The organism is Providencia sp. PROV208 (assembly GCF_028479465.1).
GTDB lineage: Bacteria > Pseudomonadota > Gammaproteobacteria > Enterobacterales > Enterobacteriaceae > Providencia > Providencia alcalifaciens.
This window is the reverse complement of record NZ_JAMPNS010000020.1, coordinates 1-57,671: the sequence shown is the minus strand read 5'-3', so window position 1 is coordinate 57,671 and position 57,671 is coordinate 1. Positions and strand designations below refer to the sequence as shown.

Sequence of the window (57,671 nt, the reverse complement as noted above, 5' to 3'; positions counted from 1 at the left end):
TTGCCTGCGCTTTTCAACCAAATACCTGTACAGCCTAGCCACCACATAGAGAAGGTGTTTGGCTCTACAACGGTTTTTTCAATCTCTTCATTCAACCATGTTCCCCATTCAGGGAATGTGCTTAAAATCCAAGATTCACGGGTAATTTCATTTACTTTACTCATAGCAACACCTTTCCTATCCAGAATTTCAAATGTAGGGGATTAGCGCCTTATTAATGAAAATAAGGCGAAATACAGAATAAATTTGTTAATTCGTTGAATTAGATTGTTAGTCTAATTATACAAGGATGACTTGCGTGCCTTGGGCTTTGATGGCTTGGAGAATTTTCGGGTCGGCGCTTTTACCTGTGATCAGATAGTCAATTTTATTTGTGGGGCAAAAAAGCATGCCAGTTTGACTTCCCACTTTTGAACTATCCACAACGACAACCAGTTTATCTATGCGATCAAGCATCTGTTGCTCAGCAACGGCAGTCAGCATATCTGTTTTATACAGCCCTGCTTCCGTTAACCCTTTCCCTGAGGTAAACATCCAGTTTCCGGCATAGCCCATCAATGTGCTGAGGGCTGGGTTAAGAAAAATACCTTGTGTTCGGTTATATTGCCCGCCAATCAGAATCACGTCCTCGTGTTCTTCTTCAATCAAGTAGCTGGCTAGCGGGAAATAGTTGGTCACAATTTGCACGCCTTTTCCACAAAGCTGCTGTCCTAGCAAAAATGCGGTGGAACCACAGTTGATAACAACGCTATCTCCGGGTTGGCAAAGCTCCGCTGCTTTTACCGCAATCTGTGATTTCTCTTCGTAATGATCGGTACTGTTGATATTCAGTGGTGACCATTTGCGTTTTTTCTCTTCAATGCGCTCCGCACCATTACGTATTTTTTTGAGCTTACCTTGCTCATCCAGTTTGGCGATATCTCGACGGGCGGTTGCAGGCGAGATATTAAAATGCTCTGTAATGAAAGATACGTTAATGATTTGATTTTCTTTCAATAAAGACAAAATTTCATGATGTCTTTGTGTCTCATTCATGTGTCGCGCCTTATTTCTGTATAATCATTTTTCGTCGTGAGTGGTGATAGTCAGTATGACAACTTTTGATTCAAAATGATTAGATTTGATTCTATATGATCACAATGAAAATTGTCAACTTACTAATTTCAAAAATTACCCATGTTAAATAAAACATATAACTAACTGTAAAATATAATTTTTACTATATTTGTTGTGATCAACACAGCAAATGTAGGGTTTTTTGCTGGTCAAAAAGTATCACTTTAAACAATCATAAATGAGCACTTAATGATTACTTATGATTGCAAAATGTATTTGAGTGATTGAATTGATAAACTGTTTGATTATAGCGTGAGAATGCTTGTCTGTGATCAGGGTAATGTACTTTTAAATAAGATAATAATTCACACTAAATTTGATTTAGGGGTAAAAATATGGATTTTCTGTACGACTCATTCTATATTTTTTACAGCCAAGTGATGACAAAAGCCCCGTTATTACTGGGATTAGTCACGTTGATTGGCTACTGGCTTCTAAAGAGAGATGGTACGACCATCCTAAAAGGAACCATTAAAACCATCGTCGGCTTTATGTTAGTGCAAGTGGGTGCCGACACATTAGTCTCCAGTTTCAAACCTGTCATTGCCAAAATGTCAGAGTATCATCACCTTACCGGCTCAGTTATTGACCCTTATACCTCAATGATGGCGACCATGGAAACCATGGGAGATAACTATTCATGGGTGGGTTATACGGTGCTGATTGCATTGGGTATTAACATACTGTTGGTTCTGTTCCGTCGTATTACGGGAATACGCACCATTATGCTGACGGGGCATATCATGTTCCAGCAAGCAGGATTGATTGCAGTATTCTATTTTGTGCTGGGAACCAGTATGTGGGAAACCATTATCTATTCTGCAATTCTGATGGCGCTATATTGGGGCATTTCGTCCAATATTATGTTTAAGCCAACGGAATCTGTCACTGGTGGAGCTGGGTTTTCAATTGGTCACCAGCAACAAGTCGCATCATGGATTGCTACCAAAATAGCGCATAAGCTCGGTGATAAAAATGATAGCGTCGATAATCTTAAGTTGCCGAAATGGCTGCATATTTTCCATGATAGCATTGCTGCCACTGCCATTGTTATGACGGTTTTCTTCGGTATCATCCTCCTTTCCTTTGGATTAACTAACCTGCAAGAAATGGCAGGGAAAACCCATTGGAGTATCTATATTTTAGAAACCGGTTTGAAATTCGCAGTCGCCATTCAGATCATCGTGACTGGGGTGCGGATGTTTGTCGCCGAGCTGTCTGAAGCATTTAAAGGAATTTCTGAGCGTGTTATTCCTAATGCTGTCCTTGCCATTGACTGCGCCGCAATTTACGCATTCTCGCCAAATGCAATGGTGTTTGGTTTCATGTGGGGGGCATTAGGTCAGTTTACTGCGGTGTTAATCATGTTGGGATTAAGCTCTCCGATCATGATTATTCCAGGCTTTATTCCGATGTTCTTCTCTAATGCCACGATAGGGGTGTTTGCTAACCATTTTGGTGGCTGGAAAGCCGTTATGAAAATCTGTTTTGTGATGGGGATTATTGAGGTCTTTGGATCGGCATGGGCGATATCGTTATTTAGCCAACAAGGAACAGATTTTAGCGGCTGGATGGGAATGGCTGACTGGGCATTAGTTTTCCCTCCTGTGATGCAAGGTCTCTCTTTCTCAAAATATTTTTTCTTTGTGTTGATTGGACTGTCATTTGTTTATATGTACTTTGCATCGAAAAGATTGCGTGCAGAAGAAGATGCTCAAGCGGCTGCGGCGGTAGAGCCACAGGTAGCGCAGAATATTGAGAACGAGCAAACCCAGCAACCTATTTCAAGCAGTGCTAGACCTGTCAGTATCCTCGCCGTGTGTGGTAATGGGCAGGGTTCATCAATGATGATGAAAATGAAAATTGCCAAATATCTTGAAAGTAAGGGCATTCCTCATGTTATGGATTCCTGCGCGGTCTCGGATTACAAATCAAAATTGGCGAACACCGATATCATTGTTTCATCCAAGCATCTCTCATCCGAAATGGATGCAGGGGAAGGCAAATTCATTCTGGGCGTTCAGAACATGTTAAACCCGAACTCATTCGGCGATGAATTACTGTCAATTATTCATAATAACTTTAGTGAATCGAAATAAATCCAATAACTAAATTTGTCATGGGTATTCAGTGATGAGTGTCCATGACCATAGGAGAGCAATGCCATGGGTTTTAAACAATCTCTAATGGAGAACAATTCCATTCAGTTACACGCCTCGGCGGATAATTGGCAGGATGCGATTAAGATTGGCACCGATATGCTCATTGCATCAGGTGCGATTTTACCGGACTACCATGAAGCAATTATTAGCAGCGTCAAAGAGTTAGGTCCTTATATCTGTATTGCTCCTAATTTAGCCTTGCCTCATGCTCGCCCTGAAAATGGTGTCTTAAAAACAGCTTTTGCTTTAGTCACTCTTAAAGAACCCATTGTATTTGATGGGGAAAGTGAACCTGTAGATGTCTTGATCACTTTAGCGGGTAGCTCTTCTGATGAGCATATGGAAGGTTTAATGGAAGTGACTCAAGTGTTGGATGATGAGGAGAGCGAAACGGGGATTGACCTCGATAAAATTCGCCGCTGTACCAGCGCTGAAGATGTTTATCAGGTGATTGATGCTGCATTAGCTTAAGCCGCTATGTATGAAATCTCCGAATTAATCTAAACACTAGGATAATCAAATGACTAAACCTTTAATTCAAATTGCATTAGACCAAACGAATCTGAAAGATGCGCTGGTAGTCGCTAATAACGTTGAGTCTTTTGTTGATGTAATTGAAATTGGTACCATTTTAGCTTTTGCCGAAGGAATGAACGCGGTATCGACGCTGCGTCGTAATCATCCATCCCACATTATTGTGTGTGACATGAAAACGACAGATGGTGGCGCTATTTTATCCAAAATGGCATTCGAAGCCGGAGCCGATTGGATCACGGTTTCTGCGGCCGCGCATATTGCCACCATCACTGCGTGTAAAAAAGTGGCGGATGAATTTAAGCGTGAAATTCAAATTGAGCTGTATGGTAATTGGACATTAGACGATGCGCAGCGCTGGGTGGATTTAGGGATCAAACAGGCGATTTACCACCGTTCCCGTGATGCTGAATTAGCCGGAGTCGGTTGGGGGCCTGAAGATCTTACCAAAATGCGCCAACTTTCTGATTTAGGTCTCGAATTGTCGATAACAGGCGGTATTGTGCCAGAAGATATTCACCTTTTTGAAGGCATCAAAGCGAAAGCCTTTATTGCCGGTCGAGCGTTGGTCGGGGAAAAAGGAAAAGCGACGGCTGAAGCATTGCGTGAGCAAATTAACCGTTTTTGGTGATAATCCTGAATAGATAACACTGAAGAAAAAATCCCCTCTCAATGGTAGAGGGGATTTTTTATCTATTATCTATAGACGCTTACTAGGAAGTAGCATGACAGCAATACCGCCAATGACGGTTACGGCTGAGAATGCTGCAAAGTTCCAACTACTTGCGACACCCAAGCTGGCAATATACGCTCCAAACATCGGTCCAGACATGGCACCTACACGGGAAATACTCATTGTCCAACCGGTTGCAGAAGCCCGTACGCTTGATGGATAGAAATGCGCCACATAGCCCGTTAGGATGAGTGGCGCAGAAATGCAGCCAATCCCAGCAAGACCGACAAGTAAATAGTTCATATAGATATTTTGTTTAAATACCATCAAACCAATACCCATAGCGCCAAGCATAAAGAAGAACGCAACAGTTCCTCTAGCGCCGCATTTATCGGCGACTTTCCCGAGGAATAACCCACCTAGTGCTGAAGACAAACTGAACACCACTAAGAAGGTTAAGCTGGAGCCCAGATCGTAACCTTCTTTACGCATAATGGAGGGTAGCCAAGTATTGAGCCCGTAAACAATGAAACCACCACAAAACAGCGCAACCCAGAAACAGCAAGTTGCTCGTAGGTAGTCTTTGGAAAAGATAATCGCAACCACTTCTTTTAAACTGCGGGAAGCTTGTTTTTCGTGTTTCACGGGTTCGTGATAGGTAACTTCAAGCTTTTCAGCCAATTTTTTCGCTTTATCGTGTAACCCTCGATTGTTGAGGTATTCAATAGATTCAGGTAACAGGCGAGACATCGGCCAGATTAACAGCAAGGGTAAAGCACCGACTATCATCACGCCACGCCAACCAAATTGGCTAAGAATAGCGATAGCAACGAGTGCAGCACATAAAATACCGAGTGAATAGCCCGAGTACATGATGGCATAGTTGAACGATCTTTTTTCGGTTGGGGAATATTCTATTGTGAGGGCGGCAGCGACAGGAATAACCCCCCCAAGACCGATACCACCGATAAATCGCATTAATCCAAAAAACCAAGGTGTTGGCGCTAAAGCGGTGGCTAACATGGTGGACGAAAACAGCGTAACGCAAATTAATAGCATGCGTCGTCGACCATATAACTCGCTTAACGTTCCGATAATAAAAGCACCAAAGAACATTCCCACGAGGGTATAACTGCTCAAGGCGCCTAATTCAATTGGGGTTAAATTCCACTCTTTATATTCAGAGAGTGTGGGTAAAACCGCACCCATAACCCCGACGTCATAACCTTCAAATAAAATGCTTAGCCAGCAAACCAGCATGACTTTAAAGGTCGTGCGTTTTGAGGATACAGATGTAATTTCAGATGTTTGTATTGTCATAAATCACTCTCTAATCGTTATTCGATCGATATTTTTTAATGGCAAGTACGTATATTTTTTAAATCTGAAAAGCCGACAATACACTTTACTTTTTTAAGTTAAATCACAATAGAAATGTTAATGAAATGTACAATAAGTGCAGTAAGCGGATATTTCATGCATTTTTTGTTTTTGTATTAAATATTAATAAATCTTAAGATTTATATTTATTTCTCCTTTTATTTTATAAATGAAAATGTATTCCTATATTACTTTCATGCAGAAATTAAAAAGATTTAAAATTACGTAACAAATTGATTTGCAACTGTATAAAACAAAAGTAACGTTAGGTTATATTTGTAATAAATAGGGTTTATAGCAGGTTATTAATATGTTTATAGCTTAAATTTTCAATTGAAATATTAGTTATGAATAGTGATAAAACTAAGCGTAAATATCCATAAAATGAAAATTAATATATATTTGACATAAAATTAACATATGAATAATATTCGATGAGTTTGATTTTTGAACAATGCAAAATGCAGGTAACTCGAAAATAAAATCGGAGAATTATTATGATAAAGCCATATGGTGTAGTGGGTTTAGTGCCAACAACGTGGGGAATAAAAACCCGTAGCGATATTATGAAAAATATCGACCATCTTGAAGAGCTATCCCATGGTGCGCTGTGGCTATCTTCATTAGATCTTCCAGTGAGGTTACTCGTCCTTCCTGAGGGAGCTTTACAAGGCTTCAATGATGAAGCGCTGGATTTGCCTATTGCGGAATTCTTAAAAGATGGGGCTATTGATATCCCAGGCCCAGAAACCGATAGGTTAGGTGAGTTAGCGAAATCTCAAAATGTTTACATCATGGCGCAGGCGAAAACACGTGATCCTGATTGGCCGGGAATTATGTTTAACGTCGGGTTTATTATTGACCCGAAAGGTAACATTATTCTGAAACACCATAAAATGTCCTCTTTACTGCCCTGTGAGCGGTCGGCATCTCCTCATGATCTGTATGATGAGTGGATTAAAAAATATGGACGCTCATTACAGTCTTTTTGGCCTGTTGTTGATACCGAAATTGGTCGTTTAGGGATCATGATGGCGATGGAAGGAAATTTTCCTGAAAATGGTCGAGGTCTGGCATTAAATGGAGCTGAAGTGGTGTATCGAGCATCATTACCGACACCATTTACTGAAAATGATTTGTTTGAGATATCCAACCGTGCCCGAGCATTGGAAAATAACTTCTATGTTGTCGCGCCTAATATTGGCTCAATGTATATGTTTCCAACCACGCAAGCGCCTATTGACTGTGGTGGCGGTCGTTCACTGATAGTCGACTATAAAGGTAAAATTGTTGGTAAACAAGAAGATACTAACGGGTCAACCTATGTTTACGGGGTGATTGACATTGAAGCGATGCGCTATCATCGCGCGAATGCTTCGGTCAGTAACTGGCTGAAAGATATTCGAACTGAATGCGCCCAGCTCATTTATGAAAATCCAATCTACCCAAAAAATACGTATCTGAATGAGCCACAGGGTAATCATAAACACTATCGCGAAACCATTTTGAACAAGCAAATTGAAAAAATGATCGAACGAAATGTATTTGTACCGAGTGTTTACGATAAAAAATAAGAAATAACAAATAACAATCAAGTAGAGGCATATAGCAATATATGCCTTGCGATTAAGGCTTATTAAATTCGCTGATCATATCGGTAAAAATCCCCTGCCATTCTTCGTCATCGATATCCATTAAACCAAAATAGCGTAACGTGAAGGCACCTTCAGTGGCTAAAAATAACAGTCGGGCACGTTTACCCCTTTCAGTCGATAAATCTAAGTTTGCAATACGTTCTCGATACCACTTACGAGTGCTTTCTAAATATTCAGGCGTCTGAAGCAGTGATGCCATTAACGCAGCACCTTTGGCAATACTGGTTTTATCGTGATCGGCAGTGGCTTTCATGTGGGCAATTACGCGACCCTCAGGGGAATTATCCTCCGCGATTTTTTGGTTAAAAATTTCATCATAAGAGTGACCCCAACGTTCAAACATCGCATCAATTAACGCTTCTTTATTACCAAAGCAGTATTGGACTCCACCTTTGGAAATCCCCATTGATTTGGCGACTGCATCAATCGTGAGTGCAGTAGCACCTTGTTTGATAACAATCTCTTCTGCTGCTTCCAGCACTTTCTCACGATCAATCGTTCGTTGACGTCCCATTTAAAAAAAACCTCTTTTCAATACGTACGTATGGAATTATATTGTAACACGATCATCCATCAAGGTGATCAATTAAACAAGTTGAGAAGATTTTATGATAACAGATTATAAACGTTGGATTATCCTCCTATTAGTATCGAGTGTGTTATTTCTCATCGTCATTGATGTCACCGTACTATATACCGCGTTACCTAAGTTAACCCATGATTTAGGTGCAACAGCATCTGAAAAATTATGGATTATGAATGCTTATCCGTTAGTCGTGGCAGGTCTCTTACCTGCTGCGGGAATGTTAAGTGATAAAGTAGGGCATAAATTTATGTTTCTACTTGGATTGCCTCTATTTGCACTTGCCTCTTTGTGTGCAGCATTTTCACCAACAGCATTCAGCTTAATTTTATCTCGTGGTTTTTTAGCGGTCGGTGCTGCGATTAGTATGCCAGCGACGTTAGCAATTGTTCGCCAAGTATTTTTAGATCCTAAAGAGCGAGCGCTGGCGATTGGTATTTGGTCTGCTGTGGCATCCGGTGGTGCGGCTATAGGACCCCTAGTTGGTGGTATATTGCTTAATCATTTTTGGTGGGGCTCTGTATTTTTGATCAACGTACCGGTGGTTCTGTTGGTGATCCCTTTTGCACTCTATTTAATTCCGAAAAGTAGTAAGAGTTCTAATCAACCTATTGATTATTTAGGCTCTTTATTTATTTTGGTGGGCTTGATTGGCTCAATTTATGCCTTAAAAGAGCTGGGTAAACCGAATATTGATTGGTTTACGTTGCTGATAGCGGCTGTGGTAGGCATTGTATTTTTGGTCATTTTTAGCCGTCGACAGTTAACCGCCGAAAAACCCATGCTGGATTTCAAGTTGCTCAGTGACCCGCAATTTTTTGCAGGGATTATGATGGCAATTTTGTCTGTGGTTATTATTGTGGGGGTTGAATTGCTGTTGAGCCAGCGCTTGCAGTTGGTTCTTGGGTATACCCCATTTGAGGCTGCGTTGTACATTATTCCGATCCCTATCGCATCGGTACTCGCTGCGCCTTTAGCGGGTATGTATTTGCATAAAGTCGGTGCCAAATTGATGATGATTTTGGGATTCACTTGTACGCTAATTGGTGTTGCAGGGTTAACGTGGGTGTTCAAATCCTCTACAGGCATTGTGTTACTGTCATTTTTATTTTGCGTTGGCTTTGGGCTCGGTGCCATTTTTACCACGGCTTCCACCACTATTATGCTGAATGCGCCAGATGAAAAAGCAGGGATGGCCGCCTCCATTGAGGAAGTCGCTTATGAGTTAGGTAGTGTACTGGGCGTCACGTTTATGGGGGGGTTGATGACCGCAATTTATACGTCGAAGTTAACATTACCCGAAAGTCTATCTGTCGCGGATAAAGCTTACGATAGCCTCGATGAAGCGTTAATTGTGGCAGAAGGGTTACCGCAAGATAGTGCAAATCTCTTAGTAAATCAGGCGAGTATGGCATTTGATAGCGCATTTATGTCTGTCATGATTGCCACGATAATCGTGCTGGTGGTGAGTATTGTGGTGTTGCCGTTTTTCTTTCGCCAAAAGCGTACAGCCTAAGCAATGTTGTCTAAATTATATTGCCTAAATAATATGGTCTAAAAATTGAGAACAAAGTGCGCTAAATAAAAGCGCACTTTTCATTAATTTCAAAATTATCTAATAAGTATGTATATCTAACACCCTTTAAAATGGTCTATCTATCGCATTTTACTTACTCTGCATTTTCAATCTGGTAAGAATGAGAAATGAGGGTATTTATGCAATTAGAACAATGTGATAGTTTAATTTTCCGTGATAATTACTTGACTCAAAAAAGTTGGCTCGCGGCGAACAAAATGATGACAAAGAAGCTCCTAACGGAGCTTACCCATGAAAGAATTATCACACCGATATTAATCGATGAAGATAATTATGTTTTTAAGATTGATAGCCAACAGGTTCGCTATCATTTCAAAGCGAAGAAGTATCTCTTAGAGCATTTAGATATTTGTCTCGATTCCATTAAAAAATATAAACAAGAACAAGAAGTTCCTATTGATGCCTTAGAACTGTTCATTGAATTATTTGAGTTTTTAGAGGTAGATAAATCGCTACTACCCATACATGTTGATGAAATGATCTCGACATTAAACAGTTGGGCCTATAAGCGAACTGCGGATCGCCTTAACGCCGAAGCACTAATACATGCCGATTATCAATTAATAGAATCTACGATGGATGAAGGGCATCCCGTTTTAGTCGCCAATAAAGGGTGCAATGGGTTTGATTTCATTGATTCTCTTAAATATTCCCCAGAATGTGGCGCTCAACAACATGTTGTGTGGATTGCGGTTTATAAAGAGAAAGCTACGTTCAGTGCAATTTCCTCATTAAATTACCAAGATTTAATCCATTCAGAGCTCTCTAAAGAGGAAATTAGTCATTTCAATGAAGTACTTCAACAGAATGAGGTGTTGAACGAAGATTACTACTGGATGCCAGTGCATCAGTGGCAGTGGCGTGAAAAGGTCTTAATTCGATTTGCAGCTGATATTGCTCGTAAAAAAATTATTTACTTAGGAATAAGTTCTGATTCTTATAAGGCCCAGCAATCGATTCGAACACTGTTCAATGTCAGTCAGCCAAATAAGCGTTATATCAAGCTAGCCATCTCGATTTTTAATTCCGGATTTATGCGCGGGCTTTCCCCCTATGCAATGAAAACGGCACCGGCAGTTAATGAAAGTCTCGATAACATATTTTCACAAGATGCTTATTTGATTGATAAAAATTTCAAACTACTGAAAGAAGTTGCCGCAATAGGATACCGTGACACTTTGTTTGAAAGGGTCATCACTGAGGAATCACCTCAAAAACATATGTTGTCCGCACTGTGGCGAGAAAATCCATATGATAAAATCGATAAAAATCAGCGATTAATGACCATGGCGTCATTACTCCATATTGATAACCACGGTACATCTTTCCTTATTGAATTAATCAAAGCATCCGGTCTGTCTGGGCGAGAATGGATACGTGAGTATTTAAAACGCTATTTATCGCCGCTATTGCATCTCTTCTACGCTTACGATGTTGTATTTATGCCTCATGGTGAAAACGTTATTTTGATTATTGAAGAGGACAAACCTGCCGGCATTTTCATGAAGGACATTGCGGAAGAGGTCGGTATTTTAAACCATGAAGGTGAGTTACCTGAGGCACTAGTTGAACGCGCTTACACTATGTTAGACAGTGAGAAAATTGAACACTTTTGGACGGAATCATTCGACTATTTCTTCCGCTATATGGCTGTTATTTTAGATAAAAACCAATGCTTAGATGAGGATGATTTCTGGCGATTGGTTGCGGATAATATTCATGAATATCAGGAAGAGCACCCTGAATTACACGAGAAGTATGTGCGGTTAAATCTGTTTGAACCAGCATTTAAACAAACATGCTTGAATCAACAAAAAGTACTGCATGGTCCTGAATGTTTGTCGCTTATCGAAATCAAAACCAATAAGCATCTTAATAGAATGATATCTAATCCATTATTTTTATTTAAAAAATAGTTAATATAAGAAAAGGATACTCACGTTTGAGTATCCTTCAGCGACTTAATTATTTAACTTTGCGAATTAAAATTGCTGCCAAGAATGGGCTAATAGCAAACAGAGCAAATAGCCATACAGATGCTTGTTGAGCTCCGACTAACCCTCCAGGGCTAATCAACCCGCTATTGTTGACCACCACACCCACTAATGCTGCGGATAATGCGGTCGCATATAATTGAATAGTGATAACAGAGGAAGAGGCGAGGTTTTCTTCTCCTTTTGGCGCAGCCTTAAATACCCGCAGTACCAAATGTGGCCAACATACGCCAATGCCTAAACCAACCCCCATCATGGCGAGTAAATAGAGAGCAAACAGCAGCATAGAGTCCACTAATGCTAAATTGGGTGTCAGTATCGATAAAATAACCAATGATATAAATATGATGACCGGACCCATCTTGAGAATACGCGGGACAATAGCGCCCGTTTTATTGGCGCTCAGTAGTGCGCCCACCGTCCAACCCGCCGCCATGACTGCGGTTAAATACCCCGCCATCAAAGGCGAAAACTGGTGAATGGTTTGCAAGAAATAAGGCACATAAATTTCTGTGGTCATTCCTCCCACTAGCAGGCACATCGTCAGGAAGATCATCCCAAGTTGAGTTTTCAGGGAGTAAGCTCCTGTAGGGAGTAAACGCTTTCCATTTTTTCCATCAATGAACGCAATGGTGATAAGCAAGGCAATACCGATGAGTAAGCCAACAAGATTGCTGAGTAAGCTTTCTGATAAGCTACCGATTGAGATGGCAAGCACGGAAATAACCAAGAGTGAAATAGCTAAAACTGGAATTTTATTTGACTGTGGTTGTTGATTTTTTTTTCTAGGTAGTTGATTGATAACAATGATTGCCAGTAAAACAGCGACGGGCAGTAAAGCCCAAAAAGCCCAGCGCCAATGACCGCCCTGCGCGAAAATTCCGCCAATGGCGGGACCACAAAGTGTCGCGATCCCCCACATACCGGAAATGACCCCCATGGCACGAGACCACAAGTTTGGCGTAAAGACAATCCGGATCAGCGCATAGCTAAGTGCGAACAACATTCCACCGCCCAGTCCTTGCAAGGCGCGCCCCCCTAATAATGTCAGCATTGAAGGTGATAATGCACACCAAATAGAACCGAAGGAAAATAGCGCTAGGGCAAAGAGATAAGCCCATTTAGGTCCCAAACTGTCCAGAACTTTACTGGATAAGGCTGAGCCAATAATGGAAGTCGCCACAAATAACGTGGTGTTCCATGCATAGTATTCAAGACCACCAATATCGTTGACGACGCTTGGTAGGATAGTGGTGACGATATAAATATTAATGGCATGTAATGCAACGCCACCCGTGAGAGCAATGGTTAATAATGCATTGGTACCGCTGAGTAAATCGGCCCATTTTCCTTGTTGTTCGGTGCCTGTTTCATTGAGTTGAGTGACAGTTTTATTGCTCATACACAGACCTGCTGGACGAAAGAGTGAAGAAAGAGGTATTATCCAAGTATTGACTTGGATAATAAAATCACACCATGAATAAAGCAAGTAATTACTTTGATAATCTAAATCTGACTCAGGCGGTGGATAAGGTGCTGTTTTGCATTAAAACGAAAGGACCTATTTCCACCTCCGTCATTGCAGATGATCTGAATTTAACGGGGGAAGCGGCTCGCCAGCATGTCCAAAAGTTGACGTCATTAGGGCTAGTAGAGGGAGTTCAATGTATGGCTCAGTCAGGTGCGGGTCGTCCTCGACAAAATTGGGTATTAACAGAATTGGGGCATCAGCGTTTTCCTGATACTCATGCTCAGCTCGCCTTGCAGTTAATAGATTCAGTAAAAACTATTTTTGGTGAGTCAGGGCTAGAAAAACTGATTGAGCAGCGAGAAGCGGAGAGTCGCAGTAAATATTTAGCACGTTGCCAAGGGTTACCATTAGAGAAATGCTTAACGGCATTAGCTGAGGTGCGTAGCGAAGAAGGTTATATGGCAAAAGTTGAGCATGATGAGGATGGCTGGCTGTTTATTGAAAACCATTGCCCTATCTGCGCAGCGGCGACCGCGTGTCAAAATTTTTGCCGCTCCGAGCTTGCATTATTCCGTGAAGTATTAGGGGAAAGCGTCCATGTTGAGCGGGAACAATATCTACTAGATGGCGCGGGGCGTTGTGTATATCGAGTTACTTTGGCGCGCCCTTCGGAGAATTAGCAGATTGCGCTATTTTCGATTTTTTATTGGCTATCCACGCATAGGCAATCCCTGCAATCGCACCTGCAATATGGGATTCCGTGGAAATTTTTTGATGAGCGGGCAATAGTCCGCTTGCCATTGCACCGAAATAGAACAGCACCAACAGGGCGATGACGATGTCTAGCCATTTTCGGCGAAAAAAGCCTTGGGCAATTAACAAACCCCATAGCCCAAAAATCCAGCCACTAGCGCCAATGTGCAGTGCATTTCTGCCGATAAGCCAAACGATGGCACCGCCAATCACAATGATGAAGGCGCTGGCATAAGCGTATTTCCGGATGGAATCGTGTAGGAGTAAAGCACTTAAAATCAGTAATGGGGGCAAATTACTGAGAAGATGAGCCCAATCGCCATGGATCAGTGGGGCAAAAATAATCCCCACCAGCCCATGGGTTGTCCTCGGCTGGATGCCGAAACTGACAAGTGAATAGCCACTTAAGCTATTGACGATTTGAATCGCTATCAGTAAACCCGCAAGAGTAATAAGCAGTTTAATGCGCGGGCTTAACCAAGTTTTCATTATCGATGTCCAAGAGATTGTACACTTTCAACCAATTGAGCGAGTTGGGTTACTACGCGATCGCCCACATCGGCATTATCACCGCCTAATGCTTTGTTTCGCAAGAAATCTTTCTTGATTTTTTGCCAGCGAGCGGAGTTTTCTTTGCTGAGTCTACCGCGTAACTCTGCCAGTTTGAGTAAGTTTTCTTCCGCACCCGTCGTCAGTAACTGTGCTTCACCGAGATAATGGTCATCCAACAATCTTTCCAGTTCATCATCATTCATGACCGACGAAACTTTTTCACTGAGTTTATTCATATTCCGGTAACTACCTTGTAGGCGGAATGCGGGTTCAGTTCGATATTTATCAGACTGTGCAGCGCTAGCAATGTATTGTTGATTCACTTTCAGCACGACATCACGCAAGCTTAGCAAGCGGGAAATAACGGCGGTTATTTCATTAATTTCGGCATCGGAGTAGGGGTAGCTGAGCGCATTGGTAGAAACGGATTTACCCATGGCTTTATCCACCAATAAGTATAGGTCGTTTAAATCACGCAGCGCCAGTGGTGCTAATACAGGATTGGATGTCAGGCTGTTTTCAATATAGCTCAGTGCAAAAGCATCATCCATGCCGCCTAATACCTCGCCGAGGTTATAAATATCTGCACGGTTAGCCAGCATATCTGGGATTCTGAATACTTCGCCAGATTCGGTATATGGGTTACCAGCCATCACGGCGCAGAATTTTTTCCCACGCATATCGTAGGTTTTGGTTTTATCTTTCCATACCCCTTCAATGCGGCGGGTTCCATCACACAGGGAGATAAATTTCTGTAAGAATTCAGGGTGAGTGTGCTGAATGTCATCCACATACAGCATCACGTTATTACCCATTTCGAGGGCAAGATTGAGCTTTTCTAACTCTTGTCGAGCGGTGGCATTGGGGGCTTGCTCTGGGTCGAGAGACAGCACATCGTGTCCAAGGGCTGGACCATTAATTTTCATAAAGATCAGGCCAAGGCGGTCAGCCGCGTACTCCATTAAGGTCGTTTTACCGTAGCCCGGCGGGGAGATCATCAGCAATAGCCCCATTAAATCGGTACGTTTATTTTCGCCAAGGGCGCCAATCTGCTTAGCCATGTTGTCGCCAATGATCGGCAGATACACATCATTGATAAGTTTATTACGCACAAATGAGCTGAGTGGTTTCGCTTTGAACTCATGGAGTTTTAGGCGGCTGCGTTCTTCACTGACAATACGTTGGCGCAAAGCTTGGTATTGACGAAATGCAGGAATGAATTGCTTACGCTGTTCGCGCATTCGGCTGAAATAGTCATCCAGACTTAGCGAGAGAGTTTGGTTATGGATAGTGGGGTGATCGCCTAGTAGCCCACTGACTTTAAAGTATAAATCGGCTTCGCTATAACGTGCGGATGCCATTTTATCTAAGATAATAATCGCAATCGCACCTGGAATATAAGGGCGTAGGTGGGCAAACTCCTCGATAGAACATAACCCTTGCAGCCAATTTTGCAGTAATGCCCAGCGTGGGGCATAACGTGTACCAAGGTTTTGTTGTGAACGGTTAAAATCCAACCACATATGCGCGTCTTCTAAACGTGTTTGCAGTGCACTCACTAAGTCTCGTGCATACTTACTGTATATCAGCTCAATTGGCGTTCTGGCTAAGGCAAAGCTCAGATATTCTGCGGCTTGAGCTTGCTGGTGAAGTTGGCAATCAATGGGGTTATCTTGCAAGAATAAGCTGATACCTGCTTCGATCTCTGCTTGAAGGTCGAGAAGTGCGTCATCGTTATTGAATAATTGACGAATGTTCATCGCGGTTCTTGCTCGCTCAGGCCACTGAGCAGGGTATTCCTGATTTTGGATATGCTGCCAAAAAATGGCGGCAATAGCGCGAGCGGTTGGATTGAAACGCAGTAAATCAGCACTTTCACCGATAGGGATCAGCTTTTTCAAGATAGCAATGGCATCGTGGTCATGGATCCCTTTTTCGTAGCCTTCTTTATAGCGCGGGGCGGCGAAATCACGAACCAATTTATCCATTTTCTCGGGGACAGAAAGGGCACTCTTTAGGGTGTCATAATCTAAACCATCTTGGCGTTTTGCGGCCGCATAGATGATGGAATAAGCGAGGTATTCTGCGCGATAAACGGTGTCGGATTCAGACTCAAGGTTTGCTGTCCAGTAAGGTTGTAAGGTCGCGAGTTCAGCGTTATCAATCGGCTCTTGGAAATCGGTGCCCGTGAGATAGACCCACAATTGGTTATCTTTCGGTAAAATAGTGAGGTCAAGCTCTTGTGTATTAACACTGAAACGGTGGCGACCCAGCTTAATGATGTTACCGCCATCTTCAAAGATGTCGGTTTTATCTCGCAGAATACGAATAGCTTGATCTCGGGAAGCTTTGAGCCTTGCATCGATATCATCGGCTTTAACGTTATCGTTGATTTCCCGAAGTTTTTCGATGATTTCACGGGTTTTCTGTGCCAGTGGGTCGGTGGCAAAAAACGCATTCAGTTCATCTTGGTTTTGCAAGCGTACAGTGCGGCGTTGAAGGCTTTCTAATAATCGGTCTGCGGCAGTGAGTAAATTCTGTGAACGACGTTGGCGGTCATCAATGAGCGTTTGTTTATGAGACTCAAACGTTTCCAGCAGCTCTTCGCGTTTCGCTAAAATATCATCAAGAAATTCATCATGATGGCTAAACTGACTTTCTAGCTCTTCTAATTGAACCAGTAATCGAGATAGCTGATCATCACAACGTTCAGGGTCGGTCGCAAGGGAGAGTGCGTTAGTGATCCCTTGGCTAAACAAACGAAATTGAGCCCCAAATTGAGCCACACTTTCAACGCTAGTTTGGGATTTGCGTTTTTGTTGTAGACGAGCGCGAGATTGGTTTAATTGCGCATAAATCTGTGAAATGGCATCAATGATGTGTGTTTGTAGCGTCACATCATCGAAACTCAGCGATACCATTAAGTTAGAGAGCATATCCAAATCCGCTGACATTTTTTCCATGTCATTCATTGGCGTGTCTAACTGAGCACTCGTCTGTGCCTTGTCTATTTGCTCTTCAAAGGTAGCCAGCTGAGTTTTTAACGGTTGTAGAGCTTTATCACTGGCAAGAAACTGTGCGGTAGCTTGAGAAACACGCTGCTGAGCGTCAGTAATTTCTGTTTCCATCTCACTGAGGGTCGTGAGATCCATATAGCGGAATTCCCGTAGGGAAATCAGGTGTCCTTGTTGGGTATTTAAGGCATTTAATCCATCCACAAATTGTTGAATATCCGTCCATCCTTCCGGTAACGTGAGGGAAAGTAAGGATTTTTGGCGAGTGATTGCCTCATTCATGGATTTTGCAGATTGCTGGCGGATACTTTCGACTTTTTCATACTCGTCGAGAACCAGCTCACTGGTTTGGGTTATTTCTTTTAATAACTTGCCAATGCCTAAGCACTGCTCGTCATTAAACCAGTAGAAAATATCCAGCAAGTTTTTGGGTTGTTGGCTAAGTTGTTCGTAGCGTGAAACTGACACGTGGTTACCGTCAATTTCTTTGGCGATATGGAGAATTTCGGAAATTCCACGGACTAAATCTGCGTTGCCAATACGCCCAAGAAAACCACCGCGAGCGGGTTGTTTGTCTGCAAACTCGTCAGAATAAAAAGGCGTTTGCCATACTTGCATGGGGTGAACGCGGGTGGCTTCATCACTTTCCCCTTCGAACAAGACCATCTTGCCATCTTCTAGCATGGCATAACCATGCCCGATTAATGGGACTGCAAGTTTACGTTCAATCAGATTGTAGTTGAAAAGGGCGATACGACCTTGGTTGGGGGAGTAAAATACATATAGTACATCTTCCCCATTGGGCGAACGACGTAAGCGACGAAAGCGCATCCCATCCATTGGCTGCTCAAAGGTTTTATACTCCCCATTTTGCAGGTAGTAGCCCCCTGGGAAAATAATGCCATGATCTTCAGGAAGCTGTACACAGGCTTGTCCAATCGCGTCGATACGCTGAACGGTTTGGTTCAGGATGTTGTAAACCAAATAACGCCAGCTTTCTTCACGATATGGCAGGATTTTGAGTAAAATCAGGCTGCCAGTCTGTGCGTATTCAATTTGGGCGTCATCAAGGGATTGGTTTTTATCAAGTACCGCTTCGCGATATATGCCTAGCCCATCTTCCGTGTTGTTTTCACATTTGATGGTCAGGTCACCGCCAATCGTTTCTACAAAGACGGTATCGAGAATATTGATATGAGGATAGCGCCCATTTACGGTGTTTTCTCGTGTGGTACGCACCCATTCGAAATCGTTGGTTGGCGGTAAGGCAATGTCTCGTTCACCGCGATTATCGATGTATTCAATACGCGATTTATCGCTGGAAATTGACCAGCGGAAAACCCGCACATCCGTTAACCGATCACCAATTTGAAAGCTCGCTAACAGCTTGCCATCGCGTTCGACTAATTGAAGTAACTGCGTGTTTTTGTAATAGGTGTAGAGCTCAGTAAAATCCTGAACAAAGCGGGTGTCACTGAGGAAGGTGCCTTCATAAGGAACAGCATCTACATCAAAATCGCCTTCATTTTCAGTGAGCTGGTAGAGTGAAAAAACATCTTCAATGTGCGTTTCTTTTTTTAAACCAAGAAAAACGTTATAGCCAAATAGTAGCCAATCGCCGACTCGAACAATGTCTCTGGCTTGGCAATTATTTTCAGTACGAACACGGATACGCCCGATGATGTCCATCTGGCTTTGACCAAATTCAGTCAGTCGGCTGTCATTCAGTTGCGCCGCTTTTTGATGAAGTTGCTGCCCTTGTTCTGTCAGGCGCCTGCGCAGTATTTCATACGCGCCACCTTCTGCTACGGCATTGTCGAGAATTTCCTGTTCGCGATTCACATCTTGGGTTTCTGACATGTTTAACGAATTTCCTTGGTCTTAAAAAGAGATACGCTCATAAAACGTCAAGTCACAGATAAACTGTAACTTGACGATATTGAGGTATAAAACTTACCTGAAAAGCGAAAATATTGATGGATTAGCGTTGATTATCATCGTAAGAAACGGGCTTGCTGACGACATTTTTTGCTGTTTGCGTTGCGCCTTTTGCTGCCATAAACCCATTGATTAAGTCTTTCACTTCAGGGTTTTGCAGTAAGGATGCAATATCAATTTTCTTCTCTTCTGTGGCGCGGTTTACCAGCTTTTCAAGATTTTCCTTGGCAAAGCTGCTTTTATCCATAAAGCCATCAACGGCTTTTCCTAAACTCAGTGCTTTGGAGAACGTGTTGAAGAAGTTACCATCACCACCGACAATTTCGATGTTGGTTTTGCTCAGTGCTGCAGCCAGCACATCCGCTTGTTCGCGAGCAATTTCTTTATTCGCTTCAATGGATGCCATAGATTGCTCAAACTCTTTCTCAAGACGCATACGGAATTCTTCATGTGAGCGAGCTGTATCACTGAGGTGATCCATTGACTGGAATTTATCTGTCAGACCGTCAGCTTCGGCTTTCAGGCGTTGGCGAATCACTTCGGCTTGCGCTGCACCTAATTGACCTTCACCACGCGCTTGAGCGGCCAGTTTTTCTTCCAGAACTTTGGCATCAGCCAAGCCCAGTTTCTCTTTTGCATTCGCTTGTTGCTCTTCACCGCGGGCTTGAGCGGTCAATTTTTCTTCCAGAATTTTCGCTTCAGCAAGACCTTGCTCGCGTTCAGCTTGGGCTTTGGCTTCCATCACTTGGGCTTCGGTTAAGCCTTTTTCTTTCAGACCACGGGCTTCGGCTAACAGTTTTTCTGCGGTAATATTCGCTTGAACCAGACCCTCTTTCTCTTCAGCTTCGGCTGTGGCTTGGCGAACACGAGCTTCGGCTAAACCTAATGCCGCGTGCTCGGCTTCAATTCCTTCGGCTAAGCGTTTTTTCGCTTCCGCTTGTTTCGCGGATGCTTCCAATTCAGCTTGTGCCATGGTGCTGATTTCTTCTGCGCGGTGTTTGGCACTCGCTTCATCGGCTTCAGCTCTTTTCACTTGACGGACTAAGGCTTCCTCAGCTTCCGCTTGGGCGTTAATCACAGTGACTTGCTTCATACGTTCCGCTTCAGAAATCTCACGAACCTCTTTGATGCGCTCTTCTTCTTGAGCCACAGTTTTTTCAACCGCTACACGCTCACGAATCACGTTAGAGATATTTTTGCGCTCTTCTTCTAATGCTTTTTCTTTATCAATACGTTGCAACTCAACTTCGCGTTCACGTGCAACAATTTCTAGTTCACGAGCGCGGTTAACGCGTTCTTCTTCAATAGCGACAGCACGAGTGCGGTTCTGCTGAGCCACTTCGACTTCACGCATACGGTTTTCTTCGCGAATTTCAATTTCTTGCTGCGTTTGAATACGAGCTTGCTCGGACTTGAGACGTTCTTCTTCTTGAACGCGCAAGGTTTCTGCTTGCTCGCGAGCGCGGATATTATCGATTTCACGTTTTTGGCGAGCTTCAGCATCGGCTTGTTGGCGCTCTAATGCCAAGCTGGCTTCGCGGGTTTCCACATTTTTTTTCTGAATGGCTAACTCTTGATCTCGCTCTTTTTGGTTAGTTTCGATGTTGTGGATAGCGGTAATTTCGGTGATTTTACGAATACCTTCGGAGTCGAAAATATTATTGGGGTCAAGGGCAGATTTCGGTGTTTGCTCTAAATAGTCGATTGCTACGTCTTCGAGAGCATAGCCGTTCAGATCCTTGCCTATTACATCGACGATTCGGTCGCGGAAATTTTGACGGTCTTCAAACAACTTAGCTAATTCAAATTGCTTGCCCACTGTTTTCAGGGCTTCTGAGAATTTAGCACTAAACAAGGCACTAACGGCTTGATGGTCAGATGCACGGTCAACACCGATAGCCTTAGCGACTTTTAATACGTCTTCCGTGGTTTCATTCACGCGTAAATAGAAGGCAACGGTAATATCGGCACGCAAGTTATCTTGGCAAATTAAACCGTCTTTACCACGGCGGTCGACTTCCAGAGTGAGCAACGAAATGCGCATAAACTCTTTTTTGTAGATAACGGGATACACTAATGCCCCTGTAAAGTGGACTTTAGGTTGTGACGACATGTCGTTGACAATCAGGGCGGTGCCTTGAGGGACTTTGATATAGAACGCTTTAAATAAGCCAAAAAACCCAAGAATGATGATTATCACTCCCCCAACAACCGTTAAAAAAGGCATGTATTCAGCCAAATCCATATTTCTTCTCCATGGGTTCTGACGATGTCGTCATTCTTTATTAATTAGCAAAGTGGTTTATATTTTGTTTTTACTGTCGGAATTCATTTTCAGTTACGACTTGGTAACTGTGGGATTGTGGGTCATAGCTGATAATCACGACGCGATCGCCGCGTTTGATATTGTCGGCGCTAGGTGCTCTAACCTGCAAAATGAGCCCTGCACCACCATCTTCTAATACGGCTTCCCCATTTTGTTCGGTTACCGTGCCGGAACGTACGGTTGCCAGCTTCCCCATTAACTGATGGACAGTTTTTGGTTTGTTGAGGTTAACCAATCGGTTACGAATAGGTCGTAGGCAGATTGCCGTCAATTGCAGGGAGATAAATGCGGTAATCACCAGTAGCGTTACGCCGACGGCGTAGCGAAGTAGGGTCATATCGATGAATCGGAGAAATAAATGCGCAGCAAAGTAGCTAATGAGCCAGCCAAATAGGGTAAATAGCGTCAAGATAATAGTAACGGGAATTCCCGCTAAACCTAATTTAGTGAGCCAACCTGCGAAGCCAGTGAGGTCGATACCCTCTGCATCTAGTTCCGTATCAATATTAAATAAATCAATATCTAACAAACCAAAAGCAGCACACAACCAGTAAAAAAGGACAATAATGAGTAAACCGCTAAAGATAATGGTAGGAAAAGTCAGGCAATTCTCTAAAAACAAACTCATTAGTTTTTCTCTTTAGTGAGGTCGTGGATGATGACCTTTGTCGACATTTGTTAGGCGGTGTGAGTGACCTTTACCTGTGTTTTTTATGGCACATTTATCAAAAAATGAGCAGAATTTGGTTAATCATAAGCACTTTTCAAACGAACAACATAGGACTAGTCTAAGTCTAAATTTTTGCAATATCTCGCTGATTTCTATGATTAATTCTGTGCAGTGACCTTGAATCGCGTAAGACGTTTAACTCATTGATTATTGTTGAGTTTCATTGAAAATAACACAACTGATAACGATTCTCAATTGCGTTTTGTTATTTTGAGGTGTTCGTCACCTCTACTCCTTATAATTGTTGGAGTAGAGATGTCATAGCGGGGAGTTAGTCGACGAGATTCAGGAACGCGGCGCCGCGAGCACCACCGGAGGCACCGTAACGCGCTTTTTCAATGGCAGGCATTTTGGCGATGCCATATAAATATTGCGGGACTATTTCAGGCAATAAGCGATAAATTTCATCAAACTGCGATAAGCCACCACCGATCACGACCAAATCAGGGTCAAAAACAGTAATCACTTGGCCCATAAACATGGCTAGCACCATCATATAGCGCTCAACATGTTGTTTAGCAGCTAGATCGCCTTGTTGATATAACTGAATAATGTCGATAGCTGAACGTTTTTCATTGGTAAATGCCGCATAAATACGTTCAAAACCAGGACCCGAGAGGTAGGTTTCAAAGCACGCGGTTTGACCGCAACCACAGACGATTTCCGGAACAGTATCACCGAGATACTTAGCAGCACGAACACTCATATTCATGTGCCCAATTTCCCCTGCAATCCCGTTTTTTCCGGATAGCACTTTTCCGTTTATCACAAATCCACCACCGACTCCGGTACCTAAAATTAATCCGAGTACACTAGGGTAGCGTTTGAATTCAGGATCCCAGGCTTCAGAAAGTGCAAAACAGTTAGCATCATTTTCAACTTTTACTGGGCGATTTAAGAGGTTAGTGAGGTCGTGAATGAAGGGTTTATATTGTGCACTTGGCACATTGGTTGTAAATACAATGCCTTCCGAGTGATTAACGATACCTGGAACACCAATACCAATTTTACCTTGGCAGCTAAATTGTGCATCTGCTTCAGCGGTGAGATCGCGAAACGCATTGAGTAATGCGTGGTAATCATCTTTTGGAGTAGGAACGCGTTTTTGCCATACTTGATTGAGTGCTTGGTCAAATACTGCCAACTCAATTTTGGTGCCGCCCATGTCAAAGCCGTAATACATTTCATCTTCCTCAAATTGGTCTATTTCATTAAATAGAAATGTATCTATTTGATAAATAATGATAGAGAGTCAGTAATGGCTTAATTATACAAAAGTTTCCCAAAAAATGATTGCGGGATGATTTTAATTCCATTATTGTTACATTATAACATTACATTTGTTTTATTAGGAGTTACCGTGAAAGTCCTCAGCTCATTAAAAACCGCTAAGCAGCGCCACCCTGATTGCCAAGTTGTGCGTCGTCGTGGTCGTATCTATGTGATTTGTAAAACTAATCCTCGTTTTAAAGCAGTCCAAGGCTAGTATTCCGTTATTCTCTGTTTCTTCGTTCCTTGTTTTCGCCGTGGCAATTCATACTCCTTGCCATGGCGTTTTTTTATGGATTTACAAAGTTAAGAATGCTGTTTTTGATTTGTTCTCTCAGCCATAAGGTTTTTGAGTTATACGCGTTACGTTTGTGCCACAGCATCAAGAAAGGGATTTCGAGTTGCTGATATAAAATGTCATCGACAGGCAGAGGGCGACAAACTAAATCAAGATTAAAATCATTAACATAGTGTTGGCAATAACCCGGCGAGCTCGTGATGAGGTTGTGCTCAGGTCGAGAGGCCATTAAGAGTGATTGTTCAAAGGTAGAGAAGGATAGATGAATGGGTCGATGAAACCCCATGGTTTCCAGTAAATCATCGAGGGCCCATGGAATGCGATTGCCAAATTCAGTGCTGATATGAGGATATTTTAAGTAATTCGCTAATGTCCATTCTTCTTGCAAAATAGGGTGGTCACTGCGGATAAACGCCAGAGGTTTATCGGTGAATAACACTTCGAAGTTCAGAATGTCAGGTAGATGATTAATAGACTCTTTGGATGAATGGAAGCTTTCACGACCCACTAATCCGATATCCGCATCTCCCGCGATCAGCGCTGCTAACGAGTTATAGTCCCAATCTCGCACAATGACCTCGGATTCTGGGTATTGATTGAGGATATTCAGGGATAAATCATGGAGCATGATGAGGTTTAAGGGCGCTTCCATCATTAATCGAAACGTCATTCCTCGTGGCTTTTCAGTGTCTCTGATCTCTGCAATATAGTGAGATAAATTTAAAAACTCAGGCAGTGATTTTTCAATACGATGCATCAATGGGGTTGGAAGCAGCCCTTGCGGGCTGCGGATAAATAACGGGTCATCGAACCATTGGCGTAGTTTAGACAATGACTTACTGACGGAGGAGGGGGTAATAGCAAGCCGTTTGGCGGCAAGGCTTACACTGCGCTCTTCCACTAAATATTGCAAAATAACCAGTAAATTTAAGTCTAATCGATGCAATTGCTTATTCACATGTAGCGACCTGTTGGTTGACCTGCGTAGTCGGTATTCTGAGTAACACCATGCCAATCATTCCTGCTGCAATCAAGATAATTAACAGCATACTCACTGAAGGGACACCCATCACACCCATCATCCAAATGTAGGCTGAGGCGCAGCTTAATTGTGAGATAGCTAAAACGGAGCTGGCAATACCGGCTTTTTTCGCAAATAGAGATAAGGCTTGACTCATAATAATGCCAAACTGCATGGAGAAACCTATGCCACAGAAGGCAAATACGATGTACAACAGAGCTAAATGGGGAAGTGCGAGCAGATAGACTGAAAGTAGTACGCCATTAATCAAAAATAAACTTAACGCCGTATTTAGCAGCGAGCGGCTATTAAATTTTGAAATGAGTTTCGGCATTAAGAACGATGTTCCCATACTGACCATCGCCAGCAACGTCATGGCAGTGGAGTATTGACCCGTCGTGAAACCCAGATTTTCCATCAAGATAATCGGCGCAACGTTAACGTAAGTCAGGATTACGCCCATACCAAAGCAAGAGATAATCAAACGGGTAACAAAGAAAGTGTTAAATAGCTTTTCTTCTATCGCCGGTTGGGCATTTGATTGTTTCGTTGATGATGCAGAAGAGGGCTTCGTTTCTTTAATCGAGATTAGGCAAAATAGCATGCTGATAACCGCATACCCTGCCATAAAATAGAATATCACTGACCAGTGGTAAATGAGCAAAATCGCAAATCCAATGACGGGAGCCAGCACAGGTGCAATGCAGGTCACGCCATTCATTGCGGCGAGCACTTTGGTACGGCGTTGGGGGGGTAATACATCGCGTAAAATAGCGAATGTCACGACATAACAGAAACCTGCACCAATACCTTGGAAGAACCGAGTGATGAGAAAGGTATCAATGGAAGTCGCATTTCCCGCAATAATGGATGCAATCGCGAAAATAGTCGTTCCAGCTAGCACGACGGGTTTGCGACCGATATGGTCGGCACACCATCCCGCAATTAGCATGGTGGATGCCATACCCGCTAAATAGATGGAGAATGCCACATGGAGTTGGCTTTCATTGGCATGTAAATCTGCGGCAATATAGGGAATGCCGGTTAAATGAAGGTCGACACCCAAAGGATAAATAAGGACGATCCAGAAACTAAAAAGGACATATTTGGTCATGAGATACGCTACGTTGTGAGGGTTAACCCGCTAATTTTAATTGGGTTGGATGATGGAATGTATGGATTAATTGGAAAATAGTATTTTCCAAAATGGAAATTTTTAATCAATAACTTCTTACTAATTATTAGCGTTATTACTAATCTTCTTGCTATTAGTGATGAAATTCACTTGCACACTGATGCATATTTTGTCACGTTTAATACAATCGATTGATGATTCTCCATTTAATCTCCCAAGTCATTTCCAGTTTCGATTTGTCGGTAAGTCGATGGTTGAAATTTTTTGGGTGAAGTATGTAAACAGACAGGGTGAAGAGAATGAAAAATGTAGGATTTATTGGCTGGCGCGGAATGGTCGGCTCTGTATTGATGCAAAGAATGGTAGAGGAAGGGGACTTTAACGTCATTCACCCGGTATTTTTTACCACCTCCCAACATGGGGCTGAAGCACCCGTTTTTGGTGGTCATCGCAGTACGCTGCAAGATGCATTTGATATCGATGCGTTGAGTGCACTGGATATTATTATTAGCTGCCAAGGTGGCGATTATACCAATGAAGTGTATCCAAAATTACGTGAAGCGGGCTGGAAAGGCTACTGGATTGATGCTGCATCCGCACTGCGTATGAAAGACGATGCGATTATTATTTTAGATCCAGTGAACCACAAACATATCCAAGACGGCTTAAATAAAGGCATTAAGACCTTCGTCGGCGGTAACTGTACGGTGAGCTTAATGCTAATGTCGCTGGGGGGCTTATTTGCTAATGATTTGGTTGAGTGGGCCTCTGTCGCAACTTACCAAGCCGCTTCTGGTGCGGGTGCGCGTAATATGCGTGAACTTCTGTCGCAAATGGGTTCTTTACACGCGCAAGTGGCGAAAGAGCTGCAAAATCCTGCATCAGCTATCTTAGAGATTGAGAAAAAAGTCACTGACTTTACACGTAGCGGTTCAATGCCAACGGATGCTTTTGGTGTACCGCTTGCAGGCAGCTTAATCCCGTGGATTGATAAAGCCTTAGACAATGGTCAAAGCCGCGAAGAGTGGAAAGGTCAGGCGGAAACCAACAAAATTCTGGCAACAGGCAGCAATATTATTCCGGTTGATGGTTTATGTGTTCGTGTGGGTGCACTGCGTTGCCACAGCCAAGCATTCACATTGAAACTGAAAAAAGATGTACCACTGAACGAAGTGGAGCAGCTGCTGGCTTCCCATAATGAGTGGGTGAAAGTGGTGCCAAATGACCGTGAAATTACCATGCGTGAACTGACTCCAGCCGCGGTAACAGGTACATTGAGTACACCGGTTGGTCGCCTGCGTAAATTGAATATGGGACCTGAGTATCTGTCCGCATTTACTGTGGGTGACCAGTTGCTATGGGGAGCTGCGGAGCCTCTGCGCCGCATGTTGAGAATTTTGCTGTAGTTCGCAATTCTTAAACGAGAAAAATAGGCATGGCACCTGCGTGACGAAACACACCGGTGCCATTTTTTATGGCTAAATTTTATACTTTAAACATTAAAATGAGACAAGGAACTTAGCATCAAGATTATTTTCTAAATATCCCTTGGTCGTAAATTGGCTGTAATCCACGGATAGCTTGGTATTGTCGGTAATCTGAATATTCGATCCTAGCTTGATTGTCACTCCATCTTGCGGTGCATTCACACCATGATAGTTAAGCGGTGGTGCAAGTAGGTTGCGCTGGGTAAATCGAAATGCCATTTCGCGTTCCTGCTTGTCATATTGATGTTGCCAGCCGAGTTCCCCGTGTACATCGATTGAGGATGATTTACCCACTTTCCACTGGTTATCTAAACGTAATCCCAGCGTTGTAGTGGTGGCATCAAGGGATTGGCGACCTGTAACGAGCGAGGCTTTTTTCCCTTTTTCTCTAAATCCATGACTTTCCGCATTGGTAAAGGCGAAGTTCACAAACGGCTCGGCGTTGATAAATGCCGATTTCCACGGGTAAGCGGCTTCCATAAACAGGTGGTTGGTCTTGCCTTTATAGTCGGCGGTATTGTGATCGGAATAAATGGATGAGGTGACTGTTCTATCGGTTTTGATGGTGTGCCATGTGTGCCCAAGCCCTGCACGTAAGGTGATTGGCGCCAATTGCAGAGAGCCATAAGCCGCTAAATAATAGTTGTTGCTATGGCTATGACCGACTCCTCCAGAGACGGAATTTTTTGTAAAACCGGAGCTCATGCCAAAAATAAAATCATCATTAAAGAAATGCTTATCTGCCCCTAAGAACATCCCATAATTGCTATTGGTAAAGCCGGATGCGTTGCCGTCGCTTTGGGTTCTATCCCAATGATAAGGTACGTTTACCCAGACGTTACCGCGGTTATCGCCACGCTCTTTGACGATATTTTCTGATGCGCGTGTTTGTTGCAGCAGCGTACCGTGATATTGGCGATGGTTATTTAACTGGCTAGCAAGGGTATCGATATGAATTTGTGGGGATAAGGTTCGAAGAAGATCGTTAACCCCTGCGGTGGTTTGGCTGAGGATTAAACGTTTATACAGGGTGTTATTCAATGGGAGATCTTCAAGGGCGTGAGCAATGGCGGTTTGGTTTGGCGTCTTTGCAAAGGCATCAAAAGTCAGGCCACTACGACCGACGTTGAGTGTGACACGTTGCATCGTGGGTGAACGAGGGTCTGCGCCATAATTTAATGTAGTACCAATAAATAGATAGTTAGGTTCGATGCCGTCAAATTTCCCTTGAATATTGGGGGCGCGAATAATTTCATATTGAGTGCGGAATCGACCCTGAATTTCATCTTGACTAGGTATCCGTTCATTGAATGGTTCTGATTCTTCAGCGAAGAACACGTTGACCTTGCCCCCGTTGATGGTCACTGTACCGCCAGCACGTAGGGCGTCAAATTCCTGTATTACATCTTTTTGAATACTCACATAGAATTCACTGCCGGGCTGGAAGATGGCGGTGTTATTCACCGTGAGATGCCTTGTCGGGTCTCTCGTATTATCTCCAGGGGTTAAGATAGCACCACCGTTAATCACTAAGTCATCAACTGAACCAGAAGCAATAAATCGGGCTCCTTGGTTTAATGTCACCGTATTTTTGATGCTGTGACTGAGCGCTAATGTGCCATTGGTGACGTTGACTGGCGCATGTAGGATGTGTTTGACCTCAAGCTTTCCACCATTGACATTGACGGGGCCTGTTAAGTGGTTTTCTTGCGTTAAAACCACACGACCTTGCTGTATTTCAAGCCCTGCAAAACGGTTAATTCCAGCTAAGGTTAATGAGCCTTCCCCTTGTTTGATTAATCGCCCTTTGCCATCGATGCCATTGCTCCAAATATCGGTAATACCGACGTTTGCAACGTCGTCTTGAGTTACCCGTTGATTGACGACCCAATCTTCAGCGAAATGCGTAGGCCCTTTGTAAGCTTTGGATAAGTTAATCAGCCCCCAGTAGCTATCAGGCTGATTCGGTTTAACACTCCAGCCAGCTAAAGAATGGCGTGGGTAGGCGGTTCCGGCAATAATTTCCCGCCATTGTTCTTTATTGAGATAAGCAAAACGGGAACGCAGTAAATAAGCTGCACTCGCGGGTATTTGGTCCGCTGTAACGGCGGGAGAAGGATGCTCACTTTGCTTATTGTAATAGCCGGTATTTTCATCAAATGAGGGAAGCAGGCCGATAGGTGGTTTGCATTTGGCGGTATTCGCAGCACATTGAGAGTTTATTTCTTGGCGTACGTCTTTTGCTAACCCAATAAATGTATTGGCAGTTTTGTTATTTTTTAGTAAATGAGCGAGAAGATAGTATTGGGCGGCGCGTGAGGCAATAGTATCGGTTGGGAAGTGTGCGCCAACAATCACACGGCTCTCTCCATATCCCATGGCTCTATCAAAAAATTGTGCGCCTTTTTCTGGGTAAAGAGTGGCAAATATTGCTGCTTGCTTAAATCCGCTCCAAGTATGTCCACTGGGGTAAGAGGAGCCTGTGATATTGGTATAGTTTGGAATGTATTCCCCTTTCTCATTGAGAACTTGATTGGGGCGACCTCGTAAGTAATGATCTTTTAGAATAAAATCCATTGAGCGATTTTTATTTTTAATAGGGTCATAGGCAAAGCTGGCTAATTGAAATAAATTATCTAGACGGTTATAAGCCTCGATTTTTTTAAAATCATTATAATTAAAACCTTTTTGATTAAATAAATATTCTCTGTAAATATTAAAGATATATTCTGGTGTGCTTTGTTGATCTTTTTCAGCGCTCTTTTTACGTTTTTTAGTTAACAGTGTAACGTGTTGACTGGCTTCTTTATCCCATAGTGCGGCTTGTGAATGTGGCTCGGGATAGGGAGGAATAACATGGGTTTTGAGTTCATTAAAGAGTTGATTTCGTTGATTAAGAATGGTTTTTTGTGCCTCTAAATAATCAGATTGAGCAAAAATTGGATGAATGTTAAATAGCAAAAACAGGCTTAAAGATACCGAGGGTATTATTTTGTTCATTATAGACCTATAGATTTTTGAAGAAGGAAAAATCTATTTCATCTTAATAGGGTGATTTTTATTTTCCATAAAATGGAAGTAAATAAGACAAACTTTATTTTATTTCATTATTCTATTTAGTTAATTAAATAAAGTGTGAAATTAGTTAACTTTAAAATAAAATTAATAATAAATATTTAAGATTAAAATTAGATAAAAAAATAACCCTATACCGAAATATAGGGTTATCAAATGAATGAGCCGGTAAGTCGATTAAATATCGATGTTCGCGGCTTTTAAGGCGTTCTCTTCGATAAAGGCACGACGCGGTTCTACGGCATCTCCCATCAATGTGGTGAACAGCTGATCTGTTGCAATTGCATCTTTGATAGTGACACGCATCATACGGCGAGTTTCTGGATTCATGGTGGTTTCCCAAAGTTGTTCTGGGTTCATTTCACCAAGACCTTTATAACGCTGTACGGATAAACCACGACGAGATTCACGGCTTAACCACTCTAATGCTTGCTCGAAGTTGTCGATATTCTGGCGACGTTCACCGCGTTGAATATAAGCTCCTTCCTCGATTAAGCCACTGATTATGTCACCTAACTCGGTGATGCGACGATACTCACTACCATGTACGAAGTCGAAATCGAGGTTGTAGTCGCTATCAACACCGTGGGTACGGATACGAATAGTCGGCTCGAATAGCTGGCGTTCACGGTTTTCATGAATAATATAGCTGTAAGAGCTACCCGCTTGCTCGTTCTCTTCTAAACGCGCCACTAAAGTTTTCGCCCATTCTTCAACTTGGGCGCTATCTTTCAGTGCGTCTTCAGTCAGTGTGGATTGATACACTAAGCTGTTCAGCAGCGCTTGTGGATATAAACGCTCAAGACGGCGAATAATACGGTGCGCTGCATTGTATTCAACAACCAGTTTTTCCAGTTGTTCGCCTTTCATGGCTGGGGCTTCCGCACTTAAATGTAACTCAGCACCGTCCAGTGCGATAGAGATCAGATAGTCATCCATCGCTTCATCATCTTTAATGTATTGCTCTTGCTTACCGCGTTTCACTTTATACAGTGGCGGCTGAGCAATAAAGATATGACCACGTTCAACGATTTCTGGCATTTGACGGTAGAAGAAAGTTAACAGCAATGTACGAATGTGCGAACCATCGACGTCAGCATCCGTCATGATGATGATGCTGTGATAACGCAGTTTATCTGGGTTGTATTCATCACGACCAATACCACAGCCTAATGCGGTGATCAGTGTCGCAACTTCTTGGGAAGAGAGCATTTTGTCGAAACGCGCTTTTTCCACGTTCAGGATTTTACCTTTCAGTGGCAAAATAGCTTGGTTCTTACGGTTACGGCCTTGTTTTGCAGAGCCGCCCGCAGAGTCCCCTTCCACTAAGTACAGTTCAGATAATGCAGGGTCACGTTCTTGGCAGTCAGCGAGTTTACCTGGCAAACCTGCTAAATCTAACGCGCCTTTACGGCGAGTCATTTCACGGGCTTTACGTGCAGCTTCACGGGCACGTGCAGCATCAATGATTTTGCCAACAACGATTTTGGCGTCGTTTGGATTCTCTAATAAATACTCAACCAATTTTTCATTCATTAAGGTTTCGACAGCTGTTTTCACTTCGGAAGAAACCAGTTTTTCTTTAGTTTGAGAAGAGAATTTAGGATCTGGCACTTTTACAGAAATAACGGCAATCAAGCCTTCACGAGCATCATCACCCGTTGCACTGACTTTCGTTTTTTTCTGATAGCCTTCTTTTTCCATGTAGTTATTCAGGGTACGGGTCATCGCGGCACGGAAGCCCGCTAAGTGGGTACCTCCATCACGCTGAGGAATGTTGTTGGTGAAGCAGTAAACATTCTCTTGGAAACCGTCGTTCCACTGCATGGAAACTTCCACGCCAATCCCGTCTTTCTCAGTAGAGAAATAAAATACGGATGGGTGAATTGGGGTTTTATTACGGCTCAGATACTCAACAAAGGCTTTGATCCCACCTTCATAGTGGAAATGGTCTTCTTTGCCATCTCGTTTATCAATTAAACGGATTGAAACGCCTGAGTTCAGGAATGAAAGTTCACGTAAGCGTTTTGCCAGAATATCGTATTCGAATTCAGTCACACCTTTGAAGGTGTCCATGCTTGGCCAGAAACGTACACGAGTCCCTGTTTGGTCTGTTTCTCCAACAACTGTTAGAGGACCTTGTGGCTCGCCGTGTTTGTATATTTGTTCGTGAACTTTACCGTCACGGCGGATTACTAATTCAAGTTTTTCGGATAAGGCGTTAACCACTGAAACACCCACACCGTGCAGACCACCGGAGACTTTGTAGGAGTTGTCGTCAAATTTACCGCCGGCGTGCAGAACGGTCATGATGACTTCTGCGGCAGAAACACCTTCTTCTTCGTGGATGCCCGTTGGGATACCACGCCCATCATCTTGTACAGAGACGGAGTTGTCGGCATGGATAGTGATGACGATATCGTCACAGAAACCAGCTAAGGCTTCATCGATAGCGTTATCCACAACCTCGAAGACCATGTGATGAAGACCTGTTCCATCGTCGGTATCACCGATATACATGCCCGGGCGCTTACGCACCGCATCCAGTCCTTTTAATACCTTGATACTTGAGGAGTCATATGTATTCGACATCAACGTTTCCTGCTCTTTCTATTCCTGAGGTTGAACTTCTATTTTGCCTTGCTCTACACTAAACATTTTACTGTTGGCATCAATCATATCATTGACTTGCGCCGGTGTAATAGCACTTACAAACACTTGTGCTTGCGTAGCTTTGAGTCGAGCCGCTAATAATTGCCGGCGACCAGAATCCAGTTCTGAAGCAAAATCATCCAGTAGATACAGGCATTGTTGCCCGCTCTGTTGGGTGAAATATTCACCCTGCGCTAACCTGAGTGCACACATTAATAATTTCAGTTGACCACGAGAGAGCATATCTTCAACGGGAATGCCGTTAGCTCGAATTCGCAGATCAGCTTTATGTGGACCTGATGAGGTGTAGGTCAACGCTCTATCGCGCTCAAACTGCCGCTCTAACTGTTCTGAATAATCAATTTCTTTGTCCCAACCACGTTGGAAAGAGACCGAAAGTGAGAATTCGGGTAAAAACTGTTTACAGGTTTGCTCAATATTTTCTGCAATACCTGCAATATACTCGCCGCGCCATTGGCTAATTTGTTCGGAAATTGGGGCGAGTTGCTGATCCCAATGGCGAATTTGCTCATAACGAGTTACTTGCCGTAAAGCCGCATTTCGCTGCTTTAACAAACGTTTTAAGTCCGACCATGTAGAAAAGAATAGGGCTTCATTATGAAAACATCCCCAATCTATAAACGCGCGTCGGTATTTTGGACCACCATTTAGTAGGGTAAACCCTTCAGGGGTAATAAGCTGCATTGGCAAGAGTTTTGCCAGTTCTGCAATTTTATGCCCGTCGGTGCCATCAATTCTTACTTTACTATCACCTTCGCGATTCTTACTTAAACCGAGTGATAGTACTTTGCGTTCGGTATCTGGGTGTCCCAGTTTACCATGTAGAATAAATTGTTCTTGGTCATGACGAATAACGCGATTCGCCTGAATGCTGCGAAAGGCTCGTCCATGTCCAAGTGTATAAATTGCTTCCAGTATACTGGTTTTGCCACTCCCATTAGGACCAATTAAAAAATTGAACCCAGTTGCAAGGGAGAGATCGGCGTCTTCTATATTACGAAAATCGCGGATCAATAAACGCGAAAGGATCATACTGACTGCTTACAAGCGCATAGGCATAACAACATACACGGCGGAGCGACTTGCAGAGTCTTCAATTTGTACACTAGAAACGGCATCCGTTAAAAACAGTGTGACATTTTCGCTTTTCAGGGCATTCAAGACGTCGAGGATGTAACTGACGTTAAAGCCAATTTCCATTTCTCCGCCTTGGTAATTAACATCAACAATTTCTTCCGCTTCTTCCTGTTCAGGGTTATTCGCAGTGATACGTAGCTGGTTTTCACTGAAGAATAAACGTACGCCGCGGAACTTTTCGTTAGATAAAATCGCCGCTCGTGAGAAAGCTTGTTTGAGTAAATCACAGCGTGCTTCTAAGGTTTTATCTGGATTCTTAGGTAGAACTCGGCGGTAGTCAGGGAAACGACCATCGACTAATTTAGAGGTAAAGATAAAGTCGCCAACATGAGCGCGAATATTGTTGCTACCAATTTGTAGCTGCAATAAGGCATCGCCACCATCTAACAGACGCATCAATTCCATGACGCCTTTACGTGGCACGATGACAGAATGTGATGGTAGTTCTTGACCAATATCCATAGAGCAAACCGCAAGGCGGTGCCCATCGGTGGAAACGGTTCTGAGCATATTTCCTTCAGTTTCAAACAGCATGCCGTTGAGGTAATAACGGACATCTTGGTGTGCCATTGAAAACTGCGTTGCTTCAATTAAACGTTTCAGTATGGATTGAGGCAGAGAAAACTCAACTTCACTTTGCCAATCATCTAAATTCGGGAAGTCCGCCGCAGGTAAGGTGGATAATGAGAAGCGGCTGCGCCCAGAACGTACAAGCAGTCGGTCATCATTAAGTTCGACTTGGATTTCAGAACCTTCCGGTAAGCCACGCCAAATATCAAAAAATTTGCGCGCTGGTACCGTGGTTGCACCAATTTCATGCTCACGGGTAAGCGGAACATTGGCCATCATCTCCATTTCTAGGTCGGTACCCGTAAGTTGCAGGGCACCTTCTTTTACGTGAAGTAAAAGGTTTCCTAAAATAGGCAGCGTTGGACGCCCACCTAATGGACCACTCACCTGTTGTAACGGTTTTAATAACTGCTCGCGTTCGATAATAAATTTCATAGCAATTAAGATGATAATGTTCTGATTAGATTTGAAAAATCTTCTTTGATGTCATGGCTTTCTTCTCGTAATTGTTCAATTTTACGACAAGCGTGCAACACCGTGGTGTGGTCACGACCGCCAAAAGCATCCCCGATTTCAGGTAAACTATGATTTGTCAGCTCTTTCGCCAGTGCCATTGCCATCTGACGCGGTCGAGCGACAGAACGAGAACGACGTTTAGAAAGTAAATCAGCGACTTTGATCTTATAATACTCAGCAACAGTTTTTTGAATATTATCAATAGTTACCAGCTTTTCCTGCAGTGCTAATAAGTCACGTAATGCTTCTCGAACGAAGTCGATAGTGATAGCTCGACCTGTAAAATTCGCATTAGCAATAACACGGTTTAACGCACCTTCTAACTCACGTACATTCGAACGTAAGCGTTTTGCGATGAAAAATGCCACTTCACCGGGCAGTTGGATTTCGTTTTCATCGGCTTTTTTCATCAAAATGGCAACACGAGTTTCTAATTCTGGGGGTTCAATTGCAACCGTCAGACCCCAGCCGAAACGAGACTTCAAACGATCTTCCACTCCGTTGATTTCTTTTGGATAACGGTCGGAAGTCAAAATAATTTGTTGATTGCCTTCAAGCAGGGCGTTGAATGTATGGAAAAACTCTTCTTGTGAACGCTCTTTGTTAGCAAAAAACTGAATATCATCAATAAGTAATGCATCAACAGAACGGTAATAACGTTTGAATTCTTCAATGGCGTTATTCTGCAATGCTTTGACCATATCTTGAACAAATCGTTCAGAATGCATATAGACTACGCGGGCATTGGCCTTATGCTGCATAATGCTGTTACCGACAGCGTGTAATAAGTGCGTTTTACCTAAACCTGTTCCACCATAAAGGAATAATGGGTTATAAGCTCCGCCAGGATTTTCTGCCACTTGCCTCGCCGCAGCGCGAGCTAGTTGGTTTGATTTACCTTCTACGAAGTTATCAAACGTGTGTTTCGGGTTCACATTTGAACGGTATGACACGTCGGGTTGAACTTTGGCTGAATTGTCCCAGCTAGGCTTTACAGGTGCAGATGGCGCGGCGAATGCAGGCATTTCATTATGCGTGCGTACTTGAGGACTCACCGGCGCAGCCATCATCGGTTTGTTGCCTACTTCAAAGTGTAGAGCAGGGGCATCAGAACCGCAAAAGTCATTCAATAATTCATTGATATTATTGATGTATTTATCTCTCACCCAATCAAGGACGAAACGATTCGGGGCATAAAGTGCCAGTGTATTATCGTTTAATTCAGCTTGAAGAGGGCGTATCCACATACTGAATTCTGTGGCAGGTAGTTCATCCTGCAATCGGGCAAGACATTGCTGCCAAAGCGAAAGTGACACGTTGGACTCCCCTAACAAGGTCAATGAAACAAGAATTACGGATTTCGTTAAGAATTTTTTACTGGTAACTATTCCATTAGTCACTTTTCGTGGTCACTAAGAGAATAGGGGGCCAGAGAAGGTGTTTGACTAACTTTTACTCACCATATCTATCCACAACATATTCCTGATCCTCTGATCAGAAATAGACCTGCGATCATACCGCAAAATTCACCTAAGATCTCCATTCTTTTACACAGTTTTTATGCTTTTTATCCACAGGCAAATGTGATAAGGCGGCTTTGATAGGGGAGAATTTTGCTGGATGATCGCGGGCAACGACAAATTTTCCACATGTCTGGGGATAACTTTAGCCTATATATAGAAATTATCCCTCAAGATCAAAAAATATTTTCGGATCCCGCTAAGATCCTTGCGCTTTAGGGAGGAGTCCGTATAATCTTCCTCCCTGTGTACACTGCGAATGTCACTTTTTATGACGAATTTAAGCAGATGGGTTTTATGGGTAACGTCAATAAACGCTTGAGTTAATTGGTGGTTACATCGTGAGACTTGCTTAAAAGACAGTATAAATTGAGTTCCATACGCAGCTTGTCACGGCACATATCGGCAAACCGGTCAGCCAGGTTTAAATAAAAAGTGGTTTGATTACGTCATTTTATTGACGTGACCCCCTATGTTTTATTACAATCCTGCCTCTTTCTATATTGTTGCGATAGAGGCACAGGTGTAAATCAGTTTCCACTGGTTGCCAACGCGTTTACTGAATCAGTAATAAATTTTAAAGTTAGGTAGAAATCGTTATGAAACGCACTTTTCAACCGTCCGTACTGAAGCGCAACCGTTCACACGGTTTCCGTGCTCGTATGGCCACTAAAAATGGTCGTCAGGTTCTGGCTCGCCGTCGTGCTAAAGGCCGCGCTCGTCTGACCGTTTCATCTAAGTAATAAAGCTAGCCCTCTATAGTGGTTACGCTCGCTTTTACCCGGGAGTTACGTTTGTTAACTCCCAGGCATTTCGACAATGTCTTCAAGCAGCCGCAGAGGGCGAGTTCCCCAGAGATAACAATCCTTGGTCGCCTTAACGAGCTGGGGCATCCCCGCATCGGTCTTACCATCGCCAAAAAAAATGTTAAACGTGCTCATGAGCGTAATCGTATCAAGCGATTAGCCCGTGAATATTTTCGTTTGCATCAACATGAGTTGCCTTCAATGGACTTTGTGGTTCTGGTTCGCAGAGGGGTAGCCGATCTCGACAATCAACAGATTACGGAATCATTGGATAAGTTATGGCGTCGTCACCGTCGCTTGGCTCAAAAGTCCTGATCATGCTGATCAGAGGTTACCAACTGGCTATTAGTCCGTTGTTAGGACCTCGTTGTCGTTTCAATCCCACATGCTCTAATTACGGAATTGAGGCATTGCGCAGGTTTGGTATGCTAAAAGGTAGTTGGTTAACTGCCAAACGCGTATTAAAATGCCACCCTTTACACGCTGGTGGAGATGATCCTGTCCCACCTAGAAAAACTGATGATAATAGAGAATTATAACGATGGATTCCCAACGCAATCTTCTACTCATCGCTTTGTTGTTCGTGTCGTTCTTAGTTTGGCAGGCTTGGGAGAGCGATAAAGTTGCTCAGGAAACCAAGGCTGTTCAAGTTTCGCAGCAAAAGACGGACATGCCGAGCAGTGCAAGCAATGATGGTCAAGCGGTCACAGGTAGTGAACAAGGTAAGCTTATTGCCGTTAAAACCGATGTACTTGATATTCGTATCAATACTCGTGGTGGTGATATCGATGAGGCTGATCTGTTAGCCTATCCAGCAACCCTGAATTCACCAAACCCATTCCGTTTATTGGAAACCACACCAGGTTTTGTTTATCAGGCACAAAGTGGTCTGATCGGTCCTCATGGTCCAGACAACCCAGCGAATAACAATGGTCAACGCCCTCTTTATACTTCAGATGCAGCAAGCTTTGAGTTAAAAGATGGTCAAGACGAATTACGTATCCCGATGTCCTTCACCGATAATAACGGTGTGGTTTATCAGAAGACGTACATTCTGAAGCGTGGCAAATACACTGTTGATGTTGAATACAACATTCAAAACCCAACTGCGCAGCCTTTAACGCTTGCGTTCTTCGGTCAATTAAAGCAAACCATCGCTTTACCTGAACAACGTGACACTGGCAGCAGCAACTTTGCTCTGCATACCTACCGTGGTGCAGCTTACTCTTCTGATGAAAATAACTATAAAAAATATAGTTTCAGTGACATCGAAGATAAAAACTTAAGCCTGACAACCAAAGGTGGTTGGGTCGCCATGCTGCAACAATACTTTGCAACTGCGTGGATCCCAGCTTCTTCTGAGCAAAGCACTTTCTACACCATTGATCTCGATAAGAAATCAGCCATCGTTGGTTATAAGAGTGAACCTCTGACCATCGCATCAAATGGTGCTGCGACCTACTCTTCTACACTGTGGATTGGTCCTGAAATTCAGTCAGAAATGGCGGAAGTTGCTCCTCATTTAGACTTAACCGTAGATTATGGTTGGTTATGGTTTATCTCTCAACCGCTGTTCAAACTGTTGAAATTCATTCACGGTTTCGTCGGTAACTGGGGTATTGCCATCATCGTTATCACCTTTATCGTCCGTGGTATCATGTACCCGCTGACCAAAGCGCAGTACACCTCAATGGCGAAAATGCGTTTACTGCAACCAAAACTGGCTGCAATGCGTGAGCGTATTGGTGACGATAAACAACGTATGAGCCAAGAAATGATGGCGCTGTACAAATCAGAAAAAGTAAACCCACTGGGTGGTTGTTTACCGTTGCTGATTCAAATGCCAATCTTCCTTGCGTTGTACTACATGTTGATGGGTTCTGTTGAACTACGCCATGCACCGTTCTTTGGTTGGATTCAAGACTTGTCTGCACAAGACCCGTACTACATCCTGCCAGTTCTGATGGGTGTGACGATGTTCGTGATTCAGAAGATGTCACCAACAACTGTGACTGACCCAATGCAGCAGAAGATCATGATGTACATGCCAGTCGTGTTTACCGTGTTCTTCTTATGGTTCCCATCCGGTCTGGTTCTGTACTATATCGTGAGCAACTTAGTCACTATTATCCAGCAGCAAGTTATTTATCGTGGTCTGGAAAAACGTGGCTTACATAGCCGTGATAAGAAAGAGAAGAAATAATCTAAATTCTTATCGAGTTTAGAGGGCTTCACAAAGCCAGATTCTATAGTAACATTGAGGCGATCCATTTAGGGTCGCCTCAATTTTTTTAGTCATAGACAGAGAAACATCATGCAAATCAACGATACTATCGTCGCACAGGCAACCGCACCCGGTCGTGGTGGGGTTGGAATTTTACGTGTATCCGGTCCACAGGCAGCTTTGGTTGCTGAAACAGTGCTCGGAAAATTGCCAAAGCCGCGTTATGCCGATTATCTGCCATTTCGTGATGCTGATGGCTCTGTTCTTGACCAAGGGATTGCGATTTATTTCCCGGGACCTAACTCTTTTACCGGGGAAGATGTCCTTGAACTACAAGGGCATGGCGGTCCTGTTATCCTCGATTTATTACTCAGACGAATTCTGACGATTGCCAATATCCGTATTGCCAATCCGGGGGAATTTTCTGAGCGTGCATTTTTAAATGACAAACTCGATTTGGCGCAAGCTGAAGCAATTGCCGACCTGATTGATGCGAGTTCAGAACAAGCGGCGCGTTCCGCAATGAACTCTTTGCAAGGTGCTTTTTCATCCCATATTCATCAGCTAGTGGAAGCACTCACTCACTTGCGCATCTATGTGGAAGCTGCGATTGACTTTCCTGATGAAGAAATTGATTTCCTATCTGACGGTAAAATTGAAGCCAAATTGAATGAAGTTGTGGCGGATTTAGACCAAGTTCGTTCTCAAGCCCGTCAAGGTAGCCTGTTACGTGAAGGCATGAAAGTGGTGATTGCAGGGCGTCCAAATGCCGGGAAATCTAGCTTATTGAATGCATTAGCGGGTCGCGAAGCGGCCATCGTGACGGATATTGCAGGCACCACGCGTGATGTACTGCGCGAACATATTCATATTGATGGTATGCCTCTGCATATTATTGATACCGCGGGCTTGCGTGAGGCTAGCGACGAAGTAGAGCGTATCGGTATTGAACGCGCTTGGAAAGAGATTGAGCAAGCTGACCGCGTATTATTTATGGTGGACAGCACCACCACGGACGCGACTGAGCCACAAGAAATTTGGCCAGAATTTATGGCTCGCTTGCCAGAAACGTTGCCTGTTACGGTCATTCGTAATAAAGCCGATAAAACAGGCGAGTCAGTGGAGTTTGTCGCCGATGCTCGTTACCCATTGATCCGCTTATCTGCCCGTGAAGAAAAAGGCATTGATTTGCTGCGTGATCACCTCAAAGAGACCATGGGCTTCAATAGCAATACAGAAGGTGGGTTCCTTGCTCGTCGTCGCCACTTGCAAGCGTTGAATAATGCGGCAACCCATTTAGCTCAAGGCTATGACCAGTTAGTGAATGCTCGCTCCGGTGAGCTGCTGGCTGAAGAATTACGCTTAGCTCAGCAAGAACTGAGCGAAATTACGGGTGAATTTACCTCTGATGATTTGTTAGGGCGTATTTTCTCGAGTTTCTGTATTGGTAAGTGATTAAGTGAAATAAAAACAAAAACCATTTTCCCAGAGTTGGGAAAATGGTGGTTATCTCTTCATAGAATACAGAAAATCCTGCCTACTATTGAAAATTTATTCTTTTTAATATTTCTCATCGCAATTAAATTATAAAAACTAATACTAATTTTTATGCTCTTTAACGTAATCGATTTTAAATATAATAAAAACGATCTTTACAGATAAAACAGTTTTTATTCGATTCTAAAATAGAAAGGATTTAAAGTGGATACATATCAAGATTATATTTCTAATGAAAGAGTTAATATTAGTATTATTAAAGAAAATAATAAAAGTCGAGTTCATGCACTCTATGTTGAACGAGAGAATTCATCATTTTTAAATCTTATTTTTTCAAATATAAATTTACCATCCAACGCATTTGTGGAGTTTGAATATGGTGAAAATATATTACAGAGAGAATTTTTCCATAATGTTGATGAGCCAGCTATTTTTATTCCAGGTCAATCGGTAAATATTCGTGTTATTTTACCTAAAGCATCTTATTTAGGTCATGACTATTCATTGACGTTAAGTCATGTTTTACATGATAGTAATCCAAAGGTCATTATTGGCGAAGATGAGCGAAAACCCTATATTTGTTATGAAGGGACTCAAATTGCGGCGCATGGGCTGTCGTGTGCGGCAGCGAAAGTTGGCGGTCGAGCATCTTGTTCACTTATCGGGAATAAAAACCATCTACTGACGAACAACCATGTTGTCGAAAGCGACCCAGATTTAGAGAATGGTGAAATTTGGTTTAACTGGTTTAATGAATCTTGTGATTCGACATCCCCAGCGACTGAGCCTGTGCGCTTAAAGCCGGGAAAAGTATTAAAACATGGTGTTAGCATTGGTGATTATGATTATGCACTGTTTACACTGGATAGTTTTGACTATGTTTATTCCAATGTAAAAGCACTGTTTGGTGGGTTAGCATTAAGTCAAAATAACCCTGTAGAAGGGGATAAAATTTATATACCTCAATATGGTGACGGTGGATTACGACCAATGCATATTGGCGATATCAAAGATGGCGAATATGCTGAAATATTAACCGTCATTAATGATGGGAAAAAAATAACCTACAATGCAGACTCTCAAGGTGGCTCATCTGGTTCTCCGGTTATTTCACGAGAAACACATGAAGTTGTCGGACTGCATTGGGGGGGAAGTAATGTCAATGTGGGAGTTTCAGCTCAAAACTTGAATGCAGAAATAGGCAGTTTAATTGAAAATAGTAATATACCGGTAATTGGATTAGGTAATGTATTATCAACTAATTTAGAATTAACGCCAATTAACGCCTCTGAAAAAACAATTCCAATATCATTAGGTTCTGATAGTTATATTGAGTTTTTTGATACCGTTAAAATAAAGAATGAAGAAAATTACTCTTTATTAACTGTTGGAGCTATTAATTTAATCACACAGAAAATATTTCCAATTACCTTTAAAGCCAGCTTAGTCAGTGGGGAATATCAAACTCATCTTGAGGATAAAAAAGTGACTGGTGACGTTACTTTGAAAATATTTGATATTGATCTTAAAGAAAATGGCGTAATAAAATCTTGGATTGTATTTAAAATATTAAATGGTACGAAGAATATCAAAAATCACGTTACTCGCGTTATTTTTGATAACTATGACCCTTACGATGCACCTTTTGAAATAGAGAGCGCGGACGTTTTAAACTTAAGTGTTAATCACGATCAAAAAAATTGTGTTGATTATCAGATAAAAGAGCGTGATGACCATGGATTTGTTGCGTTATATCGTCATGAAGGCCCCACATTCTTGGTTTTGTATGAAACTGCATATTCTAAAGTCAGGGCATTATTAAAGACCGAATCGGGTGACGAGATATTCGTGAATCTTCGAGGATGGCGTGAAACGGACGGCTCCTCAGCTTCAATGAATACGGCAAAAACGAGCGCATCGTCGAATAAATACGCCAAGCTTATATTAGAGTACCTCCCTGAAGATAATCCATATCTAGAATTAAAACAGGAGGTTTATGAAGGAATTATTCCATTACAGGCACGCTCATGGGATGGAGAGGCAAGTAAAAATATTTTAGTGAAAGTGTCGTTGGTTTCTGCATAAGAGAAACACCATCGAACAGTGCATTTATGGGTGCGAAAAAGTGAAACTATCTTTTTAATTTCTTTATAGTTTCACGTTTGGATTCAATCCCTCACCCGGCTCGGATGGGTAAACACCGTCGCTTTACCTTGGCGGCAAAAACCCACTAGCGTTAAATTGGCCTTCTCGGCGACTTCAATCGCCAATGACGTTGCCGCAGAAACCGCAAACAGAATTTCCGCACCACAGCTTGCGGCTTTTTGTACCATCTCATAACTTGCACGGCTAGACACCAAAATAGCGCCTTGCTGCCAGTCAGAGCGGCTTTTCATTCCCAGTAGCTTATCCAACGCCACATGGCGACCCACATCTTCGCATCCTCCAACGAGATGGCCTTCAGGAGAAATCCAAGCAGCAGCATGAGTACAACCGGTTAATGCACCAATTTCTTGAACTGTCTTCAATTCTTGCAGGGCATTATCGAGGTAAGATAAGGAAAATGTTTGAGTGAATGGCAGCGGAGTGAGAGGTTTGAAAATCTCGTCGAGTTGTTCTGTGCCACAAATACCACAACCAGTTCGCCCTGTAAGATTACGTCGACGCTCTTTGAGCGCCATAAAGCGGCGGCTCGATAGCTCGATATGCACCTCAATACCTCGATGACAGCCTTGAACAATATCAATTCCGCGAATTTCATCACGGGATTGTATAATCCCTTCTGATAATGAAAACCCGACAGCAAAATCATCCAGATCTTTTGGTGTCGCCATCATTACCACATGGGATATACCGTTATAGACGAGCGCGATAGGGATTTCTTCTGCAACGAAATCATTAACCAGTGAACCGAGGTTATTTTTTTGTTGCACAGTTGTAGGGTGAACACCGATCATTTTAGATAATCTAGAGTTATTTGTAGTATTTGTTTCATACATTAGATGAATTCCTATCACTAATGATACATAATATTCGATATGGGTAAAAAGAATTTACACCATTTATCAGGCAATGAACCTGAATACGTAAGGAAGACGTTGAATAAGAACAGTTTACCTCAAACTTGGTGATGAAGTTAGGTAAACATGAGCAATGTATATGAGGAGATCCCCCATGCAAGTCAGCAGAAGGCAGTTCTTTAAGATCTGCGCTGGCGGTATGGCAGGTACAACGGCAGCGGCGCTGGGTTTTGCTCCAGCAACTGCATTAGCCTCTACACGCCAGTATAAATTATTGCGTGCTAAAGAGACTCGAAATACCTGTACCTACTGTTCTGTCGGCTGTGGGCTGTTAATGTACAGCCTCGGTGATGGCGCGAAAAATGCGAAAGAAAGCATTTTTCATATCGAAGGGGACCCGGATCATCCGGTAAACCGTGGTGCACTTTGTCCTAAAGGTGCAGGATTAATCGACTTTATCCACAGTGAAAGTCGACTCAAATATCCAGAAGTTCGCGAACCAGGCACTAACGAGTGGAAACGCATCACTTGGGACGACGCGTTTGACCGCATCGCCAAGTTAATGAAAGAAGACCGTGATGCAAACTTCGTTAAACAGAATAAAGATGGTGTGACGGTCAACCGTTGGTTAACCACCGGTATGCTGTGTGCATCAGCGGCAAGTAACGAAACAGGTTTTGTCACCCAAAAATTTAGTCGCGCCCTCGGCATGCTTGCCGTGGATAACCAAGCGCGTGTCTGACACGGACCAACGGTAGCAAGTCTTGCTCCAACATTTGGTCGCGGTGCGATGACCAACCACTGGGTTGATATTAAAAACGCAAACCTAGTCGTTGTTATGGGTGGTAATGCGGCAGAAGCGCATCCAGTTGGTTTCCGCTGGGCGATGGAAGCAAAAATCCATAACAAAGCCAAATTAATCGTAATCGATCCTCGCTTTACCCGTACTGCGGCTGTGGCGGATTTTTACACGCCTATTCGTTCAGGTACTGATATTGCCTTCCTGTCAGGTGTTATTAAATACTTGCTGGATAACGAAAAAATTCAACGTGAATATGTTGAGGCGTACACTAACGCTAGCTTAGTTATCCGTGAAGATTTCGGTTTTGATGACGGTCTGTTCACAGGCTATGACGCTGAAAAACGTCAATACGATAAAACGACGTGGAACTATGAGATGGATGAGAACGGCTTAGCGCTGCGCGATCCAACTCTGAAAAACCCGCGTTGTGTTCTGAACTTACTGAAAGAACACGTTAGCCGTTATACCCCAGAAGTGGTTAACAACATCTGTGGTACGCCAATCAAAGACTTCTTACAAGTCTGCGAATACATTGCAGAAACGAGCGCGAAAGACAAAACAGCGTCCTTCTTATACGCGCTGGGTTGGACCCAACACACCATCGGTGCGCAAAATATTCGTACCATGGCGATGATCCAGTTACTGCTGGGTAACATGGGTATGTTAGGTGGTGGTGTTAACGCATTGCGTGGACACTCAAACATCCAAGGTCTGACTGACTTAGGTCTGTTATCACAGAGCTTACCGGGCTACCTGACGTTACCATCAGAAAAACAAACGACCTTAGAAAGCTATTTAGCAGCGAACACGCCGAAAGCAACCGTTGCTGGGCAAGTGAACTATTGGGGTAACTACCCTAAATTCTTCGTTAGCTTAATGAAGACTTTCTATGGTGATAAAGCGCAGAAAGAGAATGACTGGGGCTTCGACCTGTTACCTAAGTGGGATCAGGGATACGATGTTTTACGTTATTTCGACATGATGGATAAAGGTGAAGTGAATGGCTATATCTGCCAAGGCTTTAACCCATTAGCCTCATTCCCGAATAAGAACAAAGTCTCGAAATCACTTTCTAAGCTGAAATTCTTAGTGACTATCGATCCGCTGAATACAGAAACTGCAAACTTCTGGCAAAACCACGGCGAAATGAACGATGTGAAACCGGAAGAAATTCAAACAACCGTGTTCCGTCTGCCATCTTGCTGCTTCGCTGAAGAGAACGGTTCGATTGTAAACTCCGCGCGTTGGTTACAGTGGCACTGGAAAGGTGCGGACGCCCCAGGTGAAGCTATCAGTGATGGCGAAATCCTGTCGGGTATTTATCATCGTCTACGCCAAATGTACGCAGCTGAAGGCGGCGCGGCACCTGAGCAGGTTCTGAGCATGACGTGGGACTACCTTGACCGCGATAACCCAACGCCGGAAGAAGTGGCTCAAGAAAGTAACGGCTATGCGTTAGAAGACCTGAAAGATGCTGATGGCAATGTGATTGTGAAAAAAGGCGAACTGCTTAGCTCGTTTGCTCAATTACGTGATGACGGTACTACAGCCAGTGGTTGCTGGATCTTCTCTGGTAGCTGGACGCCGAAAGGTAACCAAATGGCTAACCGTGATAACTCCGACCCAACGGGTCTGGGTAATACATTAGGTTGGGCATGGGCATGGCCACTGAACCGCCGCGTTATTTATAACCGTGCATCCGCTGACCCAATGGGTAAACCGTGGGATCCTAAGCGTCAAATCCTTGAGTGGAATGGTAGCAAGTGGGTAGGTATGGATATTCCTGACTACAGCACTGCGGCACCAGGAAGTGGTGTAGGTCCATTTATCATGCAGCCAGAAGGTATGGGTCGTTTATTTGCGCTGGATAAAATGGCAGAAGGTCCGTTCCCTGAGCACTACGAACCAATCGAAACGCCGTTAGATACTAACCCACTGCATCCAAATGTGGTTTCAAACCCTGCTGCTCGTGTGTTTAAAGACGACTGGGCACAGATGGGTAAAGCGACAGAGTTCCCATATGTGGGCACGACTTACCGCTTAACTGAACACTTCCACTATTGGACTAAGCATGCGTTGTTAAATGCCATTATCCAACCTCAACAGTTCATTGAAATTGGTGAACGTTTAGCGAAAGAGAAAGGCATCGAGCAAGGTGATACGGTTAAGGTGAGTTCTAAGCGGGGTTACATCAAAGCGAAAGCGGTTGTCACCAAACGAATTAAAACCCTACAGGTGGATGGAAAAGACATCGATACCATCGGTATTCCAATTCACTGGGGCTTTGAAGGTTTAGCGGTGAAAGGCTTTCTTGCGAATACGCTGACACCTTATGTTGGTGATGCGAATACTCAGACGCCGGAATTTAAATCATTCCTTGTCAATGTGGAAAAGGTGTAAGGAGATAAATTATGTCAATGCAATCACAGGACATTATTCGTCGCTCTGCCACCAATTCCCTGACTCCCGCACCTCAGGTGCGGGACTATAAGGAAGAAGTTGCAAAGCTGATTGACGTCACAACCTGTATCGGCTGTAAAGCGTGTCAGGTTGCGTGTTCCGAATGGAACGATATCCGTGACAAAATCGGGGCTAACGTTGGGGTGTATGACAACCCAACGGATTTAACCGCGAAGTCATGGACGGTTATGCGCTTCTCTGAAGTTGAAGAGAACGATAAATTTGAGTGGCTGATCCGTAAAGATGGCTGTATGCACTGTGCTGACCCGGGCTGTCTGAAGGCATGTCCATCAGAAGGCGCTATCGTCCAGTACAAAAACGGTATCGTGGATTTCCAATCTGAACACTGTATCGGTTGTGGTTACTGTATCGCGGGTTGCCCGTTCAACGTGCCACGCATCAACAAGGAAGACAACCGTGCTTACAAATGTACGCTGTGTGTTGACCGTGTTGAAGTCGGTCAAGAGCCAGCGTGTGTGAAAACATGTCCAACAGGAGCCATTCACTTTGGTTCGAAGGAAGATATGATTGGCATGGCTGGTGAGCGTGTTGAAGAGCTGAAAACGCGTGGTTATGCAAATGCAGGTTTATACGATCCGCAAGGTGTGGGTGGTACGCACGTTATGTACGTATTGCATCACGCGGATAAGCCGCAGTTGTATCATGGGTTACCTGAAAATCCGACCATCAGTCCAACAGTCACCTTCTGGAAAGGTATCTGGAAACCGATGGCAGCGGTAGGTTTTGCTGCAACATTTGCGGCGGCGATTTTCCACTATGTGGGAATTGGTCCAAACCGCGTCTCCAAGAAAGATGAAGAAGAGGCTCTAGAAGATTTGCATGATGCAATGTCATCTGACACTTCGAAATCAAAAGAAGGGGAGGATCAGAAATGATGCCAGATGATAACGACAAAATTATTCGCCACAAACCGATTGAAAGGATCAATCACTGGGCGGTTGTGATTTGCTTTCTGTTCACTGCCATCAGCGGGTTGGGCTTTTTCTTCCCATCCTTGAACTGGTTTATGAACATTTTAGGTACTCCACAGCTGTCTCGAATTTTGCATCCATTCGTGGGTACGGCGATGTTCCTGCTGTTCGTGTTTATGTTCTTCCGTTATTTTCACCATAACTTCATCAATAAAGATGATATCAAGTGGGCGAAAAATATCGGTAAAGTCCTGAAAAACGAAGAAGCTGGTGATGTAGGACAATACAACCTTGGTCAAAAAGGGGTGTATTGGGTCGTCACTATCTGCTTGTTGGCACTGGTTGTGAGTGGCGTGATTATGTGGCGTCCATTCTTTGCGGATTACTTCCCAATTCCAGTGTATCGCGCAGCGATTATTATTCACTCGCTGTCAGCTATTGGCTTGATCCTGATGATTATCGTTCACGCTTATGCAGCAATCTGGGTCAAAGGCTCAGTACGTGCGATGGTTGAAGGTTGGGTAACACGTGGTTGGGCGAGAAAGCACCACCCGCGTTGGTATCGTGAGCTGGTTGCTAAAGAGAAACAGCAGAAAGAGCAGCAAGAGAAAAACTAAGGGTTTTATCTCTCCCTATTAAGCCCACAACAGAGTTGTGGGCTTTTTTTATAGTGAAAAAGGGTTAGTTAATCACGGATTGTAAAGCTATAAATTAGTGTACATCCCAAGAGAAGTAATACCACAGAGAATCCGACGTACTGGTAATGAACGGATAACACCCCGCCGGCTAAGCCACCCGCAATAAACGAGAGTACCGCAAACAGTAAGACTTTTTTGCTACTGTCACCGGAGACGTTTTTCAAAAAGGCATTAATGCAGGATGTAGTCATACCCGTCACATAGGTTGAATGGATCCCGACAGTTCCCGCCTTATTAAAGTAACCATTCTGAATCCCCATTGATAAGCTAATGAGTAAAATGGCTAAGTCTGGGGAATATAGTGGCTGAATGAAAAAGTAAACAATAAAAACACTGCTAAAAATTATAAATACCAGACCTAGGACAAAGCGGTATAACACAATTGCGCTATGCTTGAGCCTAACCCACGAACCCAAAAATGTTCCTGCAAAAAATCCTAATATGGAGATTGCAGAGAGGAGTAGCATACCAATATTCATTTTGGCGAGGTAAATCATACTTAGAATGCTATTTCCCGTCAGATGACCGGTAAAAACTTCAAATATGACAAATGAACAGGCATCGACAAATCCGCCAATAAAGGCAAGCAATAAAAAGAAAGGTGTGTGAGACTTCGCTTCGAAGTTAAATAATGACGTCATATTGTCACCTTATGTGCGGAGAAAGTGTATACCATTATATGCGGCAATCTAATCAACATCATGGAAATAACGGTATTTATATCAAATAAAAACACCCTAATATGAATTTGTTATTCCCTCATATAAATAAGGGTTAATGACGGTGAATATTCGAGGGCTAGAGTAGCCTATCAGTGACTTTTGTTTTATCCTGACGGGTACAACGGCAAGACTTGCTGGTTAATCGAATATTTTCTTAGAGGCTTGCGGGGAAATGCGAATAGGCAATTTCTCGGAGTAAGTTGTTATAAAAAATATAAAAGAGAGAGAGCAATGGGTATTCGTATCGTCCCGAAAGAAGAATTAGGTCAAGAAAGATTAAAAGAGAAAGGCATCGGTTTTATTCCGCCTGTTTTATTCCCGAATTTAAAAAACCTTTACCAACGTCGTGCTGAAAGATTGAAAGAATTAGGCATTGGTGAGCATCCTTTTGCAGATTATCTGAACTTCGCCGCTGAAGTGGCAACAGCGCAAAATAATGCTCAACATGACAATCCATTAGAGATGGACATGGAAGCGGTTTTGGCTCGTGCAACGGCAACAAATACGCCACCATTAGATGCAAAAACGTTCCCTCGCACGGCACATTGGCACAAATTACTGACTTCAATCATTGCTGAATTGATGCCGATCGTACCGGATTCTGTACGTACTGCCCTTGAAAACTTAGAAAAAGCATCTGAAGCTGAACTCGAAGAGATGGCAACTGCGTTATTAAACGAACAGTTCGAAAAAGTCCCTGCGGATAAATCGATGTTTATCTGGGCGGCATTGTCTGTGTATTGGGCGCAGATGGCAGCAAATATTCCAGGTAAAGCGCGAGCTGAACATGGCGACCATCGTCATTTTTGCCCTGTATGCAACAGCATGCCAGTATCGAGCATTGTTCAAATTGGTACAACTCAAGGCTTACGTTATCTGCACTGCACGTTGTGTGAAACAGAGTGGCACATGGTCCGTGTGAAATGCAGTAACTGCGAACAAACTCGCGATCTGAACTACTGGTCACTCGATGATGAAAATGCAGCAGTGAAGGCAGAAAGCTGTGGTGACTGCGGCAGTTACTTGAAAGTGCTATATCAAGAAAAAGAAGCGAAAGTGGAAGCCGTGGCAGATGATTTAGCCTCGATCATTTTAGATGCACGTATGGAAGAAGAAGGTTTTGCCCGTAGCAGCATTAACCCATTCTTATTCCCCGGCGAAAAATAACCGTTAGCAGCACAGTAAGAGAAGAGTGACTATGGCTGAATCAAATGCCGCGCTATATCGTCAACTGCCAGCCATCGACAAGCTTTTGCAATTCGATGAAGCGCAAATGTTGGTGGAAAAATCGGGTTTGCATTGGGTAACCGAATGTTTACGAGAAATGCAGGAACAAGCTCGAACGTCTATTGCGCAGGAAGGGTGTTTACCAGATTGGCACCAGGATTGGTTAGCAGAGCTGTCTGTTCGCCATGATAGGCTGCAACAAAGCGCATTAAGAAACGTCTACAATTTGACGGGGACAGTGTTGCACACCAATTTAGGGCGTGCAGTTATGTCCAATGCTGCGATTCATGCGGTTTCGCAAGTCATGAGTTCACCCGTTACCTTAGAATACTCTCTCGATGGCGCAATGCGCGGGCATCGTGACCGTGCTCTTGCTGACTTACTGTGTCAACTTACTGGTGCTGAAGATGCCTGTATTGTGAACAACAATGCGGCGGCTGTTTTACTGTTATTAGCGACGGTTGCCCCGCAGCGTGAGGTCATTGTTTCCCGTGGTGAGCTGGTGGAAATTGGGGGCGCATTCCGTGTCCCTGATGTGATGGCTCAAGCGGGATGCAAGTTAGTCGAGGTCGGTACGACTAACCGAACGCATTTACGGGATTATGAAAATGCGATTAATGACCAAACTGGGTTATTAATGAAAGTGCATACCAGTAACTACAGTATTGAAGGTTTTACTGCGGAAGTCGAAGGGGAAGCGCTGGCGGAATTAGGGCAAAAATACCAATTACCGACAGCGATTGATTTAGGCAGTGGTTCCATGATTGATATGACTGCCTATGGGCTGCCTGCCGAGCCAATGCCCCAAGCGTATTTATCTCAAGGCATTGATTTGGTTTCCATCTCTGGAGACAAACTACTAGGAGGTCCTCAGGCGGGGATCATTCTTGGTAAGAAAAAATGGATTGATGCCATTCAAAAACACCCATTAAAACGCGCACTTCGCGTGGATAAAATGGTACTGGCAGCATTAGAAGCGACTCTGAAGCTCTATTTGACTCCGGAAAAATTAACTGCTGAACTTCCAACATTGCGCTGGTTAACGCGTTCTCAAGATACTATCAAACAGAGTGCCGACAATATTTTAGTGAAGCTACAAGCGTATTATGGCGACCGTTTTTTCGTGGAAGCGGAACCGTGTTTGTCGCAGATTGGTAGTGGTTCACTGCCCGTAGACCGATTACCGAGCTACGCCATTACGTTTGCTCCCCTTGATGGGAAAGGCGGTGGCTTAGAACGTCTTGCTAGCGATTGGCGTCAATTACCTCAACCCGTGATTGGTCGTTTAAAAGATGGCAAATTATGGTTAGACCTACGCTGTCTTGATGATGAACACGGATTAGTACAGGCTTTATTGTCATGATTTTTGCGACTGCGGGTCATGTTGACCATGGTAAAACATCCTTAATTCAAGCGCTGACAGGCGTTAATACGGCGCATTTGCCGGAAGAAAAAAAACGGGGAATGACCATTGATCTTGGCTATGCTTATTGGCCTCAGTCAGATGGGGGTTCAATCGGTTTTATTGACGTTCCTGGGCATGAAAAATTCCTCGCTAACATGCTGGCGGGTATTGGTGGTATTAACCACGCACTGTTAGTGGTCGCCTGTGATGATGGGGTGATGGCTCAAACCCTTGAGCATCTCGCTATTTTACGTCTTGCGGGTTGCCAAGCTATTACGGTTGTTTTAACTAAAGCCGATCGTGTTGATGCGCATCGCGTGGATGAAGTCACTCAGCAAGTTCAATCAGAGCTGCGCCGCCAAGGTTGGTTAAATGCTCCCCTCTTTATCACGTCAGCCAGTACAGGATTAGGTATTGATGAACTGCGCCAATACCTACAACAGCTGCATCAACAACAAGATGCTGATATCGATTTGCAACGACGTTTTCGTTTAGCGATTGACCGTATTTTCCATGTGAAAGGCGCGGGGATTGTGGTAACGGGAACGGCGCTGGCAGGTAAAGTGAGTGTAGGTGAGTCTTTATGGGTCACGGGGGCAGATACCCCAGTGCGTATTCGTGGGATCCATCGCCAAAACCAAATGGCCGAATTTGCGCAAGCAGGAGACCGTGTTGCACTTAACTTAACCGGGAATATCGATAAAGAGTCGATCACCCGCGGTGATTGGCTACTTGCAGAACAGCCTGCTTTTATTGCATCTCGTGTGATTGTGGAGCTTGCGTGTGATGCTCCAATCAAGCATTGGCAGCCAGTACACCTTTATCATGGTGCTAGCCATATCACAGGGCGAGTCTCTTTGCTCACAGAAGCGGGCGAAACGCCGATGTTGGCTGAGTTGATTCTAGATACACCGCTGTGGCTGGTGGATAACGATCGCTTAATTATCCGTGATATCAGTGCACGACAAACGCTGGCGGGCGCTCGAGTTATCCGCTTAGTCTCTCCGCGTCGTGGTAAAAGACAGCCTGAATTTCTTGATTGGTTATCCCGCCTGTGTACAACGAATGATGAGCTTACACAGCTGAACTTACAGTTACCCAGCGGTGAGCTAAACTTAAACAACTACGGTTGGGCGCGTCAGCTGACTCAATTCGCATTAAATTCGCTACTGGAACAAGTGGCGATTGTGCGTGTCGGGGATGTGGTGCTGTCTGAGTTTAAAGCGCAGGTTGCCAAAGATAAGCTTATCCAATCCCTTGAAAACTTTAATGAAGTTCATAGCGATCAGATTGGCGTTGGTAAAGCGCGTTTAAAACGCATGGCATTACCCACGATGGAAGAAAACTTGGTCTTCAAACTGATTAACGATTTGATTGCCGAGGGAACCATAAAACAGACTCGTGGTTGGCTGCATATGCCGCAACATGGGTTAGTGTTTGATGCGAAACAACAAGAGATTTGGCGACAGGTGGAAGGGCTATTTTCTCATCCTGAAGCACGTTGGGTTCGCGATATTGCAGCAGAAACAGGTCATGATGAAGACACGATTCGCCGCGTTTTGAAAAAAGCAGCGCAAATGGGACTCATCATTGCGATTGTGAGAGACAGATACTATAGCAGTGAACAAATTCGTCAATTTGCGCAGATTATTTTGCGCTATTGTACTGAGCATGAGGTGATTTTTGCCGCTGATTTTCGTAATGAGCTCGGTATTGGGCGTAAGCTCGCCATCCAAATTTTAGAGTTTTTTGACAAGAGTGGTTTCACTCGACGTAAAGAGGATGGGCACTATTTACGAGACAAAGGCATTTTCGTTGAATAAATTGTCGTGTTATCGTCGTTATAATGTTGGCTGTTTTATTAACCCTGATATTTTTTGAATTGTGGAAATCAAATGAATAAAAAACTGATTGCGAGTATTTATCTGGCGCTGATTTTTATTGGCTCGCTATTTTTAGTCTTTGAAAAAAGCGGCGTTATCTACCCAGGTCTGATTTCCATTTGTGTCTATGCTGTCATTTTTGGTGTCCTATTTACGCTAACAGCTCGCTGGCTTTTCTCTGCAATTATTACAAGCACCCTGTTTATTATCATCAAAATGTTTAATCAGTTGAAAGTGCACTATTACAAAGAGCAACTTTTCTTCACGGACATTAATTTGATGACAGATACCTCTAACTTAGGGACATTAGGTCACTATTGGTTGGCGGGTGTGGCGGTACTTGGGTTATTTATTCTGCTTATCATCAACGGTGTGATCAGCTGGCGTTTGTCCACACCCTGCAAGCGATGGATATCCCGCGTGGTAAGTGTGCTCATGATCGTTGTAGGGTATTTCGGGGCAGATTGGGCAAGTACGCATTACTTCGATAAATGGTCACAAACCTTACCTAAAGGGCGTGGTACAGTCACTAACTTGGTCATGTCTGCGCAGAATGCAAAATATAAATCACCGCATTTTGTTGGTGATTCCAGCTATTTCGAACAAAAAGCCGCGAATATTTCTCTTGCGAATAACGCGCAAACCGAAAAGCCTGACATTGTATTGCTATTACAAGAATCTACCGTTAACCCAACAGTTTACGATTTACCTGCGGGAACTAAATTGCCAGAGTTATTTATGTTCCAGCAAGATGCTAATTTGGTTGCACATAGTCCGATGCGTGTACAAACCTTTGGCGGTGGTACGTGGTTATCCGAGTTTTCGGCATTAACTGGATTAAATAGCGATGATTTTGGTGCACAAAAAAGTGGCGTGTTCTATTTTGTCGTCGACCATTTAAATAACAGCTTATTTAAAGAGATGAAAGCTAACGGCTATTATACGGTCGTACTGACGCCGTTTAATAAAGGGGCTTATCACTCGGGTCATGCATATGAAACCTTGGGAGTTGACCGAATTATTCAACCACAGGAGTTGGGTTACCCAGGTAAGTTGCAAGATAATTTATGGACGATCAGCACGGAAGATATGCTGAAGTATGTGAAAGAAATTTTGGCACAAGAAACCGATAAACCGGTCTTTATTTTCTCTTTAACCATGTATGAACACGGACCTTATAAAGAGGGACACAGTGATGATTATGGGATTAAAGATAAACTTGATAATAAAGATTCAGCCGGTGAGTTTAGTCACTATATGGAAAAAATTGTCCACTCAGATGATGCTATTCGTGATTTTGTTGCGTTTATGGAAAAACGTCAACGTCCACTTATGTTCCTCTATTTTGGGGATCATCAACCGGGTATCAGTTTAAATAAATACCAGTCTCCATTCTCTTCACCTGCGTATACAACGCAGTTCACCTTACGAGATAATCTGAAATCAGGAACTTCAATAAAGTCGGGTGAATTAACAGATATTTCATTCTTAGGTGGAATGTTATTGGAACGTGCAAACCTCAAAGTATCGCCGTTTTATGAAGCCAATATTAAGATGCGCCATTTGTGCGACGGTAAACTAAATGACTGTGAAGACAAGCAGCTACTCGATGGTTATCGCCACTATGTTTATCATGTGCTAGGTGTTGCCAATAAAGATGAGGCTAAGTAGTTTATCTCTAATTAATGCTAGAATATTGATAAACCATCATTTAATAACGAAAGAAGATAACAAATATGAAATATTTGGTCACGGGAAGTGCTGGATTTATTGGTTTTAGATTGTGCCAAAGACTGTTGGAAAATGGGCATGAAGTTGTTGGTATCGACAATATGAACGCTTATTACGATCAGGGTTTGAAACAGTCTCGCCTGCATCATATTCTTGAACAATATCCGCAGTTCCGCTTTATTCCTCTTGATATCACAGACCGTGAAAAAGTGTTGGTGCTGTGTACTCAAGAGAATTTTGACCGCGTTATCCATCTTGCAGCACAGGCAGGGGTACGTTACTCATTACAAAACCCCTTTGCTTATGCAGACAGTAATCTGAATGGACACTTGGCGATTTTAGAAGGTTGCCGCCAAGCGAAAGTGAAGCATTTAGTGTATGCCTCTTCAAGTTCCGTGTATGGCGTGACAGATAAAATGCCATTTACGACTGACATGCCAACCGATCACCCTGTTTCATTGTATGCGGCAACCAAAAAAGCCAATGAGCTGATGGCGCACTCTTATTCTCATCTTTATCAGCTGCCGACAACGGGTTTACGCTTCTTCACTGTGTATGGTCCGTGGGGGCGCCCAGATATGGCGCTGTTTAAATTCACCAAGGCTATCTTAGCGGGTGAGCCTATTGATGTTTATAATAACGGCGATCTGAGCCGCGATTTCACGTTCATTGATGATATTGTTGAAGGTGTTATTCGTATTTCAGATATAATCCCGCAAGCAGATCCGCAAAATCATTCAGATTCGCCAGCGCAAAGTAGCGCCCCTTACCGCATTTATAATATTGGTAAAGGACAACCCGTGAAGCTGATCGATTTTATTTCGGCATTGGAAAAGGCATTAGGCAAAGAGGCCATTAAGAACTTCTTACCGATGCAAGCGGGTGATGTTTACACGACATGGGCAGACACCGAAGACTTATTTAATGTCACCGATTATCGCCCAAAAGTTTCTATTGAGCAGGGTGTTCAGGCGTTTGTTGACTGGTATAAATCGTATTACCACCGTTAATACTGACCATCAATACTATTTATCATCAATATCATCTACCACCTGAAATATCCGCAGAAGGATTTGAGAGGCAAG

42 protein-coding genes (1 of these 42 running past the window's edge) are annotated in these 57,671 nt (G+C 43.3%); 23 read left to right on the top strand and 19 right to left on the bottom strand.

The annotated features are described in order from the left end of the window. Together ulaG and ulaR are read right to left on the bottom strand one after the other, a co-directional pair. A protein-coding gene (gene ulaG, locus PR766_RS15735) for an L-ascorbate 6-phosphate lactonase (protein WP_006660641.1) crosses the window boundary here: on the bottom strand, positions 1–164 show its 5' end (the start). 904 nt of this gene lie to the left of the window's left edge; the window shows 164 of its 1,068 coding nt (coding positions 1–164); the start codon lies at positions 162–164; its stop codon lies off the left edge, out of view. A gap of 115 nt (positions 165–279) precedes the next feature. Next, positions 280–1,035, bottom strand: a complete 756-nt coding sequence (gene ulaR / locus PR766_RS15730; RefSeq protein ID WP_006660640.1) for an HTH-type transcriptional regulator UlaR — start codon at positions 1,033–1,035, stop codon at positions 280–282. A 416-nt stretch (positions 1,036–1,451) separates the two neighbouring features. On the opposite strand from ulaR, the gene PR766_RS15725 reads away from it, so the two are divergent. The 3 genes from PR766_RS15725 to PR766_RS15715 all read left to right on the top strand — a co-directional run bounded on the left by PR766_RS15725 (position 1,452) and on the right by PR766_RS15715 (position 4,443). Next, positions 1,452–3,215: a PTS ascorbate-specific subunit IIBC gene (locus PR766_RS15725; protein ID WP_006660639.1), complete on the top strand. Its 1,764-nt coding sequence runs from the start codon at positions 1,452–1,454 to the stop codon at positions 3,213–3,215. A 66-nt stretch (positions 3,216–3,281) separates the two neighbouring features. Then, positions 3,282–3,749 carry a PTS sugar transporter subunit IIA gene (locus tag PR766_RS15720; protein ID WP_006663262.1) on the top strand — a complete coding sequence of 156 codons (468 nt, stop codon included), beginning with the start codon at positions 3,282–3,284 and terminating at the stop codon, positions 3,747–3,749. 49 nt (positions 3,750–3,798) lie between these two features. After that, positions 3,799–4,443: a 3-keto-L-gulonate-6-phosphate decarboxylase UlaD gene (locus PR766_RS15715; RefSeq protein ID WP_006660637.1), complete on the top strand. Its 645-nt coding sequence runs from the start codon at positions 3,799–3,801 to the stop codon at positions 4,441–4,443. Positions 4,444–4,512: 69 nt separating this feature from the next. Here PR766_RS15715 and PR766_RS15710 read toward each other — a convergent pair whose 3' ends face one another. Next, positions 4,513–5,805: an MFS transporter gene (locus PR766_RS15710; RefSeq protein WP_006663261.1), complete on the bottom strand. Its 1,293-nt coding sequence runs from the start codon at positions 5,803–5,805 to the stop codon at positions 4,513–4,515. A gap of 557 nt (positions 5,806–6,362) precedes the next feature. On the opposite strand from PR766_RS15710, the gene PR766_RS15705 reads away from it, so the two are divergent. Then, the gene (locus tag PR766_RS15705; RefSeq protein WP_006660635.1) at positions 6,363–7,439 is read left to right on the top strand and encodes a nitrilase-related carbon-nitrogen hydrolase; all 1,077 of its coding nucleotides are present in this window, start codon (positions 6,363–6,365) and stop codon (positions 7,437–7,439) included. A gap of 52 nt (positions 7,440–7,491) precedes the next feature. Here PR766_RS15705 and PR766_RS15700 read toward each other — a convergent pair whose 3' ends face one another. Beyond that, entirely contained in the window at positions 7,492–8,034 is a 543-nt protein-coding gene (locus tag PR766_RS15700) for a TetR/AcrR family transcriptional regulator (protein ID WP_006660634.1), read from the bottom strand. A 94-nt stretch (positions 8,035–8,128) separates the two neighbouring features. On the opposite strand from PR766_RS15700, the gene PR766_RS15695 reads away from it, so the two are divergent. Together PR766_RS15695 and PR766_RS15690 are read left to right on the top strand one after the other, a co-directional pair. After that, a complete protein-coding gene (locus PR766_RS15695; protein WP_006663260.1) occupies positions 8,129–9,619 on the top strand; it encodes an MFS transporter in 1,491 nt (496 codons plus the stop codon). 200 nt (positions 9,620–9,819) lie between these two features. Continuing rightward, positions 9,820–11,616 carry an IucA/IucC family protein gene (locus PR766_RS15690; protein ID WP_006663259.1) on the top strand — a complete coding sequence of 599 codons (1,797 nt, stop codon included), beginning with the start codon at positions 9,820–9,822 and terminating at the stop codon, positions 11,614–11,616. A gap of 49 nt (positions 11,617–11,665) precedes the next feature. Here the strand turns inward: PR766_RS15690 and PR766_RS15685 are convergent, their stop codons facing one another. Continuing rightward, positions 11,666–13,096, bottom strand: a complete 1,431-nt coding sequence (locus PR766_RS15685; RefSeq protein WP_154635897.1) for an MFS transporter — start codon at positions 13,094–13,096, stop codon at positions 11,666–11,668. A gap of 74 nt (positions 13,097–13,170) precedes the next feature. Between PR766_RS15685 and PR766_RS15680 the strand changes: the two genes are divergently transcribed. Continuing rightward, the gene (locus tag PR766_RS15680) at positions 13,171–13,845 is read left to right on the top strand and encodes a helix-turn-helix transcriptional regulator (protein WP_036978811.1); all 675 of its coding nucleotides are present in this window, start codon (positions 13,171–13,173) and stop codon (positions 13,843–13,845) included. Here PR766_RS15680 and PR766_RS15675 read toward each other — a convergent pair. The 5 genes from PR766_RS15675 to nagK all read right to left on the bottom strand — a co-directional run bounded on the left by PR766_RS15675 (position 13,817) and on the right by nagK (position 23,661). Then, positions 13,817–14,407: a rhomboid family intramembrane serine protease gene (locus tag PR766_RS15675; RefSeq protein WP_154635896.1), complete on the bottom strand. Its 591-nt coding sequence runs from the start codon at positions 14,405–14,407 to the stop codon at positions 13,817–13,819. The two genes, PR766_RS15680 and PR766_RS15675, sit on opposite strands and share 29 nt — an antisense overlap. Then, on the bottom strand, positions 14,407–19,344 hold the full coding sequence (locus PR766_RS15670; protein WP_154635895.1) for a DNA repair ATPase: 4,938 nt from the start codon (positions 19,342–19,344) through the stop codon (positions 14,407–14,409). Before PR766_RS15670 ends, PR766_RS15675 begins: the two co-directional genes overlap by 1 nt. A 121-nt stretch (positions 19,345–19,465) precedes the next feature. Beyond that, positions 19,466–21,667, bottom strand: coding sequence for a flotillin family protein (locus tag PR766_RS15665; protein ID WP_036966961.1), 2,202 nt, complete (start codon positions 21,665–21,667; stop codon positions 19,466–19,468). Positions 21,668–21,737: 70 nt separating this feature from the next. Further along, on the bottom strand, positions 21,738–22,376 hold the full coding sequence (locus PR766_RS15660; RefSeq protein ID WP_006660626.1) for an OB-fold-containig protein: 639 nt from the start codon (positions 22,374–22,376) through the stop codon (positions 21,738–21,740). Positions 22,377–22,749: 373 nt separating this feature from the next. Continuing rightward, entirely contained in the window at positions 22,750–23,661 is a 912-nt protein-coding gene (nagK, locus tag PR766_RS15655; RefSeq protein ID WP_154635894.1) for an N-acetylglucosamine kinase, read from the bottom strand. A gap of 177 nt (positions 23,662–23,838) precedes the next feature. Here nagK and ykgO point away from each other — a divergent pair, with 177 nt between their 5' ends. Continuing rightward, on the top strand, positions 23,839–23,964 hold the full coding sequence (gene ykgO, locus PR766_RS15650; protein ID WP_006660624.1) for a type B 50S ribosomal protein L36: 126 nt from the start codon (positions 23,839–23,841) through the stop codon (positions 23,962–23,964). A gap of 73 nt (positions 23,965–24,037) precedes the next feature. On the opposite strand, the gene yidZ is transcribed toward ykgO, so the two are convergent. Together yidZ and PR766_RS15640 are read right to left on the bottom strand one after the other, a co-directional pair. Next, complete coding sequence (yidZ, locus tag PR766_RS15645; protein ID WP_006663252.1) at positions 24,038–25,003, bottom strand: HTH-type transcriptional regulator YidZ; 966 nt, start codon at positions 25,001–25,003, stop codon at positions 24,038–24,040. Next, entirely contained in the window at positions 24,996–26,180 is a 1,185-nt protein-coding gene (locus tag PR766_RS15640) for an MdtL family multidrug efflux MFS transporter (protein WP_154635891.1), read from the bottom strand. Before PR766_RS15640 ends, yidZ begins: the two co-directional genes overlap by 8 nt. A 320-nt stretch (positions 26,181–26,500) precedes the next feature. On the opposite strand from PR766_RS15640, the gene asd reads away from it, so the two are divergent. Then, positions 26,501–27,607 carry an aspartate-semialdehyde dehydrogenase gene (gene asd / locus PR766_RS15635; protein WP_006660620.1) on the top strand — a complete coding sequence of 369 codons (1,107 nt, stop codon included), beginning with the start codon at positions 26,501–26,503 and terminating at the stop codon, positions 27,605–27,607. Positions 27,608–27,700: 93 nt separating this feature from the next. Here asd and PR766_RS15630 read toward each other — a convergent pair whose 3' ends face one another. The 5 genes from PR766_RS15630 to dnaA all read right to left on the bottom strand — a co-directional run bounded on the left by PR766_RS15630 (position 27,701) and on the right by dnaA (position 36,975). Then, positions 27,701–30,688, bottom strand: a complete 2,988-nt coding sequence (locus PR766_RS15630; protein ID WP_154635890.1) for an autotransporter domain-containing protein — start codon at positions 30,686–30,688, stop codon at positions 27,701–27,703. A 252-nt stretch (positions 30,689–30,940) separates the two neighbouring features. Next, complete coding sequence (gene gyrB, locus PR766_RS15625; RefSeq protein ID WP_036962507.1) at positions 30,941–33,355, bottom strand: DNA topoisomerase (ATP-hydrolyzing) subunit B; 2,415 nt, start codon at positions 33,353–33,355, stop codon at positions 30,941–30,943. An 18-nt stretch (positions 33,356–33,373) separates the two neighbouring features. Further along, positions 33,374–34,468: a DNA replication/repair protein RecF gene (gene recF, locus PR766_RS15620; protein WP_006660616.1), complete on the bottom strand. Its 1,095-nt coding sequence runs from the start codon at positions 34,466–34,468 to the stop codon at positions 33,374–33,376. Positions 34,469–34,477: 9 nt separating this feature from the next. Then, positions 34,478–35,578: a DNA polymerase III subunit beta gene (gene dnaN, locus PR766_RS15615; RefSeq protein ID WP_006660615.1), complete on the bottom strand. Its 1,101-nt coding sequence runs from the start codon at positions 35,576–35,578 to the stop codon at positions 34,478–34,480. A 5-nt stretch (positions 35,579–35,583) separates the two neighbouring features. Beyond that, a complete protein-coding gene (gene dnaA / locus PR766_RS15610) occupies positions 35,584–36,975 on the bottom strand; it encodes a chromosomal replication initiator protein DnaA (RefSeq protein WP_006663248.1) in 1,392 nt (463 codons plus the stop codon). A gap of 803 nt (positions 36,976–37,778) precedes the next feature. Between dnaA and rpmH the strand changes: the two genes are divergently transcribed. The 6 genes from rpmH to PR766_RS15580 all read left to right on the top strand — a co-directional run bounded on the left by rpmH (position 37,779) and on the right by PR766_RS15580 (position 43,791). Continuing rightward, positions 37,779–37,922 (top strand): 50S ribosomal protein L34, encoded by a 144-nt coding sequence (gene rpmH, locus PR766_RS15605; RefSeq protein WP_004906236.1) that lies wholly within the window; start codon positions 37,779–37,781, stop codon positions 37,920–37,922. A gap of 18 nt (positions 37,923–37,940) precedes the next feature. Beyond that, positions 37,941–38,300: a ribonuclease P protein component gene (gene rnpA / locus PR766_RS15600; RefSeq protein WP_006660612.1), complete on the top strand. Its 360-nt coding sequence runs from the start codon at positions 37,941–37,943 to the stop codon at positions 38,298–38,300. Next, a complete protein-coding gene (yidD, locus tag PR766_RS15595; RefSeq protein ID WP_006660611.1) occupies positions 38,264–38,524 on the top strand; it encodes a membrane protein insertion efficiency factor YidD in 261 nt (86 codons plus the stop codon). Before rnpA ends, yidD begins: the two co-directional genes overlap by 37 nt. A gap of 2 nt (positions 38,525–38,526) precedes the next feature. After that, positions 38,527–40,188, top strand: coding sequence for a membrane protein insertase YidC (gene yidC, locus PR766_RS15590; protein WP_154635889.1), 1,662 nt, complete (start codon positions 38,527–38,529; stop codon positions 40,186–40,188). A gap of 111 nt (positions 40,189–40,299) precedes the next feature. After that, positions 40,300–41,664 carry a tRNA uridine-5-carboxymethylaminomethyl(34) synthesis GTPase MnmE gene (gene mnmE, locus PR766_RS15585; RefSeq protein WP_006660609.1) on the top strand — a complete coding sequence of 455 codons (1,365 nt, stop codon included), beginning with the start codon at positions 40,300–40,302 and terminating at the stop codon, positions 41,662–41,664. 246 nt (positions 41,665–41,910) lie between these two features. Then, entirely contained in the window at positions 41,911–43,791 is a 1,881-nt protein-coding gene (locus tag PR766_RS15580) for a trypsin-like serine peptidase (RefSeq protein ID WP_154635888.1), read from the top strand. Between the two features lie 83 nt (positions 43,792–43,874). Here PR766_RS15580 and fdhD read toward each other — a convergent pair whose 3' ends face one another. After that, complete coding sequence (fdhD, locus tag PR766_RS15575) at positions 43,875–44,705, bottom strand: formate dehydrogenase accessory sulfurtransferase FdhD (protein ID WP_154635887.1); 831 nt, start codon at positions 44,703–44,705, stop codon at positions 43,875–43,877. Between the two features lie 175 nt (positions 44,706–44,880). On the opposite strand from fdhD, the gene fdnG reads away from it, so the two are divergent. Genes fdnG through fdoI form a run of 3 tightly spaced genes read left to right on the top strand, consistent with a single transcriptional unit; the run spans position 44,881 to position 49,537 of the window. After that, the gene (gene fdnG, locus PR766_RS15570) at positions 44,881–47,928 is read left to right on the top strand and encodes a formate dehydrogenase-N subunit alpha (RefSeq protein ID WP_080547048.1); all 3,048 of its coding nucleotides are present in this window, start codon (positions 44,881–44,883) and stop codon (positions 47,926–47,928) included. An 11-nt stretch (positions 47,929–47,939) separates the two neighbouring features. Next, a complete protein-coding gene (fdxH, locus tag PR766_RS15565) occupies positions 47,940–48,884 on the top strand; it encodes a formate dehydrogenase subunit beta (protein ID WP_154635886.1) in 945 nt (314 codons plus the stop codon). Further along, positions 48,881–49,537, top strand: a complete 657-nt coding sequence (fdoI, locus tag PR766_RS15560) for a formate dehydrogenase cytochrome b556 subunit (protein WP_006660603.1) — start codon at positions 48,881–48,883, stop codon at positions 49,535–49,537. Before fdxH ends, fdoI begins: the two co-directional genes overlap by 4 nt. A 68-nt stretch (positions 49,538–49,605) precedes the next feature. Here the strand turns inward: fdoI and PR766_RS15555 are convergent, their stop codons facing one another. After that, positions 49,606–50,259 carry a YoaK family protein gene (locus tag PR766_RS15555; RefSeq protein ID WP_154635885.1) on the bottom strand — a complete coding sequence of 218 codons (654 nt, stop codon included), beginning with the start codon at positions 50,257–50,259 and terminating at the stop codon, positions 49,606–49,608. A gap of 312 nt (positions 50,260–50,571) precedes the next feature. Here PR766_RS15555 and fdhE point away from each other — a divergent pair, with 312 nt between their 5' ends. The 5 genes from fdhE (at position 50,572) to PR766_RS15530 (ending at position 57,596) form a co-directional block, all read left to right on the top strand. Beyond that, positions 50,572–51,507: a formate dehydrogenase accessory protein FdhE gene (gene fdhE / locus PR766_RS15550; protein WP_006663241.1), complete on the top strand. Its 936-nt coding sequence runs from the start codon at positions 50,572–50,574 to the stop codon at positions 51,505–51,507. Between the two features lie 31 nt (positions 51,508–51,538). Next, positions 51,539–52,930, top strand: coding sequence for an L-seryl-tRNA(Sec) selenium transferase (gene selA / locus PR766_RS15545; protein ID WP_154635884.1), 1,392 nt, complete (start codon positions 51,539–51,541; stop codon positions 52,928–52,930). Beyond that, a complete protein-coding gene (gene selB, locus PR766_RS15540) occupies positions 52,927–54,795 on the top strand; it encodes a selenocysteine-specific translation elongation factor (RefSeq protein WP_154635883.1) in 1,869 nt (622 codons plus the stop codon). The genes selA and selB overlap by 4 nt, the downstream gene beginning before the upstream one ends. Positions 54,796–54,867: 72 nt before the next feature. Next, positions 54,868–56,526 carry an LTA synthase family protein gene (locus PR766_RS15535; RefSeq protein ID WP_154635882.1) on the top strand — a complete coding sequence of 553 codons (1,659 nt, stop codon included), beginning with the start codon at positions 54,868–54,870 and terminating at the stop codon, positions 56,524–56,526. 65 nt (positions 56,527–56,591) lie between these two features. Then, positions 56,592–57,596, top strand: a complete 1,005-nt coding sequence (locus PR766_RS15530; RefSeq protein ID WP_154635881.1) for an NAD-dependent epimerase — start codon at positions 56,592–56,594, stop codon at positions 57,594–57,596. Positions 57,597–57,671 lie beyond the last annotated feature (75 nt).

Coding starts and splice junctions, on each gene's coding strand:
- PR766_RS15690 (WP_006663259.1), top strand. CDS start 9,820: ATGCAATTAGAACAATGTGATAGTTTAATTTTCCGTGATAATTACTTG.
- PR766_RS15665 (WP_036966961.1), bottom strand. CDS start 21,667: ATGGATTTGGCTGAATACATGCCTTTTTTAACGGTTGTTGGGGGAGTG.
- yidC (WP_154635889.1), top strand. CDS start 38,527: ATGGATTCCCAACGCAATCTTCTACTCATCGCTTTGTTGTTCGTGTCG.
- PR766_RS15530 (WP_154635881.1), top strand. CDS start 56,592: ATGAAATATTTGGTCACGGGAAGTGCTGGATTTATTGGTTTTAGATTG.
- rpmH (WP_004906236.1), top strand. CDS start 37,779: ATGAAACGCACTTTTCAACCGTCCGTACTGAAGCGCAACCGTTCACAC.
- fdoI (WP_006660603.1), top strand. CDS start 48,881: ATGATGCCAGATGATAACGACAAAATTATTCGCCACAAACCGATTGAA.
- ulaR (WP_006660640.1), bottom strand. CDS start 1,035: ATGAATGAGACACAAAGACATCATGAAATTTTGTCTTTATTGAAAGAA.
- selB (WP_154635883.1), top strand. CDS start 52,927: ATGATTTTTGCGACTGCGGGTCATGTTGACCATGGTAAAACATCCTTA.
- dnaN (WP_006660615.1), bottom strand. CDS start 35,578: ATGAAATTTATTATCGAACGCGAGCAGTTATTAAAACCGTTACAACAG.
- recF (WP_006660616.1), bottom strand. CDS start 34,468: ATGATCCTTTCGCGTTTATTGATCCGCGATTTTCGTAATATAGAAGAC.
- PR766_RS15720 (WP_006663262.1), top strand. CDS start 3,282: ATGGGTTTTAAACAATCTCTAATGGAGAACAATTCCATTCAGTTACAC.
- PR766_RS15705 (WP_006660635.1), top strand. CDS start 6,363: ATGATAAAGCCATATGGTGTAGTGGGTTTAGTGCCAACAACGTGGGGA.
- PR766_RS15715 (WP_006660637.1), top strand. CDS start 3,799: ATGACTAAACCTTTAATTCAAATTGCATTAGACCAAACGAATCTGAAA.
- gyrB (WP_036962507.1), bottom strand. CDS start 33,355: ATGTCGAATACATATGACTCCTCAAGTATCAAGGTATTAAAAGGACTG.
- nagK (WP_154635894.1), bottom strand. CDS start 23,661: ATGTATTACGGCTTTGACATGGGCGGCACCAAAATTGAGTTGGCAGTA.
- PR766_RS15695 (WP_006663260.1), top strand. CDS start 8,129: ATGATAACAGATTATAAACGTTGGATTATCCTCCTATTAGTATCGAGT.
- PR766_RS15555 (WP_154635885.1), bottom strand. CDS start 50,259: ATGACGTCATTATTTAACTTCGAAGCGAAGTCTCACACACCTTTCTTT.
- PR766_RS15680 (WP_036978811.1), top strand. CDS start 13,171: ATGAATAAAGCAAGTAATTACTTTGATAATCTAAATCTGACTCAGGCG.
- fdhE (WP_006663241.1), top strand. CDS start 50,572: ATGGGTATTCGTATCGTCCCGAAAGAAGAATTAGGTCAAGAAAGATTA.
- PR766_RS15685 (WP_154635897.1), bottom strand. CDS start 13,096: ATGAGCAATAAAACTGTCACTCAACTCAATGAAACAGGCACCGAACAA.
- fdxH (WP_154635886.1), top strand. CDS start 47,940: ATGTCAATGCAATCACAGGACATTATTCGTCGCTCTGCCACCAATTCC.
- PR766_RS15640 (WP_154635891.1), bottom strand. CDS start 26,180: ATGACCAAATATGTCCTTTTTAGTTTCTGGATCGTCCTTATTTATCCT.
- PR766_RS15535 (WP_154635882.1), top strand. CDS start 54,868: ATGAATAAAAAACTGATTGCGAGTATTTATCTGGCGCTGATTTTTATT.
- selA (WP_154635884.1), top strand. CDS start 51,539: ATGGCTGAATCAAATGCCGCGCTATATCGTCAACTGCCAGCCATCGAC.
- fdhD (WP_154635887.1), bottom strand. CDS start 44,705: ATGTATGAAACAAATACTACAAATAACTCTAGATTATCTAAAATGATC.
- PR766_RS15710 (WP_006663261.1), bottom strand. CDS start 5,805: ATGACAATACAAACATCTGAAATTACATCTGTATCCTCAAAACGCACG.
- PR766_RS15725 (WP_006660639.1), top strand. CDS start 1,452: ATGGATTTTCTGTACGACTCATTCTATATTTTTTACAGCCAAGTGATG.
- PR766_RS15700 (WP_006660634.1), bottom strand. CDS start 8,034: ATGGGACGTCAACGAACGATTGATCGTGAGAAAGTGCTGGAAGCAGCA.
- PR766_RS15675 (WP_154635896.1), bottom strand. CDS start 14,407: ATGAAAACTTGGTTAAGCCCGCGCATTAAACTGCTTATTACTCTTGCG.
- PR766_RS15660 (WP_006660626.1), bottom strand. CDS start 22,376: ATGAGTTTGTTTTTAGAGAATTGCCTGACTTTTCCTACCATTATCTTT.
- mnmE (WP_006660609.1), top strand. CDS start 40,300: ATGCAAATCAACGATACTATCGTCGCACAGGCAACCGCACCCGGTCGT.
- asd (WP_006660620.1), top strand. CDS start 26,501: ATGAAAAATGTAGGATTTATTGGCTGGCGCGGAATGGTCGGCTCTGTA.
- PR766_RS15670 (WP_154635895.1), bottom strand. CDS start 19,344: ATGTCAGAAACCCAAGATGTGAATCGCGAACAGGAAATTCTCGACAAT.
- yidD (WP_006660611.1), top strand. CDS start 38,264: ATGGCGTCGTCACCGTCGCTTGGCTCAAAAGTCCTGATCATGCTGATC.
- PR766_RS15630 (WP_154635890.1), bottom strand. CDS start 30,688: ATGAACAAAATAATACCCTCGGTATCTTTAAGCCTGTTTTTGCTATTT.